General features: G+C 61.4%; 47 protein-coding genes and 1 riboswitch (1 of these 48 running past the window's edge). Of the genes, 26 read left to right on the top strand and 21 right to left on the bottom strand.

Annotated features, from left to right (window positions below):
- The 3 genes from uca to JMY24_RS19425 all read left to right on the top strand — a co-directional run.
- Positions 1 to 1,234 carry the final stretch of an urea carboxylase gene (gene uca / locus JMY24_RS19435; RefSeq protein ID WP_128596233.1) on the top strand. Its footprint begins 2,366 nt before the window's first position, so only the last 1,234 of its 3,600 coding nucleotides appear in the window; its start codon lies off the left edge, out of view; the stop codon is at positions 1,232 to 1,234.
- Between the two features lie 18 nt (positions 1,235 to 1,252).
- Entirely contained in the window at positions 1,253 to 3,067 is a 1,815-nt protein-coding gene (gene atzF / locus JMY24_RS19430; protein WP_128596234.1) for an allophanate hydrolase, read from the top strand.
- A 793-nt stretch (positions 3,068 to 3,860) separates the two neighbouring features.
- Positions 3,861 to 4,544 (top strand): HD domain-containing protein, encoded by a 684-nt coding sequence (locus JMY24_RS19425; protein WP_128596235.1) that lies wholly within the window; start codon positions 3,861 to 3,863, stop codon positions 4,542 to 4,544.
- A gap of 415 nt (positions 4,545 to 4,959) precedes the next feature.
- On the opposite strand, the gene JMY24_RS19420 is transcribed toward JMY24_RS19425, so the two are convergent.
- From JMY24_RS19420 to pcaH, 6 genes are all read right to left on the bottom strand, one after another.
- Positions 4,960 to 6,015: a hypothetical protein gene (locus tag JMY24_RS19420; RefSeq protein WP_413231257.1), complete on the bottom strand. Its 1,056-nt coding sequence runs from the start codon at positions 6,013 to 6,015 to the stop codon at positions 4,960 to 4,962.
- Positions 6,016 to 6,568: 553 nt separating this feature from the next.
- Positions 6,569 to 6,793 (bottom strand): hypothetical protein, encoded by a 225-nt coding sequence (locus JMY24_RS19415; protein WP_128586615.1) that lies wholly within the window; start codon positions 6,791 to 6,793, stop codon positions 6,569 to 6,571.
- Positions 6,794 to 7,084: 291 nt separating this feature from the next.
- Positions 7,085 to 7,288: a cold-shock protein gene (locus JMY24_RS19410; protein ID WP_006047703.1), complete on the bottom strand. Its 204-nt coding sequence runs from the start codon at positions 7,286 to 7,288 to the stop codon at positions 7,085 to 7,087.
- 307 nt (positions 7,289 to 7,595) lie between these two features.
- Positions 7,596 to 8,231, bottom strand: a complete 636-nt coding sequence (locus JMY24_RS19405) for a LysE family translocator (protein WP_128597917.1) — start codon at positions 8,229 to 8,231, stop codon at positions 7,596 to 7,598.
- 522 nt (positions 8,232 to 8,753) lie between these two features.
- Positions 8,754 to 9,341 (bottom strand): protocatechuate 3,4-dioxygenase subunit alpha, encoded by a 588-nt coding sequence (pcaG, locus tag JMY24_RS19400; protein ID WP_128597916.1) that lies wholly within the window; start codon positions 9,339 to 9,341, stop codon positions 8,754 to 8,756.
- Between the two features lie 3 nt (positions 9,342 to 9,344).
- Complete coding sequence (gene pcaH, locus JMY24_RS19395; protein WP_128586617.1) at positions 9,345 to 10,049, bottom strand: protocatechuate 3,4-dioxygenase subunit beta; 705 nt, start codon at positions 10,047 to 10,049, stop codon at positions 9,345 to 9,347.
- 106 nt (positions 10,050 to 10,155) lie between these two features.
- Here pcaH and pcaQ point away from each other — a divergent pair, with 106 nt between their 5' ends.
- Positions 10,156 to 11,154 (top strand): pca operon transcription factor PcaQ, encoded by a 999-nt coding sequence (gene pcaQ / locus JMY24_RS19390; protein WP_128597915.1) that lies wholly within the window; start codon positions 10,156 to 10,158, stop codon positions 11,152 to 11,154.
- Between the two features lie 209 nt (positions 11,155 to 11,363).
- The gene (locus JMY24_RS19385) at positions 11,364 to 12,497 is read left to right on the top strand and encodes a 4-hydroxyphenylpyruvate dioxygenase family protein (protein WP_128597914.1); all 1,134 of its coding nucleotides are present in this window, start codon (positions 11,364 to 11,366) and stop codon (positions 12,495 to 12,497) included.
- Positions 12,498 to 12,499: 2 nt separating this feature from the next.
- Here the strand turns inward: JMY24_RS19385 and JMY24_RS19380 are convergent, their stop codons facing one another.
- The gene (locus JMY24_RS19380) at positions 12,500 to 13,144 is read right to left on the bottom strand and encodes a helix-turn-helix domain-containing protein (protein ID WP_201702711.1); all 645 of its coding nucleotides are present in this window, start codon (positions 13,142 to 13,144) and stop codon (positions 12,500 to 12,502) included.
- 432 nt (positions 13,145 to 13,576) lie between these two features.
- Here JMY24_RS19380 and JMY24_RS19375 point away from each other — a divergent pair, with 432 nt between their 5' ends.
- The 3 genes from JMY24_RS19375 (at position 13,577) to JMY24_RS19365 (ending at position 16,466) form a co-directional block, all read left to right on the top strand.
- A complete protein-coding gene (locus JMY24_RS19375; protein ID WP_236597455.1) occupies positions 13,577 to 13,972 on the top strand; it encodes a hypothetical protein in 396 nt (131 codons plus the stop codon).
- 157 nt (positions 13,973 to 14,129) lie between these two features.
- Entirely contained in the window at positions 14,130 to 14,375 is a 246-nt protein-coding gene (locus JMY24_RS19370) for a hypothetical protein (protein ID WP_128597912.1), read from the top strand.
- A gap of 378 nt (positions 14,376 to 14,753) precedes the next feature.
- Positions 14,754 to 16,466 carry a PQQ-binding-like beta-propeller repeat protein gene (locus JMY24_RS19365; protein WP_128597911.1) on the top strand — a complete coding sequence of 571 codons (1,713 nt, stop codon included), beginning with the start codon at positions 14,754 to 14,756 and terminating at the stop codon, positions 16,464 to 16,466.
- A 43-nt stretch (positions 16,467 to 16,509) separates the two neighbouring features.
- Here JMY24_RS19365 and JMY24_RS19360 read toward each other — a convergent pair whose 3' ends face one another.
- The 4 genes from JMY24_RS19360 to JMY24_RS19345 all read right to left on the bottom strand — a co-directional run bounded on the left by JMY24_RS19360 (position 16,510) and on the right by JMY24_RS19345 (position 19,826).
- Positions 16,510 to 16,890 (bottom strand): hypothetical protein, encoded by a 381-nt coding sequence (locus tag JMY24_RS19360; RefSeq protein ID WP_128597910.1) that lies wholly within the window; start codon positions 16,888 to 16,890, stop codon positions 16,510 to 16,512.
- Between the two features lie 127 nt (positions 16,891 to 17,017).
- Positions 17,018 to 17,311: a DUF4148 domain-containing protein gene (locus JMY24_RS19355; RefSeq protein ID WP_128597919.1), complete on the bottom strand. Its 294-nt coding sequence runs from the start codon at positions 17,309 to 17,311 to the stop codon at positions 17,018 to 17,020.
- A gap of 174 nt (positions 17,312 to 17,485) precedes the next feature.
- Positions 17,486 to 18,568, bottom strand: a complete 1,083-nt coding sequence (locus JMY24_RS19350) for an aldose epimerase family protein (RefSeq protein ID WP_128597909.1) — start codon at positions 18,566 to 18,568, stop codon at positions 17,486 to 17,488.
- Positions 18,569 to 18,602: 34 nt separating this feature from the next.
- The gene (locus JMY24_RS19345) at positions 18,603 to 19,826 is read right to left on the bottom strand and encodes a XylR family transcriptional regulator (RefSeq protein WP_201702710.1); all 1,224 of its coding nucleotides are present in this window, start codon (positions 19,824 to 19,826) and stop codon (positions 18,603 to 18,605) included.
- Positions 19,827 to 20,114: 288 nt separating this feature from the next.
- Between JMY24_RS19345 and xylA the strand changes: the two genes are divergently transcribed.
- The 6 genes from xylA to JMY24_RS19315 all read left to right on the top strand — a co-directional run bounded on the left by xylA (position 20,115) and on the right by JMY24_RS19315 (position 28,421).
- A complete protein-coding gene (xylA, locus tag JMY24_RS19340; protein WP_128597908.1) occupies positions 20,115 to 21,437 on the top strand; it encodes a xylose isomerase in 1,323 nt (440 codons plus the stop codon).
- 142 nt (positions 21,438 to 21,579) lie between these two features.
- Complete coding sequence (xylF, locus tag JMY24_RS19335) at positions 21,580 to 22,608, top strand: D-xylose ABC transporter substrate-binding protein (RefSeq protein ID WP_110404378.1); 1,029 nt, start codon at positions 21,580 to 21,582, stop codon at positions 22,606 to 22,608.
- 80 nt (positions 22,609 to 22,688) lie between these two features.
- On the top strand, positions 22,689 to 24,248 hold the full coding sequence (gene xylG, locus JMY24_RS19330) for a D-xylose ABC transporter ATP-binding protein (RefSeq protein ID WP_128597907.1): 1,560 nt from the start codon (positions 22,689 to 22,691) through the stop codon (positions 24,246 to 24,248).
- Positions 24,245 to 25,444, top strand: coding sequence for a sugar ABC transporter permease (locus tag JMY24_RS19325; protein WP_128589706.1), 1,200 nt, complete (start codon positions 24,245 to 24,247; stop codon positions 25,442 to 25,444). Before xylG ends, JMY24_RS19325 begins: the two co-directional genes overlap by 4 nt.
- A 236-nt stretch (positions 25,445 to 25,680) precedes the next feature.
- Positions 25,681 to 27,948 (top strand): xanthine dehydrogenase family protein molybdopterin-binding subunit, encoded by a 2,268-nt coding sequence (locus tag JMY24_RS19320; protein WP_201702708.1) that lies wholly within the window; start codon positions 25,681 to 25,683, stop codon positions 27,946 to 27,948.
- Positions 27,949 to 27,962: 14 nt separating this feature from the next.
- Positions 27,963 to 28,421: a (2Fe-2S)-binding protein gene (locus JMY24_RS19315; RefSeq protein WP_128589703.1), complete on the top strand. Its 459-nt coding sequence runs from the start codon at positions 27,963 to 27,965 to the stop codon at positions 28,419 to 28,421.
- A gap of 231 nt (positions 28,422 to 28,652) precedes the next feature.
- Here the strand turns inward: JMY24_RS19315 and JMY24_RS19310 are convergent, their stop codons facing one another.
- The 7 genes from JMY24_RS19310 to JMY24_RS19280 form a co-directional block, all read right to left on the bottom strand.
- Positions 28,653 to 30,230: an efflux transporter outer membrane subunit gene (locus tag JMY24_RS19310; protein ID WP_201702707.1), complete on the bottom strand. Its 1,578-nt coding sequence runs from the start codon at positions 30,228 to 30,230 to the stop codon at positions 28,653 to 28,655.
- The gene (locus tag JMY24_RS19305) at positions 30,227 to 31,183 is read right to left on the bottom strand and encodes an efflux RND transporter periplasmic adaptor subunit (RefSeq protein ID WP_128586835.1); all 957 of its coding nucleotides are present in this window, start codon (positions 31,181 to 31,183) and stop codon (positions 30,227 to 30,229) included. Before JMY24_RS19305 ends, JMY24_RS19310 begins: the two co-directional genes overlap by 4 nt.
- Positions 31,184 to 31,190: 7 nt before the next feature.
- Positions 31,191 to 31,400, bottom strand: a complete 210-nt coding sequence (locus tag JMY24_RS19300; RefSeq protein WP_020068937.1) for a DUF1656 domain-containing protein — start codon at positions 31,398 to 31,400, stop codon at positions 31,191 to 31,193.
- A 33-nt stretch (positions 31,401 to 31,433) separates the two neighbouring features.
- The gene (locus JMY24_RS19295) at positions 31,434 to 33,536 is read right to left on the bottom strand and encodes an FUSC family protein (protein ID WP_201702706.1); all 2,103 of its coding nucleotides are present in this window, start codon (positions 33,534 to 33,536) and stop codon (positions 31,434 to 31,436) included.
- Positions 33,537 to 33,542: 6 nt separating this feature from the next.
- Positions 33,543 to 34,097 carry a MarR family winged helix-turn-helix transcriptional regulator gene (locus JMY24_RS19290; protein WP_128586832.1) on the bottom strand — a complete coding sequence of 185 codons (555 nt, stop codon included), beginning with the start codon at positions 34,095 to 34,097 and terminating at the stop codon, positions 33,543 to 33,545.
- Positions 34,098 to 34,177: 80 nt separating this feature from the next.
- On the bottom strand, positions 34,178 to 35,836 hold the full coding sequence (locus JMY24_RS19285) for an ATP-binding protein (RefSeq protein WP_128586830.1): 1,659 nt from the start codon (positions 35,834 to 35,836) through the stop codon (positions 34,178 to 34,180).
- A gap of 4 nt (positions 35,837 to 35,840) precedes the next feature.
- The gene (locus JMY24_RS19280; protein WP_128597905.1) at positions 35,841 to 37,358 is read right to left on the bottom strand and encodes an ATPase domain-containing protein; all 1,518 of its coding nucleotides are present in this window, start codon (positions 37,356 to 37,358) and stop codon (positions 35,841 to 35,843) included.
- A 162-nt stretch (positions 37,359 to 37,520) separates the two neighbouring features.
- On the opposite strand from JMY24_RS19280, the gene JMY24_RS19275 reads away from it, so the two are divergent.
- Positions 37,521 to 37,961, top strand: a complete 441-nt coding sequence (locus JMY24_RS19275; RefSeq protein WP_128597904.1) for a hypothetical protein — start codon at positions 37,521 to 37,523, stop codon at positions 37,959 to 37,961.
- A 20-nt stretch (positions 37,962 to 37,981) separates the two neighbouring features.
- Here JMY24_RS19275 and JMY24_RS19270 read toward each other — a convergent pair whose 3' ends face one another.
- Positions 37,982 to 38,572, bottom strand: a complete 591-nt coding sequence (locus tag JMY24_RS19270) for a histidine phosphatase family protein (RefSeq protein WP_201702705.1) — start codon at positions 38,570 to 38,572, stop codon at positions 37,982 to 37,984.
- Positions 38,573 to 38,650: 78 nt separating this feature from the next.
- Positions 38,651 to 38,737: riboswitch (adenosylcobalamin (AdoCbl) riboswitch) on the top strand.
- A 51-nt stretch (positions 38,738 to 38,788) separates the two neighbouring features.
- On the opposite strand from JMY24_RS19270, the gene JMY24_RS19265 reads away from it, so the two are divergent.
- From JMY24_RS19265 to JMY24_RS39605, 3 genes are all read left to right on the top strand, one after another.
- On the top strand, positions 38,789 to 39,010 hold the full coding sequence (locus tag JMY24_RS19265) for a CbtB domain-containing protein (protein ID WP_128586824.1): 222 nt from the start codon (positions 38,789 to 38,791) through the stop codon (positions 39,008 to 39,010).
- A gap of 11 nt (positions 39,011 to 39,021) precedes the next feature.
- Positions 39,022 to 39,816, top strand: coding sequence for a CbtA family protein (locus JMY24_RS19260; protein ID WP_128597902.1), 795 nt, complete (start codon positions 39,022 to 39,024; stop codon positions 39,814 to 39,816).
- 781 nt (positions 39,817 to 40,597) lie between these two features.
- Complete coding sequence (locus tag JMY24_RS39605; protein ID WP_413231256.1) at positions 40,598 to 40,759, top strand: malate:quinone oxidoreductase; 162 nt, start codon at positions 40,598 to 40,600, stop codon at positions 40,757 to 40,759.
- 80 nt (positions 40,760 to 40,839) lie between these two features.
- Here JMY24_RS39605 and JMY24_RS19250 read toward each other — a convergent pair whose 3' ends face one another.
- Positions 40,840 to 41,667 (bottom strand): 2OG-Fe(II) oxygenase, encoded by an 828-nt coding sequence (locus JMY24_RS19250; protein WP_128597901.1) that lies wholly within the window; start codon positions 41,665 to 41,667, stop codon positions 40,840 to 40,842.
- A gap of 245 nt (positions 41,668 to 41,912) precedes the next feature.
- Here JMY24_RS19250 and JMY24_RS19245 point away from each other — a divergent pair, with 245 nt between their 5' ends.
- The 8 genes from JMY24_RS19245 (at position 41,913) to JMY24_RS19210 (ending at position 54,911) form a co-directional block, all read left to right on the top strand.
- A complete protein-coding gene (locus tag JMY24_RS19245) occupies positions 41,913 to 42,755 on the top strand; it encodes an HTD2 family dehydratase (protein ID WP_128597900.1) in 843 nt (280 codons plus the stop codon).
- A 534-nt stretch (positions 42,756 to 43,289) separates the two neighbouring features.
- A complete protein-coding gene (locus tag JMY24_RS19240; RefSeq protein ID WP_128597899.1) occupies positions 43,290 to 45,083 on the top strand; it encodes a DUF2138 domain-containing protein in 1,794 nt (597 codons plus the stop codon).
- Positions 45,083 to 45,922, top strand: a complete 840-nt coding sequence (locus JMY24_RS19235; protein WP_236597454.1) for a DUF1175 domain-containing protein — start codon at positions 45,083 to 45,085, stop codon at positions 45,920 to 45,922. Before JMY24_RS19240 ends, JMY24_RS19235 begins: the two co-directional genes overlap by 1 nt.
- Positions 45,919 to 50,718: an alpha-2-macroglobulin family protein gene (locus JMY24_RS19230; RefSeq protein ID WP_201702703.1), complete on the top strand. Its 4,800-nt coding sequence runs from the start codon at positions 45,919 to 45,921 to the stop codon at positions 50,716 to 50,718. Before JMY24_RS19235 ends, JMY24_RS19230 begins: the two co-directional genes overlap by 4 nt.
- A gap of 12 nt (positions 50,719 to 50,730) precedes the next feature.
- Positions 50,731 to 52,524 carry a DUF2300 domain-containing protein gene (locus JMY24_RS19225; protein ID WP_201702702.1) on the top strand — a complete coding sequence of 598 codons (1,794 nt, stop codon included), beginning with the start codon at positions 50,731 to 50,733 and terminating at the stop codon, positions 52,522 to 52,524.
- Positions 52,521 to 53,405: a YfaP family protein gene (locus JMY24_RS19220; protein WP_128597895.1), complete on the top strand. Its 885-nt coding sequence runs from the start codon at positions 52,521 to 52,523 to the stop codon at positions 53,403 to 53,405. Before JMY24_RS19225 ends, JMY24_RS19220 begins: the two co-directional genes overlap by 4 nt.
- 22 nt (positions 53,406 to 53,427) lie before the next feature.
- Positions 53,428 to 54,228, top strand: a complete 801-nt coding sequence (locus tag JMY24_RS19215) for a YfaP family protein (protein WP_128597894.1) — start codon at positions 53,428 to 53,430, stop codon at positions 54,226 to 54,228.
- Positions 54,229 to 54,518: 290 nt separating this feature from the next.
- Positions 54,519 to 54,911 (top strand): hypothetical protein, encoded by a 393-nt coding sequence (locus JMY24_RS19210; protein ID WP_128597893.1) that lies wholly within the window; start codon positions 54,519 to 54,521, stop codon positions 54,909 to 54,911.
- A gap of 91 nt (positions 54,912 to 55,002) precedes the next feature.
- Here the strand turns inward: JMY24_RS19210 and rpoD are convergent, their stop codons facing one another.
- Positions 55,003 to 56,997: an RNA polymerase sigma factor RpoD gene (gene rpoD, locus JMY24_RS19205; protein ID WP_128597892.1), complete on the bottom strand. Its 1,995-nt coding sequence runs from the start codon at positions 56,995 to 56,997 to the stop codon at positions 55,003 to 55,005.
- Positions 56,998 to 57,671 lie beyond the last annotated feature (674 nt).

Below are 57,671 nucleotides of genomic sequence, written 5' to 3'. Positions count from 1 at the left end.
CGACTCGGGCGATGCCGGCGAAAGGCTCGTAGCACGTTTGTCGGGCGACACACATCTTCTTCTGGAGATTGGTCCGCCGGAACTCGACCTCGTTTCGCGCTTCCGCGGGCATGCACTGATGCAGGCACTGGAAGCGAAAGCGCTTCCGGGCGTAATCGACCTCACGCCGGGGATACGTTCGCTTCAGATTCATTATCGGCCCGAGGATTTATCTCTTGCGCAACTGCTTGGCATCGTAGGGGAGGCTTGGGAGCGAGTCCTGTTGATGAAGGACCTTCGCGTGCCGTCGCGCGTCGTCCATATTCCTCTTTCGTGGGACGACCCCGCGTGCCAACTCGCGATCGAAAAGTACATGACCACGGTGCGCAAGGACGCGCCGTGGTGCCCGAGCAACCTCGAATTCATCCGGCGTATCAACGACCTCGAGTCTATCGACGCAGTCAAGCGCATCGTCTTCGACGCGAACTATCTCGTGATGGGGCTAGGCGACGTGTACCTGGGCGCACCGGTCGCGACGCCGCTCGATCCGCGTCACCGTCTCGTGACGACCAAGTACAACCCGGCGCGGACCTGGACCGCGGAGAATTCGGTGGGCATCGGCGGCGCGTATCTCTGCGTCTACGGAATGGAAGGACCCGGCGGCTATCAATTCGTGGGCCGCACGCTGCAGATGTGGAATCGCTACCGGAAGGTTGCGGACTTCGCCGGGCAGCACTACTTACTGCGCTTCTTTGACCAGATCCGCTTCTATGAAGTCTCGCCCGAAGAACTGCTGCGCATTCGCGCTGACTTTCCACTCGGACGCTACCCGTTGCGAATCGAGGAATCGGAGCTTTCTCTGCCAGCCTATCAGGCGTTCCTTGCGAGCGAATCTGCCAGCATCGACGAGTTCCGGTCCCGGCAACAGGCAGCATTCGAAGCCGAGCGTGAGCGCTGGCGAGAAGCGGGTACATCGGAAGATGCAATCGAGGCACCCGTGGCCGAAGACGCTCAACTGACTCCTCTCGAAGATGGCGAGGTTGCAGTGGACAGCGAGATTGCCGGGAGCCTCTGGCAGGTGAAGGTCAAGACGGGTGACGTGGTTGCCGCAGACGACGTACTGCTTATTATCGAGTCGATGAAAATGGAAATATCGGTGTGTGCTCCCTGCGCTGGAACCGTCGGCGAGATTTACGTGGGTCCCGGTTCGCCTGTGCGCGCCGGGCAGCGGATTGCAGTCATTGAACGTCACTGAATACGAGGACACACAGCCATGTCGTCATTTGATTTGCGCCTTCCGGTACTGCGCAATGCATACCGTGCCGGAACCCTTGCGCCTCGCACTCTCGTGAATGAACTTCTTCGGAAAGCCGCGGAGCTAAATGCAGAGTTCAACCTGTTCATACATCTTCTGACCGAAGAAGAAGTCGCGCCATATCTCGACTGGCTCGATCGGCAGAACATTGAGAACCTGCCGCTTTACGGCATTCCATTCGCCATCAAGGACAACATCGACCTCGCCGGTATCGAGACCACGGCTGCGTGCCCGGGGTTTGCATACACGCCTTCTGAGTCGGCGACGCTGGTCGCGCAACTGATTGCGCTCGGCGGCATACCGCTCGGTAAGACCAACCTCGATCAGTTCGCTACCGGTCTAAACGGCACTCGCTCGCCTTATGGAAAGTGCCGCAACAGCGTGCATCCCGACTATCCCTCTGGGGGTTCCAGCGCTGGGTCGTCGTTAGCTGTTGCGCTCGGTGTCGCCAGTTTTGCGCTGGGTACAGACACGGCCGGTTCCGGCCGCGTGCCTGCGGGACTCAACAATCTCGTCGGACTCAAACCAACTAAAGGCATTCTGTCCACGGCGGGCGTAGTGCCCGCTTGCCGCACCCTCGATTGCGTGACCTTCTTCACGGCCACAGCGGAAGAAGCGAGCGAGCTTCTCTCGCTGACTGCGCTCACCGATCCTCGCGACGCATACAGTCGCAAGAATCCGCAGTGGAATTCCGCACGAGCCTTCGGCGCGCCGGCCGCTTTCCGATTCGGCGTTCCTTCGCAACTGGAGTTTGCGGGATGCGCGGAGAGTCCGGCGCTATTCGCCAAGGCCCGCGCGATGCTTGAAGCGGCAGGAGGCGAGGCTGTCGAGATCGACTTTGCGCCTTTCGTTGAAGCAGCAAATCTTCTTTATCAGGGGCCGTGGGTCGCGGAGCGTTACAGCGTGGCAGGCGAGTTGATGTCGACCCGGCCGGACGCAGTGCTTCCAGTCATTCGCGACGTGCTCGCCAAGGCGCCGGGCGCAACCGCTGTCGAATTGTTCCAGGCGCAATATCGCCTTCAGGCATTGAAAGCTCGTTGCGATGCATTGATCGAGACACTCGACTGCGTTCTCACACCAACATATCCGCGCGCTGTGACGCTCGCCGAACTGGAGCAAGATCCAATCGGGCCGAACTCATTGCTCGGGTACTACACGAACTTCATGAACCTGTTGGACTACGCGGCTGTCGCCACTCCGACAGCATTCATGAAGAACGGACTTCCGTGGGGTGTGACCGTTTTTGGACGCGCGTTTACCGACCAATATCTGTTGGGGATTGCGGATCTTTTGCAACGGGCAAGCGGCGTCGAATGCGTTGGTGGAAACCGGATAGCGCTGTCCGGGCGACGCCTGGCGACGAACGATCAAATGCTCGTCGCGGTATGCGGCGCGCACATGCAAGGCTTACCGCTGAATAGAGACATGCTTTCTCGCGGCGCGGTTTTGCAGCAATCCACGCAGACGGCGCCGCACTATCGACTTGCAGCGTTGCCAGCGTCACCGGATGGCACTCGGCGTCCGGGGCTATGGAGAGTCGGCGATGGCGGCGTCAAGGTCGAGGTCGAAGTCTGGAAGATGCCTGCCTCGGAGTTTGGCTCATTCATCGCGACTGTTCCGTCGCCGCTGGCTCTCGGCAAGATCGAACTATCGGATGGCTCGTGGGTGACCGGTTTCCTGTGCGAACCGTATGGCGTTCAGTCGGGCACCGACATCTCCGAATTCGGCGGATGGCGGGCATGGCTTGCCAATGAGCGCGGCGTCAACGCTTGAGGCTCGTTCTTTCGGTTTGCGTTTGAGCGGAGCAACTTACGCGCAATAGTGCAGCGAAGCGCTTCCCAACGGGGCGCGCTCGCTGCGTCGTCCCGTCGCGCACTCACAGTCCCGCCTCGGCTGCGAGTTGCAACGCTGGCGCGAGCTTCATGCAACTTCGGGCCGCTCCCGCTCCAGCGCGTACGCGAGATTCCTTTGCGCGATCTGCACGTGCTCTGTGGCCAGTGCGAGCGCTCGCGTACCCTCGCCGCGCTCCACATCGCCTGAACCAGTCTGTGATGCTGCTCATGGGCCATGAGCAGCCATTGGCGGCGTTCCTTGATGGCTGATTGCATAGGCAGCATCGCGCTTGCGGCAGCGAACGGAAGCCGGTTGTTCATGTCGATATAGCCGGCATAGTCATCGAGGTCGAGTTCCAACTTCAGCGGGTATCCGGTGCCTTCACTTGCGATGCCTTTTACGCTGCGTGCGTCCTCAAAATGAACCGTGCGTTGCCGGGCTTCGTCCCGCTTGCAAGCCGGCCAGGCCAGTACACGGCAGCCCTGGCAGAAAACACCGTTTCGTTGGCCGTGTTCCGGGCATCAATCAAATTGAAAGTCGGCTGTCGCCGTCCGATACTTGGCTTGTAGATTTTCTTTGATGAAGTACTCGACGATAGACACACCGGCTCGGCTAACGCAGTGAAAGACTGGCAATCCGAACTCCGGCACACGAAGGTCCCGATTCTCAACATAGCTTGCTGAAGCCGCTCGTAAGACGCGCGGCTCGACCAGGCACATATGGAGCAACGAACATGACGACGATCGCAGGAATCAAGATCCCCGATAGCAAGATGGCACGTGCAGCCACCGAACTCGTTCGCGACACGGAGTCGGACCTGCTGTTTCATCACTCGACCCGTGTGTTTCTTTTCGGCGCTCTCACGGGTGAGCGCAAGCGGTTGAAGTATGACCCGGAGCTTCTGTACATCGGCGCAATGTTCCACGACATGGGGCTTACCGAACAATTCAGGACGTCCCAGAACCGCTTCGAGGTGGACAGCGCGAATGCAGCGCGTAGCTTCCTTGAGGAGCACGGTATTCCTGAAGGCGATGTCGACCTCGTGTGGGACGCTATTGCGTTGCATACCACGCCGGGCATTCCGCCGTTCAAGAAGCCGGTGGTCCAACTGGTGACGGCAGGCGTCGAGATGGACGTGCTCGGCTTTGCATTTGACGAGTTCACCGAGGAACAGCGCAAAGTGGTGGTTTCTGCTCACCCTCGCGGGGAGAACTTCAAGGAGCAGATCATCAACGCCTTCAACGATGGAATGAAGCACCGGCCGGACTCGACGTTTGGCACGGTCAACGACGACGTGCTTGCGCTGAAGGATGTGGGTTTCCGTCGCAAGAACTTCTGCAGCATCATTCTTGGGAATGCGTGGAACGACTCGAATTACGCGTGCACTTGCAACGATCCGGCACATAAGCACGGTTGAATGCGCGGGCTGCGATATGTTTGGCTGCGCAAGCGTCGGTGAGAAACTTGTGGTTGCAGCGGGGATTTGTCCGCGAAGCGGATTAGCTGCAAGCTAGGGCCGCGATGTGTCCATGCGTGACTAAAATGTACCGCAAGATTGAAAGCCAAACAGATGACCGACGAGGCGTGTCCCACAATACTCGTTGGCATCTGGAATCAGGCGTTCGACGAGCGTGAGGAGGGGAGCTTAATCAATCCGCACCGGCGAGCGCCGAGACCTCTGTTCGCGACAAAGCCCAGAACATGTCCATTAAAGACCGCACCCGAAAGAGATGCGGAGAACTGAGGCCCGCGCAAAGAGAACCTCAGTTCTACCGAAAGGAGCCAGTCAGCAGTCGGAGAACTTTCCGAACTGCTGTGGCCCACTAAACGGCTTAGTGCTTCGTCACCTGGCCGTAGGCGATCACCGAGTTATCGGCTGCCTTGATCAGATAGATGATCGAGCGTTGATACAGCGTCGTGCTGCCGGCAACGGGCAGGAACGTGATAGCTGCATTACCCGAGTAAGTCGCTCCCGAAGCCAGCAAGCAGGTACTTGTGGTGCCGCTCACCGTCATCGTGTAGAGGTTCTTGTTTGAGCCGGGGGTGGTCAATGCCAGTGTCCCCGTGACACCGCAGCCGGAAAGGTTGCCAGTGAAGCCGCCGGCGTCGTCGACGGTCAGCGTCGTCCCAGTTTCCGCCCACGTTCCAGCAACGCTCGATTGCGTTACAGCAAGCGCGTTCGCCGGATCGTAATTCAATGCCAGGTTCACCGTTTGGCCGTTGGCGACATAGCTGCCGGTCAAGGTCTGCTTCGCGCTGAACGTTCCGCTTCCCGAAGTGGCCGTGTAGCGCAAGCCACCCGTGGTCTCGAAGCCGCTCGTCAATGCCCAGTTCGGCGCGGCGGGCGCTGCGATGCCGAAGAAGGTCGATGTGACGACCGTGAAGAGACCGCTCAGGTAGGAAATGTTGTTCGCCGGGTCCACCATGGCGGTCGTCCGGGAGGACGACGCGTTCGTCCAGATGCCCTCGAAGCCATTCCCCGTGGCGGCAGTCGAGCCGGCTTGCGGGGACGTCAGGCTCGGCAGCGACTCGCCCGCCACGACGGGCGCCGACGAGGGCGCCGGTGCGCTGGCACCCGTGGCCGGCGCACCGGTTTGAGCACCCGGCGAACTGTCGCCCCCGCCCCCGCCGCACGCGGCGAGCGTGAATGAACCGAACGCGGCAATGATTAAAGGTAGTTTTTCTTTCATTTTCATTATAGTGTTTGGCATGCGGAGCGTTGCTTCCGCAATATGATTGTTGAACTCTCGATATGCCCGCGCAGAATCGCGCACCGATTTAAACGGCAGCAAAAGAAAAATCTTTAGTGTTATTTGGAGAAGTATCTTTCGAGTTCGGCTTTGAATGCATTGCGCATAAAACGATCGCCAAGCGGACTCGTTGTTCAAAAGATAAGCGACTCGTGACGTGCGCCAATTCAGTTTGTTTTTCGATGGAAATGAATGCCTCGACTTCAGGCATTGATTCGTCATTGAGGCGCGGTGAATGCAATCGTCCGCGCAAGCGCTGCGAAGCTATTCGGCGTCGCGAGGCGGTATGCCTGATATCAGGTGTTGTTGGAAGCGAAACTATTTCTGCGTCGGCACTTGCCGCGTTGCAGGGCGCCGTTATGTCATGGGCGACAGGCCGGGGATATGCGGCACGTTTGCGATGTCACCTTTAGGGCGGCTGAGCTGCCGTCGGTGGTTATTCGACGTCGAGCCAAATAACGCCGGGCATGTGGCGCAAGTCGGGACGGGGGCGCGATCTGATCGACCGCTTGAAGGAAGGGCTGCTTGCGCTGAAACGAATATCAGCAGTTGCCGTCATCGCAATGGCGCCGTTAGCGCTTTGCTTCGACGCGTCGAACGGAACAGTGATGACGGCTTGAGAGTTCGCCTGAACTAGACATTCGCCAGGCGCAGGCATTTTGCACGCTGTTTCGCGGCGCTTATTGTCGCGTCAACCGCGTGTATCGACCCACTCGTGCGCCCAACGCGCGGAGTGCTGCAATGCCTGTTCTTCGTCGGTGAAGTAGTCGAGCGAATAGAACTGGTAAAGCCCTTCAGTGCGTGCGCTGTCGGCGCGCTCAAGCAAAAGGTTGGACGAGAATGTACCGTCGGGCAAGCGATGCGCCGAGGGTTTGATGGCATAGCCGTTGTAAAGGTGAATTTGTTGGTTTTGCATTTTATATTTTAATAATGTACGAGTGCGCGCCTGCCGTGCGAACTTCTATTGAGTCGCGCGGACGAGTCGATTCAAAGCCATTGCGAGCCGAATCAGAACGCAGTCGGAAAGCTAAAAAGGGCGTTAAAGCCGAGGGGAGAATGAGGTGCAACGAGGCGATTGGCGCTTGAGCGAGCTGCCTGATACATGCAACTCAAAAGCGATTGTGCGCCAACTGTGGGAGACAAAGCTCCGCGAGGATGTCGCTGCAGCCCGATGTCCGTTGCCGGACACCGAGCCCTTCAAACTAGCTTACAGCGGCGTGATGTTGGCCGCTTGCAGACCCTTCGGGCCTTGCTTCGTTTCGAAGCTCACTTTCTGATTTTCAGCGAGCGTCTTGAAGCCGTTGCCGCTGATTTCGGAGAAGTGTGCGAACAGGTCGTCGCCGCCCTTGTCCGGGGTGATGAAGCCAAAGCCTTTGCTGTCGTTGAACCACTTAACGGTACCGGTATCCATGAAGAATCCTTGAGGAAAGAAATTGAAAATATGCTCTGTGAAGGAGCGTTAGAAGCGTCAAGGAGGGAGAGGACAACGAATACCGCTGAGAGAGCGAGACATTGATGAACAGCAATCGAACTTCTTGAACTTCGGGTGCCACAGTAACCGCTCTGGCCCAGCAGCGTCAACAGTTAACTTGTAACTGTCCTGTCGGGCGGTTCCACTCAGCGGGGCAAAGGCGCCGCAATGCGGCCCCGTTAGCGGCTTGCCCGTTTGTTCACCTGGCCGCCTCGACCATGGGAAAGCCGCTCGCGCGGGGATGGGTTTAGATGCCGACCTTGTGTGCGGTCACAATCAGACGCAAGCCAAGCGCGGCTACTGCGCTTGCGGCAACACGATCGATCCATGCCTTCCATTGCAGATAAATTTCACGCGGACGCTTGCTCGAAAAGCACAGCGCGACGACCGTGTACCAGCCCGCTTCGATGGCGAAGATCGCGGGCGGCAATGCGAAGTAGCACCACAGCGGCGGATGTTGCGGCAAGAGCGCCGCGAAGATGCTGCCGTAATAGACCGCCGTCTTGGGATTGCTCAGTTGCGTACTAAGGCCGATCCAGAAAGACTTGCGCGGATTGGTGGTGACGGTTTGCGTGGCGTCGAACGCGAGCGGTTTGGCGGCACCGCGCCAGATCTTCGAGGCCAGATAAATCAGGTAAAGCCCGCCGGCTACTTTGAGCCCGATGTAAAGCCATTCGACGGTAGCGAGCAGCGTATATAGGCCGAGCAGCGCAATGCCGCTAAAGAACACTCCGCCAATTCCCATGCCGAGCGCCGTCGCAAGACCGTCGCCGCGAGACAGACCGATCGCATTGCGTGCGACGATGACAAAGCTCGGTCCCGGACTCATTGCGCCTAATAACAGCGCGGCGAGAATAGTGAGGACGGCGGTTGATGCTGGCATGGTTGTGTCTCCGGTCGATTGCATATGAATAGAGAGTGTCGTCCAAACATAGCATGAGAATGCTGCTTCTTGTCTGCATTATCTGATCGGTCGGACGTTGATGATACCCAGCCGCCTTTAATCGTGTGAGCGGTGTTTTTATAATGAACGAACGCGCACGGTACTCACCGAAAAGCAGGCCGATCGCTTCATGCGGATTACTTCGATATCCAAACTAATGACAGCCGTCGTGTCGCTCGATGCAAGGCGCGCGTTCGGGCATGCGGCACACGCGGTTCGTGAATCCCAAGCCAATCGGCATTGTCGTGCTGGGTGCGCCAGGTCCGCGCTCATATAGCGGACCTGATCACGATTCGCCGCTGGCTGCGTTGCTCATTGGACTCGCTAATGCCCGTACTTTTGAGCAAGCGCAAAAAAAGCCCGCGCAAGGCGGGCTCAACTACTCGGAGTTTCGCGATCCAGTCGCTAGACGGATCGCTTTCAGTGTAGGTGAAAGCTTTATGAAAGTGTAGGAAATTCGCGTTACAGGTCGAAAAAAACCGTTTCCTTGTCGCCTTGCATATAGATGTCGAAGCGATACACGTTGGCCGTGTTCGGCTCGCGGCGCGCGATCAGGGTTTCGCGCCGGTCTGCCGGAACTGCTGCCAGCACGGGGTCGCGCTCGTTGGCTTGGGCTTCGTCCTCGAAATAGATGCGAGTGAACGTGTGAAGCAGCATGCCGCGCATCGTCACGATCACATTCAGATGGGGCGCCTCGTCCGGGCTCACGCGGCCCGGTTTCACCGTCTCGACGACAAAGCGCTTTTGCGGGTCCGTGCCCGTGCCGACGCGAGCAAAGCCGCGAAAGCCGGTCTTGAGAATTTCCTCGCGCGACTCCGGATAGTGGCCATCGGCATCGACCTGTGACACTTCGAGCATGGCATCGCCGATCACGTTGCCGTCGCCATCGAACACCTGGCCCACGATCGTGATGTGCTCGCCTGCCGCTTCGCGGTCGGCGAGCACCGGCGTGAACAAGCTCTTGAAGTCGAAATCGTATTGCTGCGGGCACAGGCCGTACGCGAAATACGGTCCAACCGTCTGCGAGGGCGTTTGCTTAAGAGTGGTCATGGCTTAGCGCTCCATCGGAGTTTCGTTGCGGCCGCGCAGCACGATGTCGAAGTCGTAGCCGAGCGCATAGGCCTCTTGCGTGGTATCGAGCGAAAAGTTCGCAATCAGACGATCACGCGCTTGCTCAGGCGTGCCCTGGAAAATCGGATCGAACGCCAGCAGCGGGTCGCCGGGGAAATACATCTGCGTGACGAGGCGCGAACCGAAATGCTCGCCAAACAGCGAGAAGTGGATGTGATTCGGACGCCACGCGTTCGGATGATTTCCCCACGGATATGCGCCCGGCTTGATCGTCAGGAAACGATAGCGGCCTTCGTTGTCCGTGATGCAGCGCCCCGCGCCCAGGAAGTTCGGATCGAGCGGCGCGTCGTGCTGATCCAGTTTATGCACGTAGCGGCCAGCCGCATTCGCCTGCCAGATTTCCACGAGCGTATTTCGCACCGGACGACCACCCTCGTCGAGCACACGCCCCGTCACGATGATGCGTTCGCCGAGCGGTTCGCCGTTACGAACCGCGTTGCGCGTGAGGTCGTTGTCGAGCTCGCCGAGGTCTTCGGTGCCGTAGACGGGCACGCGCTGATCGCGGAGCTTCTCCTTCAGCGGAATCAGCGGACGTGTCGGGCCGCGTTTAACCGAGGAACCGTAGCCGGGATAGATGTATCCGGGATGCGACGCGAAATCGCGTGCGCTGAGAAAGGAATCGTCCATTAGTGTCTCCTTCGGGATTTGTGGGATAGGGCTTATGAACGGACTGTATCCAAACTGGACGGTTATGAAAAATGACGTTTTGGCCTTTTTCATATAACCTGCCGTTATGCAACGCAGCCTCGCGGACAGCCGCGTCAAATTCCGTCATCTACAGTGCTTTCTGGCCGTAGCCCAGTTCGGGAGCGTCCAGCGGGCCGCTGACAGCCTGTCGATCACCCAGCCGGCCGTCTCGAAGACGGTCGCGGAACTCGAAACCATTCTGGGCGTAAAACTCTTCGAGCGCGGCCGTCACGGAGCGGTGCCGACGCGGGAGGGGCAACTCTTCATGCCGCACGCCAGTGCCTGCGTCAGTGCGTTGCGGCAGGGCGTCGATCTGCTCGCGCGCGCCGAAGGTGCGGCTGCGGCCACGCTCGAAGTCGGAATTCTGCCGACCGTCGCGGCGGCGCTGATACCGCCCGCGCTCAAGCGTTTCGCGTCTCTCTGGCCGCGCGTGATCGTGCGCTTGGCGACCGGCGCAAATCCCGAATTGCTCGAGCGCCTGAAAGCGGGCACGATCGAATTTGCCGTCGGGCGGCTGGCCGATCCCGAACGAATGGTGGGTCTCAGCTTCGAGCAGTTGTTCAGCGAACCGCTGATTGCGGTCGTGCGCGCAGGGCATCCGCTCGATTCGGCGCCCGGTTTGCCGTCGGCCGCATTGCAGGATTTTCCCGTCGTGTTGCCGCCGTTTGGAACGCTGATCCGGCAGTCGGCGGAAAGTTTGCTGAGCGCTTGGGGTGTACCGCCGCTGTCGGCATTCGTGGAGGTGTTGTCGGTCTCGACCGGCCGCGCGCTGACGCTCGAGAACGACGCCGTGTGGTTCGTGCCGCTCAGCGCGGTGGAATACGAACTGGCGCACGGCATGCTGGTGCGTCTGTCGTTGCCGTTCGCGGGCACCGGCGAGCCGGTTGGCTTGATCCGGCGCTCGGACACGCAGCCGTCAGCGGTTGGAAGGGCTTTTATCGACGCCGTGCGAGAAGTTGCGCAGTTGCGAATGGCGGCAAGCGCGAGCAAGCCAGCGAGCAACGCTTCGCGCAAGCGTGCGCGCCGCCCGACACCGACGACTTGATGCGCAAAGCGCAGCGATCGGTGCGGCGCGATTAGCTGTACGCGCGGGCCGGTTGCGGCTCTAGTGAACCAGTCAGTACAAAATGAAGTTGCGAACGTCACGCGAGCCGGTGTACAAACACGTTGCAAAAGCCGTCGCCGACCGAGACGGGTTGCACCGACATCGGAAACACTGGAAACAGCGTCGTAAGACAGTACAAGGAGATTGCCATGCCCAGCGACTTGCCCACTCCAGACGCCGCGCTTCGCGCCGTGTCGGCGCCTGAGCACAATCCGCTCGGCACGGCCGGCCTGGAATTTGTGGAGTTTGCCTCGCGCGATCCGCAGGCGCTGGGCGAGACGTTCACCAAACTCGGCTTCAAGGCAATTGCGCGCCACATCAGCAAAGACGTCACGCTGTTCCGGCAGGGCGAGATGAATTTCCTCATCAACGCAGAGCCGGATTCGTTTGCTGCGCGTTACGCCGAAGAGTACGGCGCGGGCATTTGCGCAATCGGCATTCGCGTGGCCGACGCGCAGCGCGCTTTCGACCGCGCGATCGAGCTTGGCGCGTGGGCTTTCGAAGGCGAGAGGATCGGCGCTGGCGAGTTGCTGATTCCCGCGATTCAGGGCATTGGCGATTCGCATATCTACTTTGTCGACCGTTGGCGCGGACGCGGCGGGCAACGCGGCGGCCTTGGCGATATCTCGATCTTCGACATCGACTTTCGTCCGATCCAGATCGACACGGCGCACGCCGACCTGAGCCATGCGGGCACGGGCCTTGTCGCTGTGGATCATCTGACGCAAACGGTGGGCGAGGGGCGCATGCAGGAATGGCTCGACTTTTACCGCGACTTGCTCAACTTCCGCGAAATTCATGAGCTGCACGCGAACTGGCATGTGTCGGCCGAATCGCGCGTGATGGTGTCGCCGTGCGGCGCAATCCGCATCCCTTTGTATGAAGAGGGCACGCGCCGGACCGACCTGATGCACGAGTATTTGCCGGATCATCCGGGCGAGGGCGTGCAGCACCTCGCGCTTGCGACAGACGATATTTTCGGGTGCGTCGAGCAGTTACTCGCAAACGGCGTCGAATTCGTTGAGCCGCCTCCGCGCTACTACGAGCAGCTGGACGCGCGGTTACCGGGACATGGCCTCGACGTGGAGCGGCTCAAGCGCACGCATGTTCTCGTGGATGGCGAGATCGGCCCGGATGGTGTGCCGCTGCTGTTTTTCCAGACTTTCGTGCATCGCGGTGCGGGCGAGATTTTCTTCGAGATCGTGCAACGCCAGGGACATCATGGATTCGGCGAGGGCAACCTCAGCGCGCTCGCGCGGGCGCGCGAGCAAGTCGGCGCCTGAGGTCAGATTTCGCGCTGCTTCTTCGGCGATTCGTTGACGGCCGGTGATTCCGGAATGTCGGCGCTGGTCGCCATCCATAATACTTCGGCATCCTCTTCACTTGTCGAGACCGCGGCGTGGCCGGTGCGGCTGTCGAAGTACAGGCTGTCGCCGGCATTCAGATGTGTCGGCGCGTACAACTCCGAATGAAGGCACACGCTGCCGCTGATGACATACAAAAACTCCTCGCCTTCATGGCGGCCCCAGTCGTCGAACGCGTCCAGCGTGTGCGCCGAGATGCGGATGCGGAACGGCAGCATTGCTTTGTGCGCGAGGTCGGTCGCAAGCAACTCCATCTGGTAGCCGCGATACGCGTGACGCTGCCCTTCGCCTTTGCGCGTTAACGCGCGACGTCCGCTTGCGCTGACTTTGGGCATCGAGCCGAACAACTCGCCGATTTCGATCTTCAACCCGAGGACGATTTTCTGCAGGACGTCGAAAGTGGGAGACATCAGGCCGTTTTCCACTTTCGATAGGGTCGAGCGAGATACGCCGCAAAGGCGGCTCGCCGTTTCGAGCGTCAGATCCTGCGACTGACGGGCGGCGCGGACGCGACGGCCAAGATCGGTTGTCGGGGGTTCAGCGGGCTTGGTGATGTGGGTGTCCATGGGGCGTGCTGCTTTCGTTGCTACTTGGAGCGGTGGTTTTCCGTTTCCGATAATAACATTTAGCGTGGCTCGTAAAGTTAGCGCTGCGGCTGGCGAGTCCGCCGTAGGCGAAATGATCGTCGGTGCTTCGGCTTTCTGATTGGAAACAGGAGTGTGCTGGGTGCGGCGTTTAAAAGCTTCCGGCTCTGCGGCAATTCTGCCGTTGCTGCCGAAAGACTATTTAAAACCTTTCGGTGACATAAAACTGACTCGGCGAGATTTGATATGCCGGCGGCATATCCATTAACTTAGGTTAAAACAAGCGCGTGTCGATTGATTTATTGTCCCAATGTATTACGATGCTGAAACTAAAAATAGCATCAAGAAGATAAACGGCTCATGTCGCAGAATCGGAAGAAACGCCAATCGGGGAATCAGGCACGCAGAAGGCCCTTGGGAAAAACGCAATTGTTGCCGCATACGGCTGCGTACGTGCGCGAACAGTCGCTCTGCTGGCATCTCGCATTGGCTGCTTTCAAAACAGGACAGGGTAACGGGGATTTGCTCGCGAAAATCGTCAAGGCGCTTTATCTCGCCTGGTTCCTTCAGGAGGCAGGTTTTGGGGCGGTGGAACGTGAGGTTTATCTCGACGCTGAACGTATTCTCGATGTCGCAGCTTCGTGCGCAAGTCATGGTGTTTGGGTTATCGAAAGCGTCGATTGTCCGCCTATTATAAAAATTCTCGATTTACATGAACGGCAACTGCTTTGTGCGCCTGTGTTTGCTGTCGCTGAGGCGGAATCATGCGTTGTGCGGTTTGGCAAAAGCGAGAAGCGGGCGCCGTGGTGATGCTGTCCTACGAATTGCGCAGTTCTTCATGACGATTTTCGAGTTCGGCGTTCCTCTTTGACGCAGGCGATGCGTTCTCGCGAACGTGAAGTCAGCCGCTAGCCCTGGCGCACGGCTTGCTCATACAGTGCACGAACGAAATTGCACGGAGCGCGAGATGGCGAACAACGAGTCAGACGAAGTCGACGATCAAGGCAACGCTTCGAAGGCTACCGGAGCTTCAGGAGGCGGCTCATTCGGTAATCAGCGCGGCGCACCAGTCACTGGAGGCGCGCCCGAGAACGGAAAGAGAGGCGAGGGAGATGTCCACCCTGTGCCGGATGCCAGTCCGCGAGGCAATCGCGCCGACAATGCAACTGAGGAGCGGGACAAGGAAGAGGACAAGGGACAGGCGAAGCGTTGACGGCGATATGCCTAGCCACAAAGGCGGTGAAACTACTGCGCGGCTCGGCAACTGTCGTCCATATGACGGCTCCGGCGGTACGGCAAGACGTCGGGCTAATGGCAACTACCGCGTACAACGCGCGGTCTCTAACGCCGGTGTTCGGACGTAATGCGTGCAGGAACCTCGAGCGAGGATCAATGATGACAGACTTCAAAGCACCGCCGCGATTCGATTCCCGACGACGACCCCAGACGATCTTGGCCAACACGAGTTGGCATTCTGACGAGTGGCCCGACGCAAGGCTCCGCTCTTTGCGAAGCAACGAAGGGTAGATCTGCACTAGAAAGTCGACGGTCATTGGGACTGGCAGTCTTCCCGATCGCCTGGGAGACGTCTATGAACCGCAACAAGTGCCTGCGCAAATGCGCGCTGTCCTGGCGCCGGGTAGTGTCGACCGGCCTGTTTGCCATCTTTTGTATTGCCTGTGGCGGCGGCTCGGGCAGCAACTCCAGCACAGGCAGTACGAACGGCGGAACCGGGTCCGGCGGAACGGGCGGCGGCGGGACCGGCTCTGGTGGATCGGGCTCCGGTGCAACAGCCACTGCGAGCGACGTTCTGACGTATCACAACGACCTGGCCCGTACGGGACAATACCTTGTAGAGACAACGCTGACGCCCGCCAACGTTAACGCGACAGGATTCGGCAAGGTTGCCTTCCTCGCGGCAGACGGCAAGGTCGACGCTCAACCGCTTTACGTTAGCAATCTGCCCATAGGCGGCACTGCGCACAACGTCGTCTATGTCGTAACTGAACACGCCAGCGTTTACGCATTCGACGCGGACACCAATACACAACTCTGGCAGCGCTCCCTGCTTGGCTCCGGCGAGACGACGAGCGACGATCGTCATTGTGGTCAGATCACACCGGAAATCGGCATCACGTCCACACCGGTTATCGACCGCACGCGCGGCACGGCCGGCGTCTTGTACGCGGTCGCAATGAGCAAGGACGCGAGCGGAGGCATCCATCAGCGCCTGCATGCAATAGATCTGGTGACAGGAGCGGAGGCGCTCGGCGGTCCTACCGAGATCGCGGCCACCTACCCTGGAACGGGCGCGAACAGCAGCAACGGTGTCACCGCTTTCGACCCTCAGCAATATGCGGAGCGCCAGGCGCTAACCCTCGTGAACGGGAATGTCTATCTTGCATGGACGTCGCACTGCGACCAGGGCACTTACGGCGGTTGGGTGATGGCCTACAGCGCGGATACGCTTTCGCAGACAAGCGCACTGAACCTCACGCCGAACGGAAGTGAGGGATCGGTCTGGATGAGCGGTGCGGGTATGGCATCCGACGGCGCATTCCTGTACCTGCTCGACGCGAACGGCACGTTCGACGCAACGCTGAATGCGCAGGGTTTTCCCATTGCAGGCGACTATGGGAACGCCTTCCTCAAACTGTCGACGGCACCGAGGCTCGGCGTGGCCGACTATTTCGCGACTTTCGACACTGTCGCGCAATCGGCGAGGGACGCAGATCTCGGATCGGGAGGAGCATTGGTATTACCGGACCAGGCAGATGCAAGCGGCACGACTCGGCATCTCGCCTTGGGAGCGGGCAAAGATTCGAAGATCTACGTGGTCAATCGCGATGCGATGGGCAAATTCAACACGAGCGCCAATCAGATCTGGCAGGAGATCGACGGGCAACTGCCAGGAGGCGTTTTCGGCATGCCTGCTTACTACAACCACGTCGTCTATTTCGGCGCCGTCGGCGACAATCTCAAGGCGTTTCCCGTGACCTCGGCACTGTTGGCAACGACCCCCGCATCGCGCAGTCCCGGCACCTTCCCTTATCCCGGTGCGACGCCGAGCGTTTCGGCGAATGGCGCGTCGAATGCGATTGTTTGGGCCGCCGAGAACGGCGCCGTTGGCGCGTTGCACGCCTTCAACGCCGGCGATCTCAGCCAGGAACTCTACAACAGTAACCAGTCCGGTACGAGAGACACATTCGGCGCGGGAAACAAGTTCATTACGCCTATGATCGCGCACGGCCACGTGTACGTGGGCACAACCAACGGCGTGGCGGTGTTCGGCTTGTTGAAATAAGAAAGACACTGAAGCTCGCAGCGCCCGCCAGGCGCTGCGAGCTTCAACTGCCAATCACCGTCTTTGCCCTTTTCTTCCTGACGCCCGGCTCAACTCCCACTCTCGAATCTCGCCTCTTAACAACCTCGACAACAACGCGAGCGACCTGCTCGAACTCCTCCTCCCGCTGCGACAAATAAAGCCATTTGCCGAGCACGGGATGCGGCGCGAGTTGCCCAAACTCGCGAGTAAGATCTGCGTGCCGATCACGCGACGTACACACCAGCAGTCCATTCCAAGGCTCCTCGCCGTCGCCGACCGCAAGGCATAGCAAGCCATCCACATAAGCCGCTTCGAAGCCGAATAAGCGCTTCCTCATAAAGCCGGGATCGTCCTCGAAGGGCTCGAAGACCCACAGCAGAGAATTCTTAACGGATGAACCCATGACCGCTCCTGTTTGCGAGCGATCATCTTAAGCGGAAGAGACTGAAGAGAGGGAGTCGCACGGCTCCAAAGCTCCCGCGCGATAGCAACCGAGGCCCGCAACCGGCCATAGCGCAACAGCTCAACGCTCACTTAGCCGGCGCAGGAGTCCCTGTTTGCGACGAACCCGTAGCCGCAGAACCGTAGCCCGTGGTGTCGCTTTGAGCGATGGCATTTTGTGTAGCAATGCGAGCCTCGGCCGCCTGAATGTCGGCAGGATAATTCGCATTCTCCGCAACCGCCGGGTTGTATCCCGCCTGCTCGACCTGCTTCAGCTGAGCCTTTACTTCAGCGCGCGTGAGCGGCTGCGCCGACTGTGCAAACGAGGCAACTGGCGCGGCCAGAACGACAACCAGCGCGACTGTTTTGATAAGCGATTTCATGATGCTTCCCTCCGGGCATGATGTTCTCAGATGCCGCGGCGGATCGTCGGGCACCATGCGTGGATTCTAGGAAGCCCTTACTACAGGGTAAACCCACAATACGGTAATTCACTCTTCCAGAAAATGATAAGTCGGCGTGCTGTAATCGACGGCGTAAAGAATGAAGGCAGTTCGTCAAACGCCGTGGCGCACGTCGATCTTATACGCGGTCACTTGCCGGTAGGTGTCGCCTGCTCGAACGATTACATCGCCCTGTTCCGTCGGCATGTTCACCTGGTTCGGAAAGCCGCCAGCTTCGAGACAAAGCCCTGCATGTGCCTGATAAGCAACTCCGCCGCGTCCCGCGTCTCCTTTCAACCAGTTACCGCTGTAAAACTGCAGGCCACGCTGATCGGTTGACACCGTCAATTCCCGGCCGCTGGCTGGATCGTAAAGACAGGCGACTTCGCGCACGCTGTCCGCCGGATTGTCGCCACCGGCCGAATCGCGCAGCACGTAGCAATGATCGAAGCCGCCCGCTTGCACGAGTTGTCCGTGCGGCCAGTCGAGGCGGGCGCCGATCGGCGCGCTCTGCCGGAAGTCGAATGCATTACCCGCTACATCCGCGAGCTTGCATGGAATCATCGCTGCATCGACTTCGAAGAACTGATCCGCGTCTATAGACAGCATGTGTCCGCGAATATCCGCGCCTGGGCGGCCAGTCAGATTGAAGTACGCATGACTTGTCAGGTTCAGCGGCGTCGCGGCGTCGGTAACGGCTTCGTATTCGATGGTCAACGTGCCGTCATCGTCGAGCATATATCGCACTTGCGTGGTCACGTTGCCTGGAAAACCGGCGTCGCCTTCCGGCGAGTCGAGCCGCATGAGCAGCGATCCGTTGTCCTCGCTGACATCCCATATCGCACGATGGAAACCCACGCTTCCCCCATGCAGCAGGTTCGCTCCTTCGTTGCGGTCGAGCGTGTACTCGATGCCATCGAGCGTAAAACGTGCATCGGCAATGCGGTTCGCCCAGCGGCCGATCAGCCCGCCCATATAAGTCGTGGCCGCGACATACTCGGCCGGCGTGTCATGCCCGAGCAGAATATCGCCGAGACGCCCCGTGCGATCTGGTGCATGCCACGAAACGAGCGTCGCGCCCAGGTCGCTGATTGCGATCTTCATGCCGTGCGCGTTGCGCAGCGTGAAGAGCCGTACCGGATCGCCGCCATTAAGCGTGCCCCACGGCTCGGATGAAAGTTGTGCGGTGCTGATCATGTCGTCGATAAAAATTTGAAAAGTAAAGGCATGCTCAGCCTGGCGTGGAAGCCTGAGTCGCGTTCACGCGATCCTGGTACTCGCGCGGCGTGCACCCGAGTTCACGCCGAAAAACCGCATACATGTATTGCAGCGACGTGAAGCCGCAACGTATCGCTACTTCCGCACTCGACGCATCGCGCTTCGCAAGCAGCGCCTTTGCGACATCGAGTTTATGGCGCAAGATTTCCTGATGCACGGTGCACTTTCGCTCGCGTCGAAAGTACTCTTCCAGCGACGAGCGCGACACGCCCACGTAATCGGCCACCTGTTCGGTGCGAATGCCCTGGCACGCGTACTGACGGATGAAATGCCGCGCGCGCATCACATAGGGACTCGCGAGCGGTTGGTGTCTTGTCGACTCGAGCACGTTGATGCCGACGGGCGGCACGAGAATGCGCCGCCCAGGAAAGCGCGCACCGCGCAGCATCTGATGCAGAAGGTGAGCCGCGGTGCGCCCCATTTCTTCCGTACCCTGTATCACAGAGGAAAGCGGAATGCGTGTGAGCGTCCGCGTGAGCGGGTCGTTGTCGATGCCGATGATCGCGACTTCCTCCGGTACCGGAATGCCTGCGATCAAGCACGCTTGCAGCAAATGGCGCGCGCGCGCATCGGTCACGGCGATAATGCCGACGGGCTTCGGCAATTCGCGCAGCCACGCGGTCAATTGTTCGGTCGCCTGGTTCCATGAAGGCGCGCTGGTAGACAGTCCGCGATAAATCTCGCCCTGGATCTGCCCGGCGCTGTGTCCGTCCGCGCTGCGCAGATGGGCGAATGCAAGTTCGCGCTGCTGCGCCCAGCGGTTCTCTTGCGCTTGCGGCAAGCTGTACAGCGCAAAGTGTTCGAGGCCCGCGCCAATCAGATGCGTATAAGCCAGCGAAACGAGTTTGCTGTTATCGGTCGCGATATAGGGTAAGTCCGGAGGGTACTGTGCCGGGTCTTCGAACGACGATCCCACCGCGACCACCGGCAATGGACAATCGCGCAATGCTTCACTCACGGCGGGGTCATCGAAATCCGCAATGATGCCGTCGCCGTCAAAGCGTTCGATACCCGTCAAACGGCAGCGAAAATCTTCTTCCAGAAAGAGATCCCACGCCACGCGCGTGGAGAGCAGGTAGTTACCAATGCCGGTAATGATCTCGCGATCGTAGACCTTGTTCGCGTTGAACAGCAGCGCGATCCGATGGGTCGTCTGTGGTGTTTGCGGACGGGTCATGGCGTGCGCGGCATGCGGATAGTTAAACCCGCAAAGCCTTTGTCTCCTATGTCGACAGAGTGGGCGCTATAGCGTCTTTCTCTGGTTCGATGTTTTTAAGCGTCCGGTTATTCTAGGCCGCGAATTGCACACCGGTGCAAAACAAAATCGCGGGCGGTAAGAAACATCAAGCACGCTGCGCAATTTCGCAATTGTCGATGCTTCCCGCAAGCGGCAGCATGGCGTCACCTTATCGACCGGCGCGGCCACGTCGCACGGGTTGCAGTGCAACAAATACTGGAGACGCTGATGTCCTACTTCGAACACATTCCCGAGATCCGTTATGAAGGCCCGCAATCGGACAACCCGCTTGCGTACCGTCACTACGACAAGAACAGAAAAGTCCTCGGTAAAACGCTCGAAGAACATTTGCGCATTGCGGTGTGCTACTGGCATACGTTTGTCTGGCCGGGTGTCGACATTTTCGGTCAGGGCACATTCAAGCGCCCCTGGCAGCAGGCTGGCGACGCAATGGAAATGGCGCATCTGAAAGCGGATGCCGCGTTCGAATTCTTTTCGAAGCTGAGCACGCCGTACTACACGTTCCACGATACCGACGTAGCGCCCGAAGGTACCAGCCTGAAAGAATACAGCGAGAACTTTTCCCGCATAGTGGACTACCTCGCGCGCAAACAGCAAGACACCGGTATCAAGCTGCTGTGGGGCACGGCCAACCTGTTCTCCCATCCGCGTTATGCTGCGGGCGCGGCCACGAGCCCAGATCCAGAAGTATTCGCGTTTGCCGCGACACAGGTACGCCATGCACTCGACGCCACACAAAGGCTCGGCGGCGAGAACTATGTGTTGTGGGGCGGACGCGAAGGCTACGACACGCTGCTCAATACCGATCTCGTGCGCGAACGCGATCAACTCGCGCGCTTCCTGCATATGGTCGTGGACCATGCGCATAAGATCGGCTTCAAAGGCTCACTGCTGATTGAGCCGAAACCGCAGGAGCCGACCAAGCATCAATACGATTACGATGTCGCGAGCGTGCATGGATTTCTGCTGCAATATGGGCTTGCGAAAGAGATTCGCGTGAACATCGAGGCGAATCATGCGACGCTTGCGGGTCACTCGTTTCATCACGAGATCGCGACGGCCTATGCGCTCGATATCTTCGGTAGCGTAGACGCCAATCGCGGCGACCCGCAAAACGGCTGGGATACCGATCAATTCCCAAATAGTGTGGAAGAACTGACGCTCGCGTTTTATGAAATCCTCAAGCACGGCGGGTTCACCACGGGCGGCATGAACTTCGACTCGAAAGTGCGTCGGCAAAGTGTCGATCCCGAAGATCTGTTTTACGGTCACATCGGCGCTATCGATAACCTCGCGCTCGCCGTCGAACGCGCAGCCGTGCTGATCGAAAACGACCGTCTCGACCAATTCAAGCGTCAGCGTTATGCGGGCTGGGAGGCCGAGTTTGGACGCAAGATTCTTTCGGGCGACTACTCGCTGTCGGCGCTCGCCACCGACGCGCTATCGCGCGATCTGAACCCGCGGCACACGAGCGGCCAGCAGGAGCGCATGGAAAACATCGTCAATCAGGCGATCTATAGCGGACGCTGAAGAGCACTGTTGCACTTGAATAAAACGCGCGGACATATACCGCGCGAATAAAAAAGCTTTGGGTTGTCGCTTGTCCGGACCTGCGGCTCGCAGCGCAGGCCGTCCAATCCGGAATTCCGGCTATCAGAAGAAGGAGACAGAGATGAAATTCGCAACACGTCGTACTGTACTGAGTTCGCTCGTATGTGGAGCGGTGCTGGCCAGCCTGTCGCTTGCGGCGCCGCTTGCGCATGCCAGCAAGGATCACCCGGAGATCGGCTTCTGTATCGACGACCTGCGCGTCGAACGCTGGTCGCGCGACCGTGACTATTTCGTCGCGGCTGCAGAAAAGCTCGGCGCGAAAGTGTCCGTGCAATCCGCCGATGCTAGCGAGGCGCGGCAAATCTCGCAGATCGAGAACCTGATCTCGCGCGGCGTCGATGTCATCGTGATCGTGCCGTTCAATTCCAAGACGCTTGGCAACGTAGTCGCCGAAGCGAGAAAGGCGGGCATCAAGGTGGTTTCATATGACCGCCTGATTCTCGACGCCGACGTTGACGCCTATATTTCGTTCGATAACGAGAAGGTGGGCGAACTGCAGGCGGAAGGTGTTTATAAAGCGCAACCGAAGGGCAACTACTTCCTGCTTGGCGGCGCGCCGACCGACAACAACGCGAAGATGCTGCGCGAAGGGCAGCTCAAGGTGTTGAAGCCGGCCATCGACAAAGGCGATATCAAGCTAGTGGGGCAGCAGTGGGTGCCGGAGTGGAGCGCGTCCACGGCGCTGCGCATCGTCGAAGACGCACTGACCGCCAACAACAACAAGATCGACGCAATCGTTGCGTCGAACGACGGAACCGCCGGCGGCGCGATCCAGGCGCTGGCTGCGCAGCACATGGCGGGCAAGGTACCCGTATCGGGTCAGGACGCCGACCTCGCGGCGGTCAAGCGGCTCATTGCGGGCACGCAGACCATGACCGTCTACAAACCGCTGAAGCTGATTGCCGGCGAAGCGGCAAAGCTCTCGGTGGCACTGGCCAAGGGTGAGAAGCCTGCCTTCAATGCGCAATACGACAACGGGAAGAAGAAGGTGGACACGGTGCTGCTGCAGCCTACGTTGCTCACGAAGAGCAACGTGGATGTGGTCATCAAGGACGGCTTCTACACCCAGGCCCAGCTCGCGAGCCAATGAGCGTAACGTGCGCGCGCTTCGCGCCGATACATGCGGCAGCGTATCGGCATGAACGCGCGCCCTGCAGCGAGGCATAGCGAATGACGCAACCGTTACTGACGATGCGCAACATCGTCAAAGCGTTTTCAGGCGTAAAAGCACTCGACGGCATCGACCTGACGGTCTCGCCGGGCGAGTGCGTCGGCTTGTGCGGCGAGAACGGCGCAGGCAAATCCACGCTGATGAAAGTACTGTCCGGTGTATATCCGCACGGTACCTGGGATGGCGAAATAACCTGGGAAGGCAAGCCTCTCAAGGCAACGAGCATACGCGACACCGAACGCGCCGGCATCATCATCATTCACCAGGAGTTGATGCTGGTGCCCGAGTTGTCGGTAGCGGAAAACATCTTTCTCGGCAATGAAATAACCCTGCCGGGCGGCCGTATGAACTACGCGGCGATGTACCAGCGCGCCGACGAATTGCTGCGCGAACTCGGCATTAGCGGAATCAACGCGGCGCAACCCGTGATGAATTATGGCGGCGGCCATCAGCAGTTGATCGAAATTGCCAAGGCGCTGAACAAGCAGGCGAAGCTGCTGATTCTCGATGAACCGTCATCATCGCTGACTTCCTCCGAGATTGCGATCTTGCTCGACATCGTGCGCGATTTGAAGCGGCGCGGCGTAGCCTGCGTCTACATCTCGCACAAGCTCGACGAGGTCGCCGCGGTTTGCGACACGATTAGCGTGATTCGCGACGGACGGCATGTCGCCACCGAGCCAATGCATGCGCTCACTACGGACCGCATCATTTCGTTGATGGTCGGCCGCGAGATCAAGAACCTGTTTCCGCGCGAACCGCATCCGATCGGCGATGTCATTTTCGAAGCGCGCAACGTAACCTGTTTCGACGTAACGAATCCGCGCCGCAAGCGCGTAAGCGATGTGTCGTTCGCATTGCGGCGCGGCGAGATTCTCGGCGTGGCGGGTCTGGTCGGCGCTGGCCGCACGGAATTGATGCAGGCGATCTTCGGCGCTTATCCTGGCGTGAGCGAGGCGACGGTCGTAATGGAAGGCAAGACCGTGAAGATTCGCGCGCCGATCGACGCGATTCGCGCGGGCATCGGCATGGTGCCTGAAGACCGGAAGCGTCATGGCATCGTGCCTGGTCTAAGTGTCGGCCACAACATTACGCTCGCGGTTCTGCGGCGCTTTTCTTCCGGAGGACGTATCGATTCGGCCGCCGAACTCGACACGATTCACACGGAGATGAAGCGGCTTTCAGTGCGCGCCGCGCATCCGATGTTGTCGATCGCGAGTCTTTCCGGCGGCAATCAGCAGAAGGCCGTACTTACGCGAATGCTGCTGACCGACCCGAAAGTACTGATCCTCGACGAACCCACACGCGGGGTCGACGTTGGCGCTAAATTCGAAATCTACAAACTCATCTTTCAACTGGCGCAGCGCGGCATGTCGATCGTGATGGTGTCGTCGGAATTGCCTGAAGTACTCGGCATTAGCGATCGCGTGCTGGTGATCGGCGAGGGCGAATTGCGTGGCGATTTCGTCAACGACGGCCTCACGCAGGAAGACATTCTCAGCGCCGCTATCCGTCCCGTGCAGCGAGTCCCGAACCCAACCGCAGCGAGTGCCGCATGACGCCCGACGTTACTTCACAACGTGCCGACGATACCGCGCCGCGAGGCGCATTCGGCGGCCCACAACGTATCCAGCAACTATTCGCGCGTTACAAGATTCTCGCGTTGCTGATCGCCGTGGCCGCGATCTGGATTTTCTTTTCGGTTCTAACGCATGGCGCATTCGTGACGCCGCGCAATCTGTCGAACTTGCTGCGGCAAATGTCGATTACCGGCATGCTCGCATGCGGCATGGTCTTCGTGATCATTGCGGGCGAGATCGATCTGTCGGTCGGTTCACTGCTCGGTTTGCTCGGCGGCGTGGCCGCGATACTCGACGTGAACCGCCACTGGCCGATAGGCGTCACGTTACCGGTGGTGATGCTGCTTGGCGTGCTCGTCGGCGTTTTCAACGGATGGTGGTCCACCTACCGGCGCGTGCCTTCGTTCATTGTCGGCCTGGGCGGCATGCTCGCCTATCGCGGCATTCTGCTCGGCGTGACGGGCGGCTCGACCATCGCGCCGGTGTCCGACGGCTTCGTGTTCGTCGGGCAAGGCTATCTGCCGACGCTTGCAGGCGATACGCTCGCCGTGGTGTTATTTGTACTGCTCGCGTTTCTGACGATACGTCAGCGCCGCAATCGCGAGCGCTACCAGTTGAGCGTGGTGCCGGTTTGGCAGGACGTCGCGAAGGTGATCGGCGCAGGTGTGATTCTGGCGGGCTTCGTTGCGACGCTCGATCGTTACGGCGGCATTCCGGTGCCCGTTCTGTTGCTGCTTGCGTTACTCGGTATTTTCACGTGGATTGCCACACAGACGGTGTTCGGGCGACGCATCTACGCTGTCGGATCGAACCTCGAAGCGACGCGCCTTTCTGGCGTCAACACGAATCGCGTGAAGCTTGCCATTTTCGCGTTGATGGGCCTGATGTGCGCGTTCGCTGGGATTGTGAATACGGCGCGGCTTGCCGCAGGTTCGCCGTCGGCGGGCTCGATGGGCGAGCTCGACGCGATTGCCGCGTGCTTTATCGGCGGCACGTCGATGCGCGGCGGTTCGGGCACCGTGTACGGCGCGTTGATCGGCGCACTCGTCATGGCAAGCCTCGACAACGGCATGTCGATGCTCGACGTCGACGCCTATTGGCAGATGATCGTGAAAGGCAGCATTCTCGTGCTGGCCGTGTGGATCGATGTGGTGTCGGGGTCGAACAGGCGGTGAGGTTATTGATTGTCTGGGGCGGCCCCGTCCCAGTCCCCGACATTTAATGAAACGCCCCACGACTCCGAGCAAACGCGGCGCCCAAACGAAAGCCCCCATCCCGCGCCCCCATCGCTTCACCAGACGAATTTAAGTTCGCGCCCGCTCCCCCGTCTTACTACTATTGCGGGGAACGCAGGGCGCGAACTGGCGCCTTCACAGCTTGTTACCGGCGGCAAGCGGATAGGCCAATCGTCATGAAGCGCAGAACCTTCCTTGTTGGCGGCGCGGGCGCACTCGGCGCGTTGCTGGTCGGCTGGTCGGTGCTGCCCGCGCGACAACGGCTCACCACAGCCGCGCCGCTACCCGTCGAGGGCACGCAAGCGGCGCTCAACGGCTGGGTGAAGATCGCCTCGGACAACACCGTGACGATCATGATGTGCAAAGCGGAAATGGGGCAGGGCATCCATACCGGCCTCGCGATGGTCCTCGCGGAAGAACTGGACGCCGACTGGTCCCGCGTTCGAGTCGAAGACGCGCCGATCGACAACATCTACAACAGCGTGCAGAGCGTCATTGACGATCTGCCGTTTCGTCCCGATCACGACAGCATCACCAAGCGCACGATCGTCTGGTACACACGCAAACTGATGCGCGAGGCCGGCACGATGATGACGGGCGGTTCATCGAGCATCAACGATCTGTGGATGCCGATGCGCGAAGCAGGCGCCTCGGCACGCGCCATGCTGATCGCGGCAGCGGCGGCGCAATGGCATGTGCCGGCCGGCGAGTGTGTCGCGCAGGGCGGCTACGTGAGTCATCGGTCGGGACATAGGGCGAGCTTTGGTGAGTTGTCGTCGATGGCGGCTCAGCGAGCTTTGCCCGACAAGGTCACATTGAAAGACCCCGCCAGTTTCAGGCTGATTGGCAAACCGCTGCCTCGTATCGAAGCCGCTTCGAAGCTGAACGGCACCGCGCGTTTCGGCATCGACGCGTTGCCCGACGGCCTGCTGTACGCGAGCGTCGCGATGTGTCCTACGCTAGGCGGCACGGTCGCGAGCTTCGACGCCGCGTCGGCAGAAAAAATGCCGGGCTGCATCAAGGCGCTGCCCTTCGCGTCGTACAACGGCGGCACGGGCGGCGTTGCCGTGATCGCAAACAACCCGTTTCGCGCGATGAACGCGGTCGACGCCATCAACGTAACGTGGCGGCACGGCGCCGCGGCATCGCTCTCGAGCGCGGAAGTGGAGCGGCGCCTTGCGCTTGCACTCGACGACGGCGACGGCCACGCGTACTACCATCGCGGCGACATTAACGACGCATTGAGCCGCGCGGCGCACACAATCGTCGCTGAATATCACGCGCCGTATCTCGCGCACGGCGCGGTCGAACCGCTCAATTGCACGGTGCAGGTCGCGGACGGCGCGGCGACCGTTTGGGTGTCGACGCAAGTGCCTGCGCTCGTGCGGCATCACGTGGCGAAGGTTCTGCATATCGACGATGACAAGGTCAATGTGCATGCGCAGTTGCTCGGCGGCGCGTTCGGGCGGCGCCTCGAGCTCGATTACATCGCCCAGGCCGCGGTGATTGCACGCGAGGCGGACGGCCACCCTGTGCAAACTTTGTGGTCGCGCACGCAGGACTTCACGCATGATTTCTACAGGCCGGCATGCGTAGCCCGGTTGAGGGCCGGCCTCGACAACAACGGCAAACTGATTGCGTGGCACAGCGCATCCGCGAGTCAGGCTATCGTGCCCGAAGCGCTCTCGCGTTATTACGGCGTGCCGCGCATTCCGATCGACAAAACCACTTCTGAAGGCGCATTCGATCAGCCATACGAGTGGCCCGTGGTGCGAGTGGCGCACAAGATCGTGGAATTGCCGGTGCCTGTCGGCTTCTGGCGCTCGGTCGGGCACTCGCATCAAGCCTTCTTCACCGAGAGTTTCACCGATGAACTCGCTGCCGTTGCGGGCGACGATCCCGTGGCGTTTCGCGCTGCGCTGCTTGCGCAGCACCCGCGGCATCTGGCGGTCCTGCAGCGCGTGGCCGCGCTGTCGGACTGGCACCAGCCGCTGACCCCTGCCGCCGATGGCGCGCGGCGTGGGCGTGGCGTCGCGCTTCACGAGGCGTTCGGCAGTGTGGTGGCGCAAGTCGCGGAAGTATCGATCGGACCGCACGGCCGGATTCGCGTGCATCGCGTGGTGTGTGTGATCGATTGCGGCTTGCCTGTGAATCCCAATCTGATTCGTCAGCAGATGGAGAGCGGCATCGTATTCGGCCTCTCCGCCGCGTTGCAGGACGAGATCACGATTGCGAACGGGCAGGTAGAACAGAAGAACTTCGTCGACTTTCCGGTGGTGCGGATCAACGATTGCCCGGTGATCGAAACCGACATCATGCCGAGTCGCATGCATCCGCAAGGTGTCGGCGAACCGGGTGTGCCGCCGGTTGCACCCGCCGTTGCGAATGCGGTGTTCGCGCTGACCGGCAAGCGTCTGCGGACATTGCCCTTGAAGCTCACGTAAAGCGGGAGACACGCATGCGATCGCTGAACATCAACGGCCGAGCGGTGGCAGTGCAAGCGGAGCCCGATATGCCGCTATTGTGGGTTCTGCGTTGCGAACTCGGAATGACCGGCACCAAGTTCGGCTGCGGCGTCGGGATTTGCGGGGCGTGCACGGTGCACCTGAACGACAAGCCGTGCCTGTCATGTCAGACGACGATGTCGAACCTGGATACGCAGAAGATAACGACCATTGAAGGGATGCAAGGTGCCGAGGCGCAAGCATTGAAGGCCGCCTGGATCGATCTCGATGTGGTGCAGTGCGGCTATTGCCAAAGCGCGCAACTGATGGCCGCCTGCGCGCTGCTCAAACAGAAGCCGCATCCGACTGACGCCGACATCGACGCGGCCATGAGCAACATCGTATGCCGTTGCGGCACGTATCCCCGCGTGCGTGCCGCGATTCATCAAGCGGCGAAGCGCCGGCCTGCGTAATACAGCCGGCGACAGCCGGCGCTTCGCGGGAGATGGAGTCAGCCTGCCAGCATCTCGACTACGGCCACGACGGCCGTGAAGATACCAATGCATCCGCCCAGTGCTGCTGCGCTTTTCATGAACGACGACATAGCTTGGCCTCGTAACTTGTGGTTGGTGGCACGTATTTAACCGCAATTGAAAGGCAAAAGAAATGTCGCCAAAAATAAATCGTAAGCTTGCGCGCCGGCGTTATTGAGCTTTGGTCACCGGCGTTGCCTGTTGTGCTTTTGCGGGCATCGTCGCCGATGATGCCGGCACACGGGGCGCGGTTTGCTGCGCCGCCTCCCAGCCGCCGCCGAGAGCAAGGAACAGATTGACCTGGTCGATGGCCACCTGGCCTTCCGCGACCGCCACCTGGGATTTCGTCGACGTCAGCGTGCGGGTAGCATCCAGATCCGAGATGAACGACTCGCGGCCCGCGCGATAGAGCCGATGCGTTTCATCAGCGGATTGCGCCGCCGACTTCAGCGCGGCGCGCAATGCGTCAGCGCGAGCGTAGTCGGAGGCATACGTGGCGAGGCTCGTTTCGGTTTCGCGCAATGCGGTGAGCACGACGCCGTCGAAGCGGGCGAGCGCGACCTGACTCGACGCCTGCGCTTCGCGTACGCGGCCACGCGCGCCGTTCGCCGGGAACGTCCAGCTGATCAGCGGACCGAAACCCCAGCGCGCGGTCGGCGAAGTGCCGAGATCTTCGAGAACGCCCGTCAAACCCGCCGATGCGCCGATGCTCACCGTCGGATAGAGCGCGCCGGTGGCAACGCCGATGCGCGCCGTGGATGCCGCTAACTGACGCTCGGCTTCGCGCACGTCGGGACGGCGCCTGAGCAGCGCGGCGCCGTCGCCCACCGGAATCGGCTGACGGATCTGCGGCAGCGTTTCGCAAGCCAGAACGGCGGGCGGCAGGTCGGATGGCGCTTGCGCGAGCAAAGCCGCGAGCCGGTACTGCGCAATCTTGCGACGCGCGGTGTAGCGCGGAATATCCGCGGACAACGTATCGACCTGGGTCTGGCCGCGCGTGACTTCCGTCTGATTGCCGCGGCCGGCATCGCGCAGACGGCGCGATACATCCACGCGTTGCCTCTGCAATGCAAGCGACTGCTGCGCGATTTCCAGTTCCTCGGCTGCCGAGCATTGTTCGACGTAGGCGCGCACCACGTCGGCTACCACCGTGATTCGCGCAAGATCGGCTGCGGCCTGCACGGCCTCGGTGTCGGCTTGCGCTGCTTCCACGCCGCGTCGCAGCTTGCCGAACAGATCGATCTCGTACGCGACGCTGATGCCGATGTCGCCTTCATTCACGACCGGCAGCTTTTCAGTCAGCAAGTATTGTTCGGCCGATTCCTGCGCGCGTTGGACCACCGCCGAAGCCTTGCCGGAAAACCCGCCCTGCGCCTGCGCGACGCCCAGCGCCTCGCGCGAGCGCGCGAGATTCGCGGCGGCCACGCGCAAGTCGGTATTGGATTGCAGCGCTTCGTCGACGAGACCGTTCAGCACGGGATCGTCGTAAAGCTTCCACCATACAGCCGGTACGTTGCCGCGCGAGGTGAGCGAAGCGTCCGCGCCCTCGATCTGCGCATTCGCGAGCGGCGCGTTGACGAGTGCGTCTTTCGGCAGCGAGTAGTTGGGGCCGACATTCATGCAGCCATTGAGCGCCGCCGTTAAAGGCAACAGCGGCAGCAGCGGCAACAGCGGCAGCAGCCGCAGCTGCCGTTGCAGTTGCGGCAGCCCGAGCGAGCGCAGAAACGGCACGGTGCGCGACAGTTTCATTGCGAGGCGCCCGAAGTGGCCGCAGCAGTCGCAGGCTGCGCAGCGGAAGCGCTCGAAGCCCCCGCGGCATGCGAAGCGCGCGCGTTCGCCAGGTCGCGCACCGACACCGTAGCGGTACGCCCGGCGATCATGCGGAAATCGGCGGGCACTTCATCGAGCGCGACGCGCACCGGAATGCGCTGCGCGAGCCGCACCCAACTGAAGGCGGGATTCACGTTCGGCAGCAGATTGGAGCCTTGCGTGCGGTCGCGATCTTCAATACCCGCGACGATGCTTTGCACGTGGCCGCGCAGCAAATGCGGCTCGCCCATCACGTTGATGTCGACCGGCTGGCCAATGTTGATACCGCCCAGCTTGGTTTCCTCGAAGTAGCCGTCGACACGGAATGAATGCATATCGACAACCGAAAGCACCGCCCGCCCGGCAGCGACGAATTCGCCGGCACGCGGCGCGCGGTCGTTCAGGTAACCGTCGACGGGGCTCATGATCGTGGCGCGTTGCAGGTTCAGCTTTGCGGTGTCGATCGCGACGTTCGCGTCCGCGAGCGCCGCTTCCGCCTGGTCGACGCGCGCGTGGCTTTCTTCCGCGACTTCGGCGGCGACCAGATTGCCGAGCTTGCGATTGCGTACGTCCTCACGGCGCGCCTGATCGAGCGTGGCGCGGCGTTGCTGCGCGGTGGCCTGGGCCTGACGCAGGGCAAGCGCATAACGTGCCTGGTCGATGACGAACAGCACCTGGCCTTGTGTGACCTGCTGGTTGTCCACCACTTGAACCGATGAAATCAGCCCCGACACGTCCGGCGCGACCTGGATCACGTCGGCGCGCACGTGCCCGTCGCGGGTCCACGGCGCGAACATGTAGTAGCCGACCAGCTTCCACAGCACGAGTGCGGCAGCCACGACGACGATCAGGGTCAGTACGATCTGACCGACGGAGAACCAGGTTTTTTTCACGTTGATTTCACGAAACGAGTCTGTGCGAAACGACGACGACAAGGCCCAGCACCAGCACATAGATACCGAGGTCGAAAATGGAGCGATGCCACACGAAGCGGTAAAAACCGACGCGTGCAAGCGCCGTGCGAATGGCGAGGTTGATCAGATAGGCGACCAGCATCAGCACGAGCACGGCCGGCACGAACACGCCGAAGATGTCTATTTCACCGATCATCGCGGGAAGGGAGCAGGGGTGTTGAGCGGGCCATTACGCGTTGGCCTCCGCAGCGGGCGGCGTGGGTGTCTGCAGCGTGGCCGGAAATAGCGAAAGACGCAAGCCCACAAGCGCATGCAGCGCCTCGCGCAAATGGCGTGCCGAAGCCTGCGAGATCGCGCCCGGCGCGCCGGCGTTGGCGAGCCCTTGTGCGATGACGCGCGCAACAGCCGAATCGATCGACGACATCAGACTGTACGGCACCGGTTCGCGCGAGCGACGATTCACGCAGTTTTCGTAATAGGCGCGTACGCCGTCGAGCGCGTGGTCGATCGCGGCCGCCGCTTCGCCGCCGAGCTTGCGAGTGAGACGGCGCAAGTCGAGTGCATTGAACGCAATGCGCAGGTCGCGAAAGCTTTCGATGGAAGGATGACGATGGTCGTCGGTCGCGCCAAGCCGCGGGATCAATTGCATCAAACGGTCGAGCATGCGGGCTGCGTGATTGCGCGGGTCTTCAATCGTCCGCGTGGACGCGGTCAACGCGACGTCGGTCCAACTCGAACGCAACAGGCGCGCAGCCGCAAGTTCGGCGCCGAATGGGCGCGTGACCCGGGTCCACAAATACGCATACAGCAGCCCCGCGAGGCCCGCGAGATTGCTGTTCATGAAGGTCAGGAAGTTGGCGTCGTACGCGTCCTGGATGCTGATGAACGTGGCGGTGTTCACTGCGACGAGCACCGTGGCCAGGTTGAACTGCGGACGCGGAATCAGCGTGCCCACGAGAATGAACGGCGCGGCGAACAGGACCACGAGCATCGCAAAGTCATGCACGTGCGGCAGTACGGCGAACAGATAGACGCCTGCCGCGACTACGGCGACAGCCGTAGCGACAAAAAAGCGGAAGACCATTGGAGCGGGTTCGTCGAGCGCGGCAAAAAAGCAGCAGGCTACCGCGGCAAGTGTCACGGCGCTGGCGCCGTCTGCCCAGCCCGAGCCGATCCACAGACTGCACGCGAGAATGACAGCCGCCGCCGTCGAGCCGGTGGAGAACAGCATCATGCCGCGATCGTAGAAGCGCTCGGTACCGCCGAGCCGCCAATGACGAAAACGAGGACGCCATGAGCCCTCTTCACGCGTAATGATGATGCGCAGCGTCCGGCAGTCCTGCCATACGTCGATGACCTGCCTCATGCGCCATAGCGCATTCGACAGCAGTGCGCCGTCCCATGTCGCGAGCGCGGCGGGCGGCGGCTGCATCGCCGCAATGCGCTCGCGCAGCGCATCTGCGGCGGCGTCCGGATGATTGCCCTCGCTCGCTGCAGGCAGAGGCGCATTGAACCACTTGATGACGTCGGCAAGCAGCGCCTCCAGACCGTCCGGCCACTTGTGGCTACCACTGTTGTATAGCGCGATCAGCGGATCGGCGAGCGACGACATGATAGGTAGCAGCAGTTGCATGCGTCCGCGAAGTTCCTGCGCGCGTGTGAGGATGTCGGGGCGTGTGTGGTCGTAGGCCAGTTGGCTCAACAGCAATTCCAGCCCGTTGATGGTGGTCGCGAGCCGCTGTCTCGCGCCGGATATCGCTGCTCCCGCGATACGGCCCGACAGCGTTTCGGTCGCGTAGAACGCGGCGTCGCGAAACCATGCGTCGGTCCGTTCGATGATGGTCGGCGCGAGCCGGCTCGGAAACAGCACGCTGCCCACAATGCTCGCGCAGACGATGCCGAGCGTGATCTCTTCCGTGCGGCTAACGGCGAGATCGAACACGCCGGCCGGATTCGTGACCGCAGGCAGCGCGATGATCGGCATCGTATAGCTCGCGAGCAGGAACACGTAGCTGCGCGCAGTGCGGTCCGATACGGCGAGATAGAGCAGCGTGCCGACCCATAGCGCGAGAATCACGCTGAACAGATACGGAGATTCGACGAAGGGCGGCACGAGCAGTACAGCCGCCGACGCACCGAGCGCGGTGCCGAGCGCGCGATAGATCGCCTTTGAACGCGTCGCGCCGACGAACGGATTCGACACGATATAGACGGTCGCCATTGCCCAATAGGGCCGTGGCAACTGGAGCGCCAGACCGATGTACAGTGCGATCATCGCGGCGGCAAATGTCTTGACCGAGAACAGCCAGTCGCGAACGGAGGGGTAGATCATGACGCGTTACGCCGATCTGTCGACGTTGCGCGGCGCGGTTGTGCGGCTGGGGCGGCTTGTGCGGTTTGTGTCTTTCGCCGGGCTGGCGGACCTCGTCGCCTTGGCCGTACTGGCGCTTTCGGACTCTTCCGCGGAATCGGCTGTGAACGCGGCAAGCACGCGCAAGGTCGCTTCGAGATCGCTGCGTGAGACGCCCTTGAGCGCCTGCGCGCGCAGTGTGACCAGTTCCTCTTCCATTTTCTCGGTCACGGCGCGGCCCGCTCTTGTCAGCACCACCGTTTTGGCGCGGCGGTCTTCGGGATCTTCGTCGCGACGCATCAGGCCCGCGGCACAAAGTTGATCCAGCAGACGCACGAGCGAAGGCCCTTCGATGCCGATGTACTCGGCCAGGGTGACCTGACGAACCGCCTCGCCGAGCCGGCTCGCGGTAAGCAGCGGCGTTGCGCACGCCTCGGAGACGTTGAACGCGGACAGCACGCCATGACTCGTGCGCCGCCACTTTCTGGCAGCGATCACGAGTGTGCTGCTCACTTTGCGGCGTAAGGCGTCGAGATTCGTCATGGCCGGTATTGTATTTCCAAAACAATCGTTAGCAAACTATCGAATTGGAATTTTTAGCGGCGCACGGCGACGCACGCGCCTCACGCAATCAGTCCAAGCCGGATCGTCCGCGCGAGGTCGTCGAGCTGAAAAGGTTTGCGCAGTACCGTGCAGCGTTCCACCGCAAGACCGGAAATGTCGATGTCGGCATAACCGGTTGCGAGAATCACCGGCAGGTCGCTGCGCATCTTGCGGGCCTCGGCGATCACGTCGATGCCGTTCATGCCGGGCATGGCGAAGTCGACCATCAGCAGGTCGGGGTTGTCGTCCTGGAGGCGGTTGAGTCCGGCTCGTCCGTCGGCGGCTTCGGTCACGTTGTAGCCGAGCATTTTCAGCGACTCGACGAGCATGGCGCGCACTTCGCTGTCGTCCTCGATCACCAGCACGCGCTTTTCGCCCACGGCGTTCGCTTCGATATTGGAGGCCTCCGCAGCCTGCGGCGCGACGCGGTCGCGTAGCGGCAACCACACCTCGACCGTCGTGCCGGCGCCTTCCTCGCTGAAGAGTCTCGCCGTGCCCCCGGCTTGCCGCGCAATGCCGTACACCTGGCTGAGGCCCAGTCCCGTTCCTTTGCCGATCGGCTTCGTCGTGAAGAACGGATCGAACACGCGCGATACGACGTCGGGCGGTATGCCCGAGCCCGTATCGGTGACTTCGATCACGACATAGCGGCCCTCGGCGAGCGTCTGATCAGGCGCCGTGCGCTGCTTCACGCGCACACTGAGCTGGCCGCCGCCGGGCATTGCATCGCGCGCGTTGATCGCGAGGTTGAGCACGGCCAGTTCAAGCTGATTCGCGTCGGCCTGGGTCCACAGCTCGTCGCTTTCGAAGTCGTTGCTGTAGCTGATACCCGATCCCAGCGACACGGTGATGATGTCGCGCATGCCTTGCAGCAACGCGACGACGTCGACGGCCTTGAGGTCGAGGTTGCTATTGCGCGAGAACGTCAGCAGCTGGCCGGTCAGTTTCGCGCCGCGTTCGGTCGCGCGTTTGACCGTCGCCGCCATCCCTCGAATGCGCTCGTCACTGCTCACGCGAGAGATCAGTTCCGAGTTGACCATGATGACGTTCAGCAAATTGTTGAAGTCGTGTGCGATGCCGCCGGTGAGCTGCCCGAGCGCTTCCATCTTCTGCGATTGCACGAGCACGGCCTGCACTTTTGCGCGCTCGTGAATCTCCATCATCAGCCGGTTGTTGGCTGAAGCCAGCTCATGCGTACGTTCCGCGATGCGGCCTTCGAGCGAGTCGTTCAGTTGCACCAGCGCTTCCTGCGCTTCGATCCGCTCGGCCAGATGGCGGCGCGATTCATATTGCCGTGCGCGGGCCCGCAGCGCCGAGGCCACCGCGCGGCGCAGCGTCTCGGAGTTCAGCGGACGTTCCAGCACGACCACATTGCCCAGGCGCTCCAGCACTTCGATCCCGCGCGCCGACCGATGCCCCACGCGCGTGGCCGCGAGCAGAATGAAGGGAAAGTCCGACCATGCCGGCTGCTGTTCGAGCCAACGGAATAGACGCGTCGCATGTTCCCCAGCGAGCGCTTCTTCGGCGATGAGCGCGCTGCCCGCGCCGGCGTCGAGGGCCTCGGTGAGGGCGTCCGCGTCGCGGCACGGCACGCATACGCGGTGATCCTTGTGCAGGACCTCGGCAATAACGTCGGCGTCACGGCCAAAAGGCGCGAGAATCAGGACCCGTTGCTCCATGACGTTACTGCCGCGACGTGTCGATGACGTGCTCCGCCGTGCCAAGTAGCGCCGTGGTGCCGCGGTAAGACGGCAACCCGGAAAGCACGCCTTCGAAATCGCGCAGCGCTTCACCCACTTCGACGCCCCGGCTCGTGAGCCGGAACTGGCGGATGGAGCGTTCATGGGCGCTGGCGCGGCTCTTAACGGCCGTCACGGCGGTCAGGACTTCGCCGTGGTGTTCGAAATAGCGGAACAGGATGACCACGTCGCTCAGGTAGCTGATATCGATATCGCTCTGAACCTCGCCGATAATTCCGTGTTGTCCCAGCACGAGCATCGTCATAACGCCTTTCTGGTTGAGATACCCGAGTAATTCGTGCATCTGCAACAGCAGGTAGCGCTCGCCCGGCATTGCCTGCAGGTATGCGTTGAGACTGTCGATCGCGACATATTTGACACCTCTTTTCTCGACGGAGATGCGGACGTCGCTCGCGAATTCCCCGGGCGAAATCTCGGCGGGATCGATCTGACGCAGCGTCAATAGTCCGTTGTCGACGTAGGGCTGCAGATTCATGCCGACCGTGGCACAACGCGCGATAAGCGTGACCAGCGTTTCGTCGAAGACATAGTAGACGCAGCGTTCGCCACGTTCGAGAGCCGCGATCAGGCATGAAACCACGGTGGTGGTTTTGCCGACGCCCGACGGTCCGATCAACAGCGCGTTGGTGCCGGGTATCAGTCCGCCGCCAAGCAGCGCGTCGAGGCCTGCTGTGCCGGTGGTCACCACATGTGTATCGAATTGCGCGTGATGTTCGGCCGCGACGAGGCGCGGATAGACATGGATGCCGCCGGTGTCGAGCGTGAAGTCGTGGTATCCCTCGCGGAACTTGATGCCGCGCATTTTGGCGATGCGCACGCGCCGTCGATTGCCGCCGTAGTCGTGCACGATGTTGTCCAGCGCGATCACGCCGTGAGCGATGCTATGCAGTTGCACGTCGCCCGGGTCGGACGTGTTGTCGTCGAGCAGCAAGACCGTGCATGCGCGCGTGGCGAAGTAGCGTTTCAATGCGAGGATTTGCCGACGGTAGCGCAGTGCGTTCTGCGACAGCAGGCGCAACTCGGACAGACTGTCGAGCACGATCCGCACAGGTTTGATCTCGTCGACCTGCTGGATCACGTTTCGCACCGTTTCGCCGAGTTCGACCTCGGCCGGATGCAGCACCGTTTGCTCGAATTGCGGATCCAGACCTTCGTCGGAGAGCAACTCCAGGATATGGAAGCGGCTCAGATCCCAGCCGTGGCTGTCGGCTACCGATAGGAGCTCCGAACGCGTCTCGGACAGCGTAATGTACAGACCTGCCTGACCTTCCTCGACGCCCTGAAGTAAAAATTGCAACGCCAGGGTGGTTTTACCCGTACCGGGCGCGCCCTCTACAAGGTACATGCGGTGCGGGGTGAGGCCGCCTCCCAAGATGTTATCGATCCCCTCGATTCCTGAGCAAAGGCGGTTGGGCGTGTGTGTGGCAGCGTCTTTTGACATAGCGTGGTTATAGCATTGATAAATTGGCCTGGTCCGTCAGCCGGTATCGGCAGAATGCAAGTTGCATGCCTATTGACGAGAAGCCGCCGTTTTACGTTGTGGGACGGCATGGAGCGTGCTCCGGATCGGAACCCTTCAATCCATTGAAAACATGCGCCGCCTATGAAAGCCGACATGCTGGTCGTGACCACACTTGTTGTTGCATCGCTCGGCAGCCTCGCGCCGAGCGCCGCGAATGCCGACGATGCACCGAGCCCCTGTGCATCGTTGAAACGGATCGTAGCGGCTGCGCCGGGCGGGTTTGCGGCGCTTACGCCGGACGACGGCAAAGGCGTTGCTCAGCCTTATGGCGACGACGCGCAATGCTCGGCGGCGCGCGGGAGCTATCAGTGCGCGTGGACACCGCATCGCGATTCGGCCTCGACTGCCGATGCATTGGAAGCTGTCGCCGCCGACATTGCTTCGTGCCTGCCGGAGGCGACGCACGATCAGAATTCGCCGGCACGCCAGCACTTCTATCTTGGCGTGCCCGGCAAGCGCACGGAAATTACGCTGACGCCTGCGGGTTCGGGCAAGCTGCGTCTGTCGGTATCGGGTAAATAAGCCAGGACGTTCCAGCACAGTCACGACGACGCCGGCCACCATGTCCAGCCACGTTGTTGCGAGCGCTGCAATTCGACGACCGCGAGCGGCGGGACTTGAATGCGCGGAAAGACCTCTGGCGATGCGCCCAACACATGCACGATTGCCGCGCGGATCAGCGGCGCATGCGTCACGGCGACTACATCGTGGGCAGCGCGCGACGCGCCATCTGGCGCAACGTCTATTGCGTCGAGCCATTTGCCGATCCGCTTCACCACCTGTCTGAACGATTCGCCGCCGTTAGGAGCGGCGTCGGGGTCGCGCGTCCAGGCCGCCAGGGCGTCTGGCGCTTGCGCGGCGAGATCGTTGAGGCGTTGGCCGCGCCACTTGCCGTATTCGACATCAGAGAGCGCGGGGTCCACCTTCGCGGCAAGGCCGAGCGCCAAGGCCGTTTCGCGCGCGCAAGCGGCGGGGCTGACGAATGCGATTGCATCGTCGGCAAACGACAGGCGCGCTCGCGCCGCTTGCGCTTCACAGAGGCCGCGAGCGTCGAGCGGGTCGTCGGCGGGAAAGCGGCCCGCGCGCATGGCCGCGGTCGGCGCGTGGCTGACCAGTAACAGCCGCAGGTTCATCGTTGAGTTCCCGTCAATATGCGCTCGTGTCGGTGTGTGGTAGCTGGCGCGGAAGTTTAGCGCGTAGAATAGCCGCACTGCGAAGCGCGGAAGCCGGTGAAAGCCCGGCGCGGTCGCGCCACTGTAATCGGCATCACAAGCCGAAAGCCAGACCTGAGCTTCGCACCATTCCTCTGCAATCGACTACGGGGCGCGCTACCCCAGGAGATGTCCATCATGACCGAAGCTGTTTTCGATCCCGCCCGCCAGCCCGCCATTCAGCCCACGCCGATTCCGTTGCGTGAACTGCTGCCTTGGGCCGTGTTCGGCGGATTGCTGCTGTTGCTCGCGCTGTACTTCGTCGGTGCGGAACAGGGCGCCACTTCTTTAGTGCCTGGCATGTACGTGCATGAGTTCGTGCACGACGGCCGCCATCTGCTCGGCTTTCCCTGCCACTAACGGAGCAGAACATGGTCGGTAAGTTGTTGTTGCGCGGGATGCTTGCAGGCATCGCCGCGGGGCTGCTCACGTTCGCGTTCGCGCGAGTGGCGGGCGAGCCGCAGGTCAATCAGGCGATTGCCTTCGAAGAGAAAGCCGGGGACGGGGCCGGTGGAGCGCATGAGCATGCGGGTGCGGGTGCGGAGGCGCACGAGCACGCGCACGAGCACGAGCACGAGCAGGAGCTGGTCAGTCGCGATACGCAAGCCGGATTGGGGTTGCTGACCGGCGTGGTGACCTACGGCGCGGCGTTCGGCGGACTATTCGCGCTGGTGTTTGCCTATGCGTACGGGCGAGTCGGCGCGATGAGCGCGCGTGCGTTGTCGGCGTGGCTTGCGCTTGGCGCTTTCGTCGCACTGGTGATCGTTCCCAACATCAAGTACCCGGCGAACCCGCCGGCGGTAGGCGACCCGGAGACAATCGGAACGCGCACGGGCCTGTTCTTTCTGATGATCGCGATCTCGCTGACCGCGCTGGTATTTTCGCTGAAGGTCCGGCGTCGCGCGGCGATGAAACTCGGTGCATGGAACGGCTCGATCGTGGCCGGACTTGTGTTCATCGCGATCATTGCCGCGGTGCAGATGTCGATGCCCGTGATCGACGAAACACCGGCCGGTTTTCCTGCGGCGCTGCTGTGGAAATTCCGCGTGGCGGCGCTCGGCATGCAGGCGATCATGTGGGCGACGATTGGGCTGCTGTTCGGCGCGATCGTTGAGCGGAGCTCGTTCATGCGTGTGGGGAATCGGACGGCGGCTGGGTCGGTTTGAGGTCTTTTGGCGGCTCGTGTTGATAGGCTGGCTGCGTAAATGGTTGAGTCTGTGCGCATCGAGACGGAAGGTAGCCGCGTCAAGTACTTGGCGCGGTTGTGGGGTGGTTGTCCACAGGGTTGGGCACATAAACTGGGGATAACTCATCCTGCGAGTTAATCGGGTACCGTTATGAAAACAAGCTGCTATGCAGGGCTTCCTTTCTTCTGCATCATCCCGTCGGCTTACGCTCAAAGCTCAACCCGCGAACAGTCGACAATCTCGCTCACGCTCAATCCGACGTGCCTGTGGACGGCTTTGGGTCGATCAGCATCTATAACGCTGAAGGCGACTATGAGAAGAATGAGAAGAACAACTACAACGAGTATTCGTTGAACAAGCGTGACGGCAAAGAAAGACAGCGGTGTGGGGTAACAGTCCGGCTCGGCGGCCGGGACGGACAAGCGCTCAACTGGTCTCAACGGCAAATCTATAGATACCTATCGCCGGTTTATCACAACCGGTAAGCCGCTTTATTCGGCCAACTCCGTTTGGCCGGCCTTCGGAGCACGCACCAGTTCGGCAGTGTCTTCATCGATATGGAAGCCGGCACGGCTTGAGTCCACCTGCTCCGACCCACCTCACATACAGGCAAGCAGAACACCCGGACTCCGTTCGGACGGTGACATGTGTGCTAGCGGTCATGCGCACAGCCATTCATGCGCGCTACCCGAAGCAGATAACCACGACCACGATGGAAACAAACTGGCCTTAAGAACTATTCAGGGTTTCCTATATCAGTGTGTTGGAAAAATGCTTCGCGAAAGAACTGAAGTCGGGTGCCTGGCTCGCTAAGATGAAGGAGATCATTCCGTCCTACGGCGTGTCACTCATCGACGGTGCAACGCTTTGCGACAGCGTGTGCGATGAGACAGCGACAGCGTTGGGAATTGAGCATCTGTGAGTCTCAGGAACAAACGCCTTGCGGTGCCCGGTTCGAAGAGTCGGCCCTGTCATTAAGGCCGAGTGCGAGCGTGTTCAAAACTACGTGTTGGCGACGCCTTCGGAGGACGGCGCCATCGCATCATGAAAAATAACTCCCAGCGTATGCCGTTGTCCCGACCTCAAACGGCTCACCCCGTGCCGCAAATTCACGCGATATGCACCGCGCGTGCCTTGCACCGGCCGATGATGAACCGCGAACACCACGGCGTCTCCCTTGCGCAGCGGCACGACTTCCGTGCGTGATTGCATCCGCGGACGCTGCTCGGTCATGACGAATTCGCCGCCGGTGAAATCTTCACCGGGTTCCGACAGCAAAATGGCGACCTGTAGCGGAAACACGTGCTCGCCGTAAAGATCCTGATGCAGACAGTTGTAGTCGTCGGTCACGTACTGGAGCATCAGCGGTGTCGGGCGGGTCTGGCCCGCAGCGTGGCAGCGCTCGATAAACTCCGCGTGTCCGGCCGGATAGCGGATGTCGATGCCCATCACCTCGTTCCAGCGATTCGCCACCGGCACGAGATGCGGATACAACTCGCGGCGCAACTGTCCGATCAACGGCGGCAACGGATAAGCGAAATATTTGTATTCACCACGGCCGAAGCCATGCCGCGCCATCACCACGCGGCTGCGGTACAAGTCCTCTCTCGGATATAGCGCAGTAAGGGCATCGCATTCGCGCCCGCTTAACAGCCCGCCTAGCATCGCGCAGCCATAGCTGTTCAGCTCTTCTTCCACGTTGAACCAATCAGTCGCCTCGATGCGCGCCGTCAGCGAACTCGCATGAGTGCGGTTCTGCGACGGCTTCAACTCAGTGTTGCGATTCTGTTCCGGCGATTGCGCGCGGGCATCTTTCGCCACCGTATTCATGAGAGTCTCCCTCAGCGATTTCCGAACGATGATTGAGTGTAAGCGCGTCTTTCGGGCCGCGCACTCCGACTCTTGCGCTGCAATTCCCCGGTTCGAAGACGTGCGAAATAAGCGGCGATGCGTCCCGCAGAACGATCAGGTCCAAGCAACGTAGAGCCACCGAGCGCAACGATAAGCTTTGCGAAGCGCGTCGCGTCGTTCATAGTAGGTACTGTCAATTCGTCGCTCCACCGGAGGCTTTGCCCATGTCCGATTCCCACAAGAAACTCGATGATTGGCTCGGCACCCAGCAAGTCGCCGAAGATCACATTACCGCCTTTCCGCTCGCGGCTCTCGCCGCGACGCTGGATCGCGAGCAAAGCGGCGACACCGTTCCGCCCCTGTGGCACTGGCTCTACTTCTTGCCGATCGCGCCGATGTCCGAAGCCGGCCCGGATGGTCATCCGAAGCGCGGCGATTTTCTGCCGCCGGTGCCGCTGCCTCGCCGCATGTGGGCCGGCGGGCGCGTTACTTTTCATGCGCCGCTGAAGATGGGTGAGCGCGCCACGCGTACGTCGACGATTGCAAACATTGAAGACAAGACAGGCCGCTCGGGGCGCCTCGTGTTCGTCACGGTGCAGCACTCGATTGAAGCCGGCGGAGAACTGAAGCTCGAAGAAGAGCACGACATCGTCTACCGCGACGCACCGCAAGCAGACACGCGGCCTCAGCAGCCGCAACTCGCGCCGCAGGGCGAGAGTTGGAGCCGCACTATCGACGCCAACCCCGTCATGCTGTTTCGCTATTCGGCGCTGACCTTCAACAGCCATCGCATTCACTACGACTATCCGTATGCGACGCAAGTCGAGGCTTATCCTGGCCTCGTCGTCCACGGCCCGTTGATTGCCACGCTGCTGCTCGATCTCGTGCGCCGCGAGCGACCCGACGCAACGCTGCAGAGCTTTGCCTTCAAGGCGCTTCGTCCGACGTTTGCGGACCACACTTTCAAAGTATGCGGCGCGCCCTCGGCGGATGGAAAAACCATCGACTTATGGGCAAAAGATCATGAAGGCTATTTGACGATGCGAGCGACAGCTGGGATTGAGTAATTTCACGAACGCAAGGCGTCAACCATTATAAATAGCTGAAACCTCAACCCGCACGCGATGAAAAGCCCGGTCGTCTGAAGGTTTCAGCGTGGGAATCAAAGTGATATTTCTCTGAATGTGTAGGAGCAAGTCCCGCATTAACCGGCGACTTCGCAGGATCACGGTCGTTTATGCGCATAATGCATTGCTGCTTACCTGCATGAGGTGATCGGGGCGCCGCTCGCACTTGGCTCGCAAGTGGCATGTAGTTAAGCGGCAGCCCGCACCCACAGGCGCTCAGCGGCATAGCGCCTGAACGAATGACCTTTTAGCCGCGGTGATTTCGGGAAAAATCTCTAGCCTTTTCCGACGCATTAATCAAGTGCAAACTCTTTGTCGCCGAACGCTTGAAACATCGCGGATTGTTAAATGCAATGTGGGGTGGTCTGCTGTTAAAAATATCGGTTATCATCGCTGCCTTCAGCGATCGCTCACGGCGGCTTAATCCGGCTGGCATCAACGTTAATATCGTCGCATCGAACCAGAAAAACTCAGATGAAGATGTCGCGTAAAAAGATTGCAATCCTCGTGGCCGCACTTCTGATCGTGGCCGGCATCGTCATTCAGGCCGTGTGGCGTCCGTTCGCGCATCGCAAGGCGACCAATGCGGGCGAAGTCGTTCTGGATATTCATCATCCCGACGCGGTGATCGACAGCGAAGCGCTGGCGCGTTTGCCGCGCGACATGCTGCGCGTGCCGCTGCTTCACGACGTGCTCACGCAAGACTTCGTCGACTATTACGAATCGCCGAATACGCGGCTTTCCGCCGAAGGTGCTTTGCGGCGACTCGCGTTCGAACATCAACTTGACTGGCGCGACGAACTGATCCACCGCGTGTTCGACGAACCCGCGCACGTGTTGCTCTGGCGTTCACCGGATGGCCGCCTCAGCTATTGGATCATGTCGATGCGCCGCAACGGTCTTGCCAAGCTGTTGCAGGGCTTGGGCAACGTTGCCGCAAGCGACGCGCAACTCAGTCAGGTCGCCAAACTCTCCGGCGATGTGCCGGTCTATGCGCTGAAGCTGGCAGTTGGCCGAACGCTGCTGTTCGCGACGAAAGACGATCGCCTCGTCGTGCTGTCCGCACCTGGCGTTCTGCTCGACGAAAAGGGTGGCCTGCTGGGCGAACGCGCCGATGCTGTGTCCGACATGCTGTCGTCCGGTCATGACGACGCCGCACGCGCATATCAACTGGATGCACCGGGAGAGGCGCCGAAGGGGCATCGTCTCGTGGTGTCGGCGAATTACCTGTCGTTCGGTTATCAGGCGTTCTTTTCGGGCATCGACGCACTGCGTTTCGACTTCTCGCCGAATGGCAGCGCGGCGGCGAGCTGGCGGACCTCGGCCTTGATCGAGCCGGGCAAGCTGCCGCAGCAGTGGAACAGCGCGGCCTTGTGGCGCGCATTGCCGGCAAACGCCGCGGCGTGCACGAGCTTGCCCGCCGACTGGAAGGAGGCGTCGGCATTGCTTGGCAAGGTGGCGGATGGTTCGGACGCCGCCGGGGCAATCGGCGATCGTCTGACGGGGCCCGCAGCGGTGTGCTGGTATGCGAAATCCACGCTGGTTGCGCCGGTTTTCATCGCTCGAGTCAAAACGCAGGATAAGGTACAGGACGCGGCCTCGATCGCTACGCTAAAGACCGCCCTCGACAAAACGTTCGGCGACGTGATCGGCGCATATGAAGCGAAGGCCGCGAAGACGGACGGCGACGACACTGCCTATCGCCGTTTGCCGGTCACGAGGCGCGAACAGGGCGCCGACGTCACCGTCTGGCAGCGGCCAGTCAGCGCGCGTTCGGGAACGGCGTCGAGCAGCAAGGCGTCGTTCGCGTCGCAGCTATCGGCAGAGCGCTATTTCCCGGTGACGCTCGCGCTCGCGCACGGCTATCTGATCTTCTCGCCCGACTCACGTCTCGTCGACGACACGCTGGCAGTGCTCGACAAGCGTTACCCCGCGCTTGCAGACACGCTTGCTCCCGAACGTTTGCCGCGCACCATTCTGACGCTGACGCCTTCGTCCGCTGCGGCACTGATCGAGCGGGAGGCCGGCGCCGCCTTGCCCGCCGATCAGGAGGCCGTGTTCCGCAACGCCTCGCGCGCGCATCTCACACCAAAGCTGCGCGCGCTCGCACACTATCCAGCCGTTTCGTTGACGCTGCCGCAGACCTTGCCGGGCTCGACCGGCTGGGTGCCGGTGGAGTGGTGGTTCGATCGCGCGAAAGGCGATGCGGGTCCGGATAACGACTCGTCGCAAGCGTCCGCAGACCAGCCAGGCACAGAGGGCGATTAATGCGCCGCCTTCGCTTAGCCGGCGCGGTGCGCGCGCCTCGCCAGGCGCCTCGGCGCGCGCTCGCGAGAGACAGTGGGCACGCAGCGTCCCAACTCCGCGCGGAGCAAGTCGCGTATCCCGTGTGCGCAGCCGCCGCTACTTCAAGCTTTGTCGCGGCCTCACGTCGCGCATGGCTGTTACGCACGGCCGCGATATTTGCAGCAGTCAGCGTCGCGCCCTATGCCCACGCGCTGAGCCCAAGCACAGCAGGTCCCGAGTCCGACGCGCTAACCGTGCAGCAATCTGCTGTGTTTCGCGCGTGGTTCACGCGTATCGTCGACCAGCAGATGCGCCGCGGCCCAACGCCGCGCTGGACGCAACGCGATTGCGCGGGGCTCGTGCGTTTTGCCGTCGGCGAGACGCTGCGAGCACACGACAGCAAATGGCTGCACGCCAACGGCATGACCGGCCTTGCCGACACGAGCAGCCTGCCGCCCGAACTGCAGTTGTCCGCGGCGCAGCGCATGATCGCGAATCGCTGGACGCAGCTCGACGGCTCCACTGGCGCATACGCGTCGGCCATCGCGCTGATTCAACGCAATAGCCGCTTCGTTTCGAAAGACGTCAACCAGGCGCTGCCCGGCGACCTGCTGTTCTTCGACCAGGGCGACGACCAGCATCTGATGATCTGGCTCGATCGCTACATCGCTTATCACACAGGCACCGTTACGCCGACCGATACCGGTCTGCGCGCGGTCGCCGTTTCCGACCTGATGCAATGGAAAGATTCCCGCTGGCAGCCGCTCGACGGCAATCCGAATTTTGTCGGCGTGTTTCGTTTGGACTTTTTGACACCATGACCCGAATGAGCTCTGTCATCGCCACTTGCAAATGGTTGAACCATGCGCGCGGTCGCGCGGCCTTCACGGTGGCCGCGCTGTTCGTGGCCATTACGCTGGTCACAGCAAGCGGGGCCGCGCACGCAGGCGAGGAGGCGTCGGCCGCATCAGCGGATGCCAGCATCGCCGCGAATCCGACGCTCAATCCGGCGCCGTCGAGCAACTTCAGCTCGCAGAAAGTGGACGGTCAACCGTTCTTCCTATTGTCGGACGCGAGCTTCGGCAGCAATCAGCTCGCGCAGGTCCGGCTGGAGGCGCCCGGCCGCGATTTCAAGGACGCGTTGCAGGCTTATGGCGGCGCGGACATCGTCGTATATCGGGTACCCAAGCCGCTCGAGTTTCTTAAGGCACAGAAGAATCTGCATCGGCTGAATGTCGCGCCGAATTATCAGGGCGAAGGCCTCGCGAACACGCTTGCTTATCTGTGGGACCGCTGGTTCACCGAGGCGCGCCGTGCATGGCAACGCGTGCTCTCGTTCGCCACCCGCAGCAAGGCAACGGAGGCCGCGCCGCAATTCAAGCTCGGCGAACAGACCGGCAAGCAGACGCAATTCGAGCAGAACTCGCAGTTCGCCCCGCTGAAGGGCTACGACATAGTCGCGCGTTTTCGCTATCCGATCTGGGACGCGAAAGTGATCGAGCCGCCCAAGGGCGTGAACCTCGCGGGCAGCAGCAGTAACTTCATCGAGGCAAGCGCCGGCAACGTGATGATCCCGGTCGGCAAGCTGCCGCCGGGGCTCTATATCGTCGAGGCGGTGATCGGCAACTATCGCGCGCATACGTTGTTGTTCGTGTCGGACACGGTGGCGGTCGTGAAAGCGGCATCGAGTGGAATGCTGGTGTGGACCACGCGGCGCGATAACGGCAAGCCGGTCGTCAACACGGAAGTGAACTGGACCGACGGCGTAGGCGTGTTGCAAAGCGGCACTACGGGCAACGACGGCGCGCTCGTGCTGCAACACGTGAGTCCTGAGCGCAGCTATGTGCTCGGCGTCGATCCGCAGGGCGGCGTGTTCGTCTCGGAGAATTTCTATTACGACAGCGAGATTTACAACACGAAAATCTACGCCGTGACGGACCGGCCGATGTACCGGCCGGGCGATCCGGTCCATGTGAAGTTTATCGGCCGCACGTTTCAGAACGCGACTCAATCGTCGGCGCCTGCCGAGGCCGACATCAAGCTCGAAGTGCTCGATCCGAACGGCTCGCCGGTCGCAACGGCGAAGACGCATTTCGCTTCGGATACCGGCGCGGACACCTCGTTCACGCTGCCCGCCGACGCAAGCGCCGGCGGCTACACGCTGCGCTTCGACTACAACGGCGATGTGTATGGCAGCGCGTTTCGCGTTGCCGAATATGTGAAGCCGCACTTCGACGTCAATCTTTCAATGGACAAGGCCGACTACGCGACCGGCGAGCCGTTGAAGGGGAAAATCCAGCTGCGCTATCCGGACGGCAAGCCGGTGCGCGACAGCAAGATTTCGGTCACGCTGCGCGCGCAGAAAGTGACGATTGTCGACGGTGAACTGCGTTATGCGGGGCTCTTCCCGGTCAAGCTCGAACAGCAGGAACTCAAGACGGATAGCGACGGCAACGCGAGCCTGACGCTGCCCGCCGCGACCGAGCCGAGCCGTTATGCGCTGACGCTGTTCGCGCAGGACGGCGCCGCATACAAGGTGCGAGTGACGCGCGAAGTGCTGATCGCGCGCGGCGCGACGCCGTACCGGCTGACTACGTCGAAATCGTTTTCGCAGCCGAAGGAATCGGTGAGCTTCGACTTGCAAGCGCTGGCCGCGGTCGATCCGGCTGCCCATGCGCCGGCGAAATGGGAATGGACGCGCCTCGAATCGCAGACGCACGGCGAAGGCGCGTTGAAAAGCGTGCCGAACGGTGCTGGCGGCAAGCTGTCGTTCGCGGTGCCATTCGAGCAACCGGGTTCGTACATGTTGTCGGTCAAGGACGACGCGGGCAACCTGCTCGCCGCCGTCAGCCATTGGGTCGCGGGCGACGGCCTGAAGGCGATTCCGGGCAGCGTCGAGATTGTGTTCGATCGCGACCGGTACAAGATCGGCGACACGGCGGAAGCGCTGATCACGTTCCCGCTGCCCGTCGACGATGCGTTGCTGACGCTCGAACGCGACAACGTCGAACGACGCGCGCTGCTGAGCGCGGGTGGCGACTGGTTGCAACTGCAACGCGTGACGCCGTCGCAATGGAAGGCGCGTATCAAGGTCGGCGACGACTTCGCGCCCAACATGACCTTCTCGGTGCTGTACGTGCATGCCGGCGAATACGCATTCCAGAACGCGGGCATCGTGGTGGCACAGCCGCAAATCGAACTGAACGTGAGAAGCGACAAGCCTGTGTACGGTCCGGGCGACACGGTCACCTTGAATTTCGACAGCACGTTGAACGGCAAACCGGAGGCGGCGAATCTGACGGTGAGCGTGGTCGATGAAATGGTCTATGTGCTGCAGCCGGAGATTGCGCCGAACATCGTCGACTTTTTCTATCATCCGCGCCGCAATAACGTGCGGACGTCGTCGAGTCTGTCGTTCATCACTTACGACCTTGCGCGTTCGCCGCTCAAGGGTGCGCCGGGCGGGCCGCAACGCGCGAATTACAACGAGCGCGGCGTGAAAGTGCTCGAGCGCCCACGCCGCGACGATCAGGATACGGCCGCGTGGGAAGGCAGTCTGAAAACCGACGCCAGTGGTCATGCCACCATGACGTTCAGGATGCCCGACTCGCTTGCTCGCTGGCGCATCACCGTGCGCGCGGCCGCGCCCGATGGCATGGTCGGCCAGCGAACCGCATACGTGCGCTCCGACAAGGCGCTGTATCTGAAGTGGAGCGGCCCGTCGCATTTCCGCGTCAACGATCAGCCGGCTATCGACATGATCGCCTTCAACCAGACCGATGCGGACATGGACGCGCAGTGGCTAGTAGAAGGCGGCGGCCTGTCATTGAATCAAAAGGTCACGCTTAAGCGCGGCGCGAATTATCTGCGTCTGCCGAGCGGCGCGTTGAAGGCCGGCGTGGTCAACGCGACCTTGCGCAAGGGCGACAAGGATGTGGACCGCTTGCAGACCACGATTCATCTCGACGCGAGCGGTTGGCTCGATCTTCATCAGAACACTGTCGCGCTGGACGGCTCGGGCAAGCCGCTCAATCTGCCGCAAGACGCACAGGAAGTGAGCGTGCGTTTCGTCGGCAGCGCGACGAGCCAGTTCATGCGAGTAGCCGACGATCTGATCGACTACCCGTATGGCTGCGCCGAACAGACGTCGAGCCGCTTGATCCCGCTCGCGCTTGCGCACGACGCAATCGGCCGCGGCGACAACGCGAGTTCGACGCAGGGAATCGAAGCGCTGTTGCGCAATCAGCGGCAGCGTCTGGCGATGCTCGCGGGCGTCGGCGGCACGTTCGGCTGGTGGGGCGATACGACCGGCGGCAGCGCGCTGATTACGGCCTACGCGTATTACGCGGACTGGCTCGCGAGCCGCAGCCTCGGCATCAGCCTGCCGGCCGCGAACTGGCAGCACGCGATGGAGGTCTATCGCGACGCCGGCGCAAAAGAGCCACTGCTTCATCGCGCGCTGGCGCTGTGGTTCATGCAGCAAATGGGCTTGCCGGTCGCGACGCCTGTATCGGGCGTGGCCGCCGACTTGATGAGCGACGCGGCGGCCACCGCCGCCGCACAGGCTCGCAATGCCGCCAATGCTACGTATGGCGCGCCGGACAGCATCGTCTTCGCGCAGGCCGATTCGCCGCGCGGCAAGCAGATGGCGATGCTGTTGATCGCGAACATGGCACGAGGGACAGGCGCGCAAACGCCGGAGGGTTTCGATGCTGCATCGAGCGCCGCGCGTGCCTCGTTGAGCAATGATCCGGCGCCGCTCGTTCAAAGCCTGCTTGCCATGTCCGGCGAAGGCGCGAGCGTCGATGCATCCGCATTGCTTGCAAAAAGCAGCGCCGATTACCCGACGCTCGACCGGGCACTGACGCTGCTTTGGTTGCGCAAGGCGCTCGGTGGCGACGTGGCGGCTACCTCGTTGCCGTCGCTGCAAGGCGCCGGCTGGACGCGCGCTGCGACGCCGACCGGCACGCCACTGTGGAAATGGACCGCTGCAGGCGTGCCGTCCACGCTCGACGCAGGCGCCGCACGCACGGACGTCAGCGCAATCGTCTCGTTCCGCAGTCATACGAGCGAAGACAGCCGTTTGAACATCAGCGTCGCGCGCCGCTTCTACAAGCTCGAACCGGTCGAGGTGAAAGCCGATCCGAAAAAGCAGGGCGCGGGCGACAGCAATGTGGGACGCTCCGCGTTCACAGCGCGCCTCGTGAAGTCGGGCGATGCGATCGACAGCAATGCGCTGTACGTAGACGAAGTCGCGCTTACGCCGCGCTCGGGCAACGCCTATCACTACGGCCTTCTCGATGTGCCGCTGCCGCCGGGCGCGAGCGTCGAAGCGACGAGTTGGGGCGTGTCGATCGAGGGCTTGCCTGGCGAGAAGGAAGGCGAGAGCGGCCCGCAACCGTTCGCGCGCGCTGCATCGTATGAAATGGGTGAGCTCTCGTATCACCAGCCGGTGCCGTTGCTCGATCGGCCAGTGGTGTTGCGGCAACTGGTGCGCTTCGCGTTGCCGGGCACATTTGCATTGCCGCCCGCGCGCTATTTCCGCATGTATCAACCGGACGCGAAGGCGTTCGAAGGCGGCAAGAGCGATCGCGTGACGACGTTGCGCATCCAGTAAGCGACACAGACCATGTTCCGCGCGCTTTTCCTGCCTGTACGCGATCGTCTTGCAGCGATGATGCTGCGGATCGCGTTCGTCGCGGGCGCGGTGGCGGCGGTGTGTATGAGCTGCGGCGTCACACTCGATCGCGCGTATGCTGCCAGGCCGGCTTCATCGCAGGCGGCATCGAAAGAGACACTGCGCTTCGCGTGGCTGCGCGACGGGCAAAGCCAGCTTTGGCAAGCCGACGTCGACAGCGCCGTTGGCGGCCTGTCTCCGCAATCCGCGCTGCCGTTGCCCGCCACGCTGGAAACGCCGCTTGGCAGCGTGTGGAAGCTGTTTGTCTACGGCTATCTGGTGGATCGAAATATCGCAACGCCAGACTACACGTGCAGCGGCGGCGATCCCGAAGAAGTGTATTGCTGCATGACGGGCGGTCATGTCGATCGCGAACATGCGCTCGTGCAATCGTGCGGGCTCTTTTTCGAACCCGGGCGTCTGCAACTCGATCCCGTCGACTGGCGCAAGTATTGGACAGCGGCACACGCGCCCGCCTGGCTGCGCGACCTTCACGCGATGACGCCGACGCATCGTGTGTCCGTTGTGCAACTGCTCGCCGCGTTGCAGGCAATGCCCGCACGCCCGCGCGAAGCGGCGGCCAGCACGTTGGTCTCGGTGCTGACGAGCGGGCGTGGCGAAGGAACCGTGTCGCTTTATGGCAGCCTGTTGCGCGCCAAAACCTGGACGATGCCCGACGCGGCCCGGCCAGGGGCATCGGTGGGCGGCGCCGCGGGCTGGCTCGCCGATGGCACGCCGGTTTGGCTCGGTGGCCCCGGCGGCAGCGCACGCGTGCTCGCGTTGGCTGCGCCGCGTATTGCGCCGCTTCTCACGCAAGTCACCGTGCCCGATGACGGCGCATGCGTCATCGTCGATTTCTTTAGCCGCTATCCGATTCGCGAAGTGCTCGGCCAGAAAGGACCCGCGACGGTGCCTGACGGGCCGCTGAACGGAGAGTTTCGCGTTGGTTTTGTGAACGGCAACTGGACGCGACTGACGAGCCGCGGCGAGTTGCGGCTCGACCGTAGCGCTGCGGGAGCACCGCAAGTGATCGGCCGCTTTGGCATGAACGACTATGTGGCGCGCGTAGTGGAGCGCGAAGGCGACACGGCGCAGCCGGAAGCGGCGAAGGCACTCGCCGTGGCGGCGCGCACTTATGCCGTGCAGCACGGCGTACGCGATCACGGCTGTTTGCGTATCGACGACAGCAGCAACACGCAGCGCGTTCTGCCGCGCGCGCCGACCGCGGCGGCGCGCCGTGCCTCCGATATGACCGACGCGCTCGTGCTGACCGGCGTGCCTGTCCAGTATCACCACGACAAGGCCGCAGCAGGGCAAATGAGCTGGCTTGCCGCGAAGGCATCCGCGCAAACTGGGCTGACGTTCGATGCGATCCTTGCCCGCACATGGCCGCAAGCAACGCTGACTTCGTTTCAAAGCCCCTTGTCCGGCGATTGCGTCGCGGTAGCCGGCGCGCGTGAGTGGCTGGAGCGCAATGCGCCTTCCTGGGCGCGGCGCATGGATGGTGCAGCCGGATATGAGACGCCCGATCTGCCGGCTGTATGTGCGGTTCGCGAAGGGCGTCCGTATGCGGATGCGCAGCGCAATCGTGTCTATGTGTATCGCTTGCAAACCGAAGAAGATCGCATTGCGTTGGCGCATGAATATGTTCACCTCGCGTTTCAGCATCATCCGCGTGGGCTCGATGAAAATTTTGTCGAGCGCACCGCCCGCATGCTGATTCGTACCGACAATCCGATCCAATGAACCACGTCACTTTCTTATTTTCGTTGAGCCGGCTTTCGTTGCTGCGTCGGGTTCGCCCGCGCGCCGTGATGCTCGTTGCTGCCGCTGCATGCGGCGCGTTCGGCGCAGGCGTAGCGACGCGGGCCCGGGCTGCCGGTACAGATGGCGGTGTCGCCGATCTGACCGGCTCGTTCGGCGGCTGGCGTCATAGCGGGCTGACGAATGAGGGCGAGCATTTCGTCGCGGCGTATCCGCGACCGCCGGTCGATCGTGGCGCGCAGCGTTACCGCACATTGATCGAGGGGCGCCTGAAGCGTATCGACAAGCACGCACGCAAGCCGCCGACGCTCGTGGTCAACGGCAATCCGACGCCACTCTACACCGACGACGAAGGCGCATTCGCGCGGCCGTGGGCGTTCGGTGCGGGCTCGAATAGCATCGAACTCATTTCCGCCGACGGCAGGCAGCATCAGCGCATGCAGTTCTATGAAGCGGACCGCAGCAAGCCGCAGGCGAAGCTGCGAGCAATCGTCACGTGGGACGATCCTCACGCTCAGGTCGATCTGCACGTGGTTACGCCGGGCGGCCTGCACGCGTTCTTCGCCAATCCGACACTCGAAGACGGCAGCGGCTTCGACGTCGACTCCGTGGACGGCGCGGGGCCGGGGATATTTTCGTCCGCGGCGCCGGAGCGTGGCACGTGGCTGTTCTTTCTGAATTACTGGGGCAATTTTGATTCGACCGGCTACAACTTTGACGCCGCCGCGCACGACCGCGACGTGATCACGGCGACGTTGACGCTGGTCTTCAACGAAAATACGCCGAACGAGCGGCGTGAAACGATGGTTGTGCCGCTGCGCAAAATCGGCGACCTCATGCTCGTGAAGAGCGAGCGACTATGAAAGCGGGACGGGAGCAGTAACGATGAAGCGCAAAACGACGGGATGGATGAACGCTGCTGGCCACGGCTTGTTGGTTCTCGCCTGCTTACAAGGCGCGTCGGCCGCGCATGCAAGCGATATCGACTTCGCCGCGCCGCTGAACGGCTGGCGCAATACGAGCGGCGACAGCGAGCGCTATACACAGGACGTTCATTATCCGGCGGTGTCGGTAGCGACGCCGGAAGGGCAGTCGAAGCTTGCGCTGATCGAAGGTCAGATCCGTAACGCGCCGAAAAAGAAAGGCAAGACGGTGGGCACGCTGGTGGTCGACGGCACGCCGTTGCCGCAGCGCGTAGAGGAAGACGGCAAGTTCTCGCGGCCCTATGCGTTTCCTGCGGGCAGCAACGGCGTTGAATTGCGCGCGCCGGACGGCAGCCGCAAACGCGTGCAGTTCTACGACGCGTATAGCGGCAAGACGCAGCCGAAGCTGCGCGTATTGCTCGCGTGGGACACCGACGGCACGGATCTCGACTTACACGTGGTATCGCCAGACGGCGCGCATGCATGGTACGGCGATCGCGTCGTTGCCAACGGCGGCGCGCTCGACGTCGATGTGACGACTGGCTATGGGCCGGAGATCTATTCGTCGGCCGCGCCGCTGAAGGGCACCTATCTCGTCTTCGTGAATTACTACGGCTGCGGCAGCGACCGAAGCGACATGACGGTCGCTCAGGTGACGATCATCACCAATGAAAACACGCCGAACGAAAAGAGCGAGACCGTCCGCGTGCCGATGCGCAAGGCCGGCGAACTGACGCTTGTGAAGACGTTTGTGATGCCTTGAGGGGAGCCTCGTTGCTGTTTGCTTCTGCCGTTCAGACTTGCTGCGTGCAGAGGACAAAAACCGTGCGCGCTCAGGTACTTGTACTACTCTTGCGCAAGATATCCACAGCCTTGGGCACAGTTTCTGTGGACAACATAGCGCTGGCCGGAAAGCGTCGTTATTGACCCTCGCGCTGGCTCGCGCGTGCACTTACCGTCCCTTACAGGGCTTCAAGTTTCAGCCGGTCATGGTCGATAGATCTTGTAACCGGCTTTGGGCCGAACGCCTTTAAGAAATGAACGGAGGTTGCAATGCAAATCGACAGCGCATTGCCGTCAACATTAGAAGCAACTGATCGCGCGACGAGGAATGCGTCGTCAACGTCCTTCACCGGCGGCGATGCCGCCACAGCGCGCTCTGCTACCTCGAATGCGTCGGAGCAGGACGAGGCTGTGCATATCTCCACCGAAGGCGCCGCTACGGCGGCCTTGGATAGAAATGCAGTTGGCGCCACGAGTGCGGCCGATGCTGGAAGTGACGGCAGGTCGGCGGTGGATTCGTCCGCGGTGAAGTCGTTTGCGTATGGCACGCTCGGGCTCGAACGGCCGGATCAGCCGCACGAAGAGCGTAATGCGTTCTACACGGCCGGACGCTGGCTGGCGGCGGGCATCACCCTTGGCGGGATCGTCTCGCTGCTTATCTGAGAACGGTGGGATTCTGAAGCTTGAGGAGGGAGCTGCGCTTGCCGTGCATGGTGCACGGCAAGCGCGGTAAAGCAGAGTCAGGCTCGCTGGATTAGCGGTCGAGGAACGACTTCAGTCGGTCGGCACGGCTCGGATGCATCAGCTTGCGCATGGCCTTGCTCTCGATCTGGCGGATGCGCTCGCGTGTGACATCGAACTGCTTGCCCACTTCTTCCAGCGTGTGGTCCGACTTCGTGTTGATGCCGTAGCGCATACGCAGCACCTTGGCTTCGCGCGGCGACAGCGAGTCGAGCGCATCGTCGATGGCGGCGCGCAGATCGGCCTGCATCGCCGCGTCTGCCGGTGACGAAGCCGCCGAGTCTTCGATCATGTCGCCGAGTGTGGCGTCGCCGTCGTCGCCAACCGGCGTTTCCATCGAGACCGGCTGCTTGGCGATCTTGAGGATGCCGCGCACTTTCTCTTCCGACAGGTCCATGCGTTCGGCCAGCACCGACGGGTGCGCTTCCTGACCGGTCTGCTGCAGGATTTCACGCGAGATGCGGTTCAGCTTGTTGATGGTCTCGATCATGTGCACCGGCACGCGAATCGTGCGCGCCTGGTCGGCGAGCGAACGCGTCACGGCCTGACGGACCCACCACGTTGCGTAAGTCGAAAACTTCCAGCCGCGGCGGTATTCGAACTTGTCCACCGCTTTCATCAGGCCGATGTTGCCTTCCTGAATCAGGTCGAGGAACAGCATGCCGCGATTCACGTACTTCTTCGCGATGGAAATGACGAGCCGCAGGTTCGCCTCGATCATTTCGCTCTTGGCTTTGCGCATCTTCGATTCAGCCGCGACCATCTGGCGGTTGATCTCTTTCAGATGCTTGAGCGGCAGCGAGACGGTGGCTTCAATATCGATCAGCTTTTGCTGTTCAGACTGAATTGCCGGCAGGTGACGCTCGAGCGCGGCGCCGTACGACGTCGTGCCGCGTGCTGCGCGCTCGGTCCAGCCGAGGTCGGCTTCATGACCCGCGAACGATTCGATGAACTTCTCGCGCGGCATGCCGCTCTTCGTCACCACGATCTGCAGAATGTTGCGTTCGATCGCGCGGACCTGCGCGACCTGATGCTGCACGTCGCCGCACAGACGGTCGATGGTGCGCGCGGTGAAGCGGATTTTCGCGAGGTGCTGCTGAATTTCCTCGCGCGCCCGCTGATACGCCTTCGAGCTGACGTCGCCGCGAGTGTGCGACGCGTTCATCTGATCGTACAGGATGCCGACTTGCGCGAAGATCTCGAGGCAGTCGCTCGTGAGTTGTTTCAGGCGCGCTTCGTCTGCTGCCGACGAATCGGCCGGACCGACGTCGTCGTCGCTATCGCTGTCGTCGTCTTCTTCCGCGTCCGAGTCCACTTCGGCTGTCGCTTCGGCGCTTACGGTCTCTTCTTCGGCCGCGATGTTGTCTTCGTTGAGGCCGTCGACCAGTTCGTCGATTCGCAGTTCGCCGTCCGCAACCTGCTGGGCGCTCGCCAGGATCGCAGAAATTGCGAGCGGGCATGCGGCGATGGCCTGCACCATTTCATGCAGGCCGTCTTCGATGCGCTTCGCAATTGCGATTTCGCCCGCGCGCGTCAGCAGCTCGGTCGCGCCCATTTCGCGCATGTACATGCGCACTGGGTCGGTCGTGCGGCCGAACTCTGAGTCCACTGTCGACAACGCGACTTCGGTTTCTTCGTCCGCCTGATCGTCGGAAACGACTGCCGGGGCGTTCGAATTCAGCAGCAGCGTTTCCGCGTCTGGGGCCTGCTCGTAGACCTGCACGCCCATGTCGTTGAACGCGCTGACGATGCTGTCGATCGCCGCCGTTTGCGCGAAATTATCGGGCAGGTGGTCATTGATCTGCGCGTGGGTCAGGTAGCCTTGCTCCTTACCCAGCTGGATCAGCGCGCGCATCTGGCGCTGACGTTCTTCGGCTTGCTGCGGCGGCAGTTCGGCCGCTACGGGGATCGCTTTGCCCGCGCCTTTGCCCTTGGGCGTACGGCCCGACGGAGCTTTCGTGTAGGCTGCGGTTTCGTGTTGCGAATCTTCGCGATCAAAAGGGTTCACGTATTCTCCTCGAGAGGCTTCGCTATGAGACGCAAGACGCGACCGTCAGGCGTTTCGAGCATGGCTCAACATCACCTGAGTGACTCAACGCGGTTATATGGCTGTGTGCTCTGGGGAGCAAAAAGATGAGCCCGCTCTGAGCGGGCCGATAGAAATGCGAAATTCGCGCGGCTCGCATTATATACGAGCTTGCGCCTTCGCGCGCATTGTGCGCAGCAATTCGTCGCACGCTGTTGCCGTAGGTCCGCTCACTGTCGGCCAGTGGGCGCGGAGCGGCGTGAAAAAAGTTTGCTGCAACAACGAGCGGTTCTCCCGCGACGGACGGCAGACTCCCGACTATAGACCAACTCGTTCATGTTCGCACGACTGCGTTCCTCTGCAGAATGAAGGCTCCACTATATGTACGGCGAACGCTTTTCGCGCCGATTGGCGCTTCTGCGAAAGAAAATTCGCCGAAGGGGGTTGACGACCCGTCACTCGCTCTCCATAATCTCGTTTCTCTGCTGCTGATGCAGCGACGCAGAACGAAGCGGTGCCGGGTAGTGTGGTAAGGGCAGCGCAGCGTGAAGCGGACCGATCTTTAAAAACTAACAGCCGATAAGTGTGGGCGCTTGATGCGCGACGCGAGTGGATCTCCGGATTCACGCAAAGCGAAAGTATCAAGTCTCACACAG

Source organism: Paraburkholderia kirstenboschensis, from assembly GCF_904848585.1.
Lineage (GTDB): Bacteria > Pseudomonadota > Gammaproteobacteria > Burkholderiales > Burkholderiaceae > Paraburkholderia > Paraburkholderia kirstenboschensis.
This window is presented reverse-complemented; position numbering and strand designations above follow the sequence as displayed.

Excerpts from the sequence above, each read along its gene's own strand:
- JMY24_RS19230 (WP_201702703.1), top strand. The coding sequence starts at position 45,919 with ATGACCCGAATGAGCTCTGTCATCGCCACTTGCAAATGGTTGAACCAT.
- JMY24_RS19355 (WP_128597919.1), bottom strand. The coding sequence starts at position 17,311 with ATGAAATCGCTTATCAAAACAGTCGCGCTGGTTGTCGTTCTGGCCGCG.
- JMY24_RS19270 (WP_201702705.1), bottom strand. The coding sequence starts at position 38,572 with ATGAACCTGCGGCTGTTACTGGTCAGCCACGCGCCGACCGCGGCCATG.
- JMY24_RS19210 (WP_128597893.1), top strand. The coding sequence starts at position 54,519 with ATGCAAATCGACAGCGCATTGCCGTCAACATTAGAAGCAACTGATCGC.
- JMY24_RS19405 (WP_128597917.1), bottom strand. The coding sequence starts at position 8,231 with ATGCCAGCATCAACCGCCGTCCTCACTATTCTCGCCGCGCTGTTATTA.
- xylG (WP_128597907.1), top strand. The coding sequence starts at position 22,689 with ATGACGCAACCGTTACTGACGATGCGCAACATCGTCAAAGCGTTTTCA.
- JMY24_RS19295 (WP_201702706.1), bottom strand. The coding sequence starts at position 33,536 with ATGATCTACCCCTCCGTTCGCGACTGGCTGTTCTCGGTCAAGACATTT.
- JMY24_RS19275 (WP_128597904.1), top strand. The coding sequence starts at position 37,521 with ATGAAAGCCGACATGCTGGTCGTGACCACACTTGTTGTTGCATCGCTC.
- JMY24_RS19260 (WP_128597902.1), top strand. The coding sequence starts at position 39,022 with ATGGTCGGTAAGTTGTTGTTGCGCGGGATGCTTGCAGGCATCGCCGCG.
- JMY24_RS19320 (WP_201702708.1), top strand. The coding sequence starts at position 25,681 with ATGAAGCGCAGAACCTTCCTTGTTGGCGGCGCGGGCGCACTCGGCGCG.
- JMY24_RS19215 (WP_128597894.1), top strand. The coding sequence starts at position 53,428 with ATGAAGCGCAAAACGACGGGATGGATGAACGCTGCTGGCCACGGCTTG.
- xylF (WP_110404378.1), top strand. The coding sequence starts at position 21,580 with ATGAAATTCGCAACACGTCGTACTGTACTGAGTTCGCTCGTATGTGGA.
- JMY24_RS19385 (WP_128597914.1), top strand. The coding sequence starts at position 11,364 with ATGCCCAGCGACTTGCCCACTCCAGACGCCGCGCTTCGCGCCGTGTCG.
- JMY24_RS19410 (WP_006047703.1), bottom strand. The coding sequence starts at position 7,288 with ATGGATACCGGTACCGTTAAGTGGTTCAACGACAGCAAAGGCTTTGGC.
- atzF (WP_128596234.1), top strand. The coding sequence starts at position 1,253 with ATGTCGTCATTTGATTTGCGCCTTCCGGTACTGCGCAATGCATACCGT.
- JMY24_RS19245 (WP_128597900.1), top strand. The coding sequence starts at position 41,913 with ATGTCCGATTCCCACAAGAAACTCGATGATTGGCTCGGCACCCAGCAA.
- JMY24_RS19325 (WP_128589706.1), top strand. The coding sequence starts at position 24,245 with ATGACGCCCGACGTTACTTCACAACGTGCCGACGATACCGCGCCGCGA.
- JMY24_RS19220 (WP_128597895.1), top strand. The coding sequence starts at position 52,521 with ATGAACCACGTCACTTTCTTATTTTCGTTGAGCCGGCTTTCGTTGCTG.
- pcaG (WP_128597916.1), bottom strand. The coding sequence starts at position 9,341 with ATGACCACTCTTAAGCAAACGCCCTCGCAGACGGTTGGACCGTATTTC.
- xylA (WP_128597908.1), top strand. The coding sequence starts at position 20,115 with ATGTCCTACTTCGAACACATTCCCGAGATCCGTTATGAAGGCCCGCAA.
- JMY24_RS19360 (WP_128597910.1), bottom strand. The coding sequence starts at position 16,890 with ATGGGTTCATCCGTTAAGAATTCTCTGCTGTGGGTCTTCGAGCCCTTC.
- JMY24_RS19265 (WP_128586824.1), top strand. The coding sequence starts at position 38,789 with ATGACCGAAGCTGTTTTCGATCCCGCCCGCCAGCCCGCCATTCAGCCC.
- JMY24_RS19300 (WP_020068937.1), bottom strand. The coding sequence starts at position 31,400 with ATGATCGGTGAAATAGACATCTTCGGCGTGTTCGTGCCGGCCGTGCTC.
- pcaH (WP_128586617.1), bottom strand. The coding sequence starts at position 10,049 with ATGGACGATTCCTTTCTCAGCGCACGCGATTTCGCGTCGCATCCCGGA.
- JMY24_RS19425 (WP_128596235.1), top strand. The coding sequence starts at position 3,861 with ATGACGACGATCGCAGGAATCAAGATCCCCGATAGCAAGATGGCACGT.
- JMY24_RS19240 (WP_128597899.1), top strand. The coding sequence starts at position 43,290 with ATGAAGATGTCGCGTAAAAAGATTGCAATCCTCGTGGCCGCACTTCTG.
- JMY24_RS19290 (WP_128586832.1), bottom strand. The coding sequence starts at position 34,097 with ATGACGAATCTCGACGCCTTACGCCGCAAAGTGAGCAGCACACTCGTG.
- JMY24_RS19345 (WP_201702710.1), bottom strand. The coding sequence starts at position 19,826 with ATGACCCGTCCGCAAACACCACAGACGACCCATCGGATCGCGCTGCTG.
- JMY24_RS19225 (WP_201702702.1), top strand. The coding sequence starts at position 50,731 with ATGTTCCGCGCGCTTTTCCTGCCTGTACGCGATCGTCTTGCAGCGATG.
- JMY24_RS19350 (WP_128597909.1), bottom strand. The coding sequence starts at position 18,568 with ATGATCAGCACCGCACAACTTTCATCCGAGCCGTGGGGCACGCTTAAT.
- JMY24_RS19250 (WP_128597901.1), bottom strand. The coding sequence starts at position 41,667 with ATGAATACGGTGGCGAAAGATGCCCGCGCGCAATCGCCGGAACAGAAT.
- pcaQ (WP_128597915.1), top strand. The coding sequence starts at position 10,156 with ATGCAACGCAGCCTCGCGGACAGCCGCGTCAAATTCCGTCATCTACAG.
- JMY24_RS19370 (WP_128597912.1), top strand. The coding sequence starts at position 14,130 with ATGGCGAACAACGAGTCAGACGAAGTCGACGATCAAGGCAACGCTTCG.
- JMY24_RS19380 (WP_201702711.1), bottom strand. The coding sequence starts at position 13,144 with ATGGACACCCACATCACCAAGCCCGCTGAACCCCCGACAACCGATCTT.
- JMY24_RS19310 (WP_201702707.1), bottom strand. The coding sequence starts at position 30,230 with ATGAAACTGTCGCGCACCGTGCCGTTTCTGCGCTCGCTCGGGCTGCCG.
- JMY24_RS19285 (WP_128586830.1), bottom strand. The coding sequence starts at position 35,836 with ATGGAGCAACGGGTCCTGATTCTCGCGCCTTTTGGCCGTGACGCCGAC.
- JMY24_RS19365 (WP_128597911.1), top strand. The coding sequence starts at position 14,754 with ATGAACCGCAACAAGTGCCTGCGCAAATGCGCGCTGTCCTGGCGCCGG.
- JMY24_RS19235 (WP_236597454.1), top strand. The coding sequence starts at position 45,083 with ATGCGCCGCCTTCGCTTAGCCGGCGCGGTGCGCGCGCCTCGCCAGGCG.
- JMY24_RS19315 (WP_128589703.1), top strand. The coding sequence starts at position 27,963 with ATGCGATCGCTGAACATCAACGGCCGAGCGGTGGCAGTGCAAGCGGAG.
- JMY24_RS19280 (WP_128597905.1), bottom strand. The coding sequence starts at position 37,358 with ATGTCAAAAGACGCTGCCACACACACGCCCAACCGCCTTTGCTCAGGA.
- JMY24_RS19415 (WP_128586615.1), bottom strand. The coding sequence starts at position 6,793 with ATGCAAAACCAACAAATTCACCTTTACAACGGCTATGCCATCAAACCC.